Source organism: Xanthomonas sp. 3058 (assembly GCF_014199765.1).
Lineage (GTDB): Bacteria > Pseudomonadota > Gammaproteobacteria > Xanthomonadales > Xanthomonadaceae > Xanthomonas > Xanthomonas campestris_B.
Genome location: NZ_JACHOF010000001.1, coordinates 339,564 through 394,461 on the forward strand (window position 1 = coordinate 339,564; position 54,898 = coordinate 394,461).

Genomic DNA, 54,898 nt, shown 5'->3' on the forward strand with positions numbered 1-54,898 from the left:
CGTCACCCCGATCCGCAAGCGCGGCAAACGCGCTTGATCGGCCGAAAAAACGCCCCTTGATCTCTCGATCAAGGGGCGTTTTTTATGGCAGATTCTTGGTTCAAGCCAGGACAGAGCCCTGCGCGGTCGCGTGATCGAGGGCGCGGTGCCCTCGCCGCTCGCGGGACACGCCGTGAACCCGTCCCTGGGGGCTCGGTGGCGGCATCCATGCCGCCACACGGCCCCGCAAGCGGCGAGGACACCGCACCAGAGAGCTGATCGGTTGTTTTCTTGAAAACATGCACACCGACCATCTCGATGGTCCTTGTCCGCTCACCGTCGCGGGACCTTACGCGGCATGGATGCCGCGTAAGCGCCTACAAGGACGTACTTGCGGCGTGTCCCGTGATGGTGGGCGGACAAGGGCCCTGCAGCCAAGCAGCAGATCAGCCGCTCTACACCTGATCTATCCGCACTCTCCAATCATTTCAAAACAACCTGGATTTCAAGTCGTAGCGTCATTTAGGTTTGTAGCGATCGCAGCCGCGTGGCGCACATCCCGCAATGACACCTGTCACTCAACTTTCGCCACTCTTGACCAGCAGATGCTTGGCGAACATGCCGTGCAGTTTGCCGAAGGCGCGCGCCAGATGCAGCGTGACAAACAGCAGCAGCACGCCCACGACAAACAACGGCAGCGTCAGCCAAGGGCTGGTGAAGTCCACGCCGTCCCAGGTCAACACCGCCATGTTGTCGAACAGCAGCGCCAGCGGAGAAGCAGCCAAGCCCAGCGACAACGACAACAACGTGGTGAATACACAGAAATAGAGGATGCCCAGTGGCAGCATCAGCAGGAAATACAGCATCGTGCTCCAGGTGCGGGCATCGGTGAACATCGCGCCGATACGTTGCAGCCAGCCTTCCTGCAACCCGGGATGTGCAGGACGACGCGGCATGCGCACTCCCAGCAGTGCCTCCACGACACGGCCTTCCACCAGCGACAACACCCGCACCGAGCCGAAGAACAGCACCAGCAATGGCACACCGATGATCAGGATCAACAACCCGGCCGACAAACTGGCGCCGGTGACGACCCAGGTGAAATAGAACACGCCGGTGAGCAGCGACAGCAGCATGTAGAACAACGCGCCGTAAGTCCGCGGATCGGCGGCAACGCCAAAAAACTTGCCCAGCCACGAGTTGCGCTTGGGCGGCAATGGCGGACGCAAGGCGCGCGTCACCGTCACTTCGGTTTCGCGGTAGATCTCGGCCACTTCATCCGGCGCACCGTAACTGCCGGCCACGTCCGCGATGACCTCGGCCTCGCTCTTGCCGCGCTGTTCGGCCAGTTCGGCGCGCAGATATTCCTCGGCGTCGTAAAGCGCGTCCTGGATCATCGCCGGGTCGGCGCCGGCCAGCGCCTGTCGCAATTGGGCCAGGTAATCGGGAATGGTGGTCGGCAGCGGATGCGTTTGCGCAATGGTCGTCATAGGTGGGTCCCTTCCAGCACTGAGTCAACGGAATCGCGGGTGGCGCGCCAGGCGGCCGTCCATTCGCGCAGGCAATCGCACCCGGTTTGCGTGATGCGGTAATACCGCCGTGGCGGACCGGATGCCGACGGCTCGACATGGCTCTGCAACAGCCCCGCCGCTTCCAGATTGCGCAACACCGGATACAGCGCGCTCTGCTTGCCGCTCAGCACGCCATCCAGGCGCTCCAGCCGCTTGGCGATCAGGTAGCCGTACAACGGCGCATCGGCCTGCGCCAGTACCGCCAACAATGCCAACGACACCGTCCCGGCACTCAGCTCCTTCTGGAATTTCCGCAGGTGGGCATCGGGCTCGGTCATCGCCATCTCCGCTAGGTCGAAGGCAATGCTATTGCGAAGTTAGGTATAGCGAATGTGCCGGTAGTCATGGACGGGATTGGCGATTCGGGATTGGAGAGTGGCAACGGCACGCCGTCCGGGAAGTTCCGCGCATCGACTTAAGCGAACTGAAGAACAAGAAGTGGCATCGCAATCGACAAGCCTTTGCTTGCGAATCACCAATCCCGGCTCATGTGCTTAGAACCATTGGGTTACTCCCTTTCCTGCACCGCTCCACTACAGTCATCGGCTGCTGAGCCGATACCTCAGGTTCAGCGGACTTCAATTTCGATAGGGCGACACGATGCAATTTGCACGCTTGGCACAGCCGGCCATGACTGACATTTCCTTTGCCACCACCCGGCGCCTGTGCCTTGCCATCGGGTTGGCGCTGCCGGGACTGGGATTTGCGCAGGCGCCGACTGCGGCGGCCAATGCCGAACAGACCGAGCCAGCGCCGGCCAAAGCAGCCGCGCCGGCAGCCGCTGCAGCATCCAAGGGCTATCCGATCGAAGCGCAGGGCTGGGGTGCCAAGCAGGGCGGCAACATGTGGCAGGTGCGCTGGGTCGAAGACTGGTCGTATCTGAAAGACCCCTCCAAGCGCAAAAGCCCGTTCGATGCGCTCAAGTACATTCCGTTCAACGAGCAGGGCGATGTCTACGTCTCGCTCAGCAACGAGCTGCGCGTGCGCAGCAACACCATCACCAATCCGGGCCTGATTCCGGGCAGCCATTCACAGCAGCAGTATCTGTTCCGTGCGTTCTTCGGCGCCGATTTCCATGTTGGCGAGCACTTCCGGCTGTACACGGAATTGGCGCACGGCAGCCTGGATGGTCGCAACGAAGGCGCCAAAACCGGCACGCAGGAAAACAACGCGATCCTGCAGCAGGTGTTCTTCGACGTGAAAGGCCGCGTTGCCGATGCCGACCTTGGCGTGCGCGTCGGCCGTCAGGTGTTCGTCGACGGACCCACCACGCTGATGGCGTTGCGCGACAACACCGATATCTTCGTAACCTTCAACGGTGTGCGCGCCTGGGCGATCGGCGACAAGACCCGCGTGGACCTGTTCGACTTCAACTTCAATCTCGATGGCACCGAAGGCCTGGGCGACGATCGCATCGACCGCTCGCGGCATTTCCGCGGCGTGGTTGGCGGGTATCGCCTGCCAACCGCCAAGCCGATGTATCTGGAGCCGTTCTTCTATCAGTTCCGCAACGACAATCAGGTGTGGGGCCGCCAGACCGCCGAAGAAAACCGCAATTACTACGGTCTGCGCTTGTGGGGCAATGTAGGCAAGCTGCGCACCGATTCGTTCGTGACCGTACAGCGCGGCAGCTACGGCGGGCGCGATCTGCGCGCGTACATGGCCAGCACCTCCAACGCCTGGACGCTGAGCGACAGCGGCTGGAAACCGCGTGTGGGCTTCCATAGCGAAATCGCCTCCGGCGGCGGCGGTACGTCCGGCACCGGCACGCTGCGCAACAACAACTTCCTCTACGGCAACACGATCTACTTCAGCTGGGCGACGTTCTTCGGCCCGGTCAACCTGGTCACCGCCTCGCCCACGCTCACCTTCTCGCCGACGTCGAAAATCACCGTCAACCTGGAATGGGAAACCCTGTGGCGGCAGACCACCAGCGATGCGATCTACAACAACCAGGCACGCGCCTACGCACGCACCCAGAGCACCGACGAGCGCCGGATCGGCACCATGCCGCGCATCAACGCGACGTGGAACATCGACCCCAACTGGTCGGTGACCTTTCGCGCCGAGCACCTGATGGCCGGCCCCGCACTGAAGGAAGCCGGTTACGGTGATTCGACCTTCGTCATGGGGTGGTTGAACTTCCGGTTCTGATCAGCGCAATGCGAGCGTGTCGGCCTGACCGACATGCTCGTATTGCCATGGCGCAATCATCGCAGTCCTTGCGCAACGCGCCAGCGCTCGCACCTGCGCACAGTGGGCGGCAGATGGATGGCCGCCGGTCCGATCAGCTACGCCATTCTTGCAACGGCATGCGCTGATCGGTAAGCGTCAACGCACTGGCTAGCGGTCTACCGATACTGCTGCCGGCATGACGGCAGTGCGGCTGGCCGCCAGCGGCAGGTGCGCCATTCCGTCAATCTGCTCGCCTCTGGCGTAGCGCTGCCACTGCAGACCCAGGCCATCGGCACTGGGCTGGATCGGCCGCGACTGACCGCGTAACGCGGACGGCAACTCGGCAATGCGCTGCGCAAGCGGTTGCGCGGACGGATGGGCGCGTAACCACAGCACCGCCGAAACTGCACGCAGTTCGGCCGCAACATCCTGCAACTTGCGCTGGTGAATCGCGGCAGTTGCAGCACTGGCAGGCCCCACGCTTGCAAGCACGCAGCCCGCCGCATTGGCCAGGCATGCCACCGATGCCGTGTCCGGCGCAGGAATCAGCGTCTGCGGTACCGGCAGATCACGCTCCAGCAAGGCGCGTAACGGTTCGCCACAGGCCCACGCGTATCCCGGCGCCATCAGCGCCTGGGTGCGTTCAAGGTCAAACAGTCGTACAGACAACTCGTCGCTCCACGACGGGCTGGCGGCAGGCTGCGCATCGACGCTCTGCTGGAGCATCGCAAACACCATGTGCGCCTCGCCTTGCATGGCGTTGCACAGACGCACATCGTCCACAGGTAGCGGTGCGAATGCAGCGGCGCAGTGCGCTGGCAGCGGATGCTGGGCCGGCAGTTCGGCCAGCATCGCGGCAAACTCCTGCGCGCTGCCATGCAGCATCGCCACACCGATCAGGGGCATGATCAGGTTGTCGCCGCTGCGCAGGAGCACGCGCGCGACCTGCGCGTCGGTGCAAACCCCCGACAGGGCCGCGTCGCTGCGCCCTTGCGCGAAGTCCAGCGCATTACCGGTCATCGAGACTTTCAACAACCCAACCGCCGGGAGTGCCGCGCCGTCGCCGGGTGGAAATGGACTGCGGTAATCGCCGTATGCCCCCAAACTGCGCAGCTGCGCCAACAGCGCCGCCTGGGTGGCCAGCGCGTCGGCATACGCCTGCGGTTGCGCACGCACCTGCTCCAGGCAATTGGCATCGGACCAATTGCACAGCGCCGGCGCCTTCGCCGGCCAGGCCGGTTGGCGCGGGTAGCGTGCAGCCGCGCCGGGCAACGGCATCCCGGCCGGCGAGCGACCGGCGCGCTGCACGTCCTGCGCCAGCAATACCTGCTGCTGCGCCGGCGGTACCGCGTAGGGCAGCGCCCATAGCGCAGCAAACAGATTGGGGCCACGCAATGGCGGCGGCGGTTGCCGTAATTGCGCCAGCGCCTGACGTTGCGCTGCCGGGATCGGCCAGTGCGCCGAGATCGCGAATGCGATCAGCAGCAGCACGATCAGGGCGCTTACCCACAGCAGCGCAGCTTTGAGGAACTTGGCAAGCATCACGTACGACCTACCATGGATGAGATGATCCATCTTAAGGTGGCGAACACCAAGGAGCGAGCAGCTGCCAGGTAGGCGGAGACGGCATGCAGCCGCTGCGGTGCCGAGTGGCGGATGCCGATCTTGAGCGACAGCCTCGCCCACATGGCAGATGTGCAGCCCGCTGTTAGCAACTTTCAGCGCGACCGACGCAGGCCCGCGCCGTCTCAACACGCAATTGCCATCCCTCAGGCGAACATGGCTTGCCGGCGGCCTGCACCGGACGCGGCCGAGTGCCTACAATGCGCGCATGTCCGAATCCCCCACTCCGCATTCCCGCCCTTCCCTGCAACGGGTCTTCTTGACCGGCTTGCTCACCCTGTTGCCGGTCTGGTTGACCTGGGTGGTGGTGAAGTTCGTGTTCTCGTTGCTCTCGGGTATCAGCAGCCCGTGGGTGGTGCCGTTGTCCGAGCGCATCGCCGCCTCGTTCCCCGATTATCTGGGCTGGATCAAGGCGCTCTGGGTGCAGAACACCATCGCGCTGATCGCCACCGTCGGTGCGATCCTGTTCGTCGGCATCCTGAGCCGGCGCGTGATCGGCCAGCGCCTGCTGCGCTGGTTCGAGGCGATCATGCGGCGCATCCCGCTGGCCAGCGTGGTCTACGACAGCGCGCGCAAGTTGCTCGACATCCTGCAGACCCAGCCCGGCAGCACCCAGCGTGTAGTGCTGATCGACTTCCCCCATCGCGACATGAAGTCGGTGGGCCTGGTCACGCGCGTGATCAAGGAACAGGGCACCGGCCGCGAACTGGCGGCAGTGTATGTGCCGACCACGCCCAACCCGACCTCCGGCTATCTGGAGATCGTGCCGGTGGAACTGCTCACGCCCACCGACTGGAGCGTGGACCAGGCGATGAGCTTCATCATCTCCGGCGGTGCAGTGGCACCGGAGTCGGTCCCCTTCACCCGCACTGCGGATCGCTGAGCCGATGACACACGTGCGTACCCTCGACGATCGTGCGGTCCGCTTGTTCATTGCGCTGGCCGCGTTCTTTTGCGTCAACGCAGCGCTGGCCGAGTTCATCGGCGTCAAGATCTTTGCGCTGGAAGACACGCTCGGCATCGCGCCGCTGAACTGGAACCTGTTCGGCCAGACCGGCTCGCTCAGCTTCACCGCCGGCACCTTGTTGTGGCCGGTGGTGTTCATCATGACCGACACCATCAACGAGTTCTTCGGCAGCCGAGGGGTGCGTTTCATCTCGTGGGTGGCGGTGGCGCTGATCGGTTATGGCTTCGTATTCGCGTTCGCCGCCATCGCATTGGCGCCTGCAGGCTGGTGGGTCACCGCAGCGCAGAGCCAGGGCGTGCCCGATTATCAGGCTGCGTTTGCAGCAGTGTTCGGCCAGGGGCTGTGGACGATCGGCGGCTCGCTGGTGGCGTTTTTGTTCGGCCAGTTGATCGACGTGTCGGTGTTCCACCGCATCCGCCGTGTCACCGGCGAAAAGCATGTGTGGTTGCGCGCCACCGGCTCTACCGCGGTGTCGCAATTGGTGGACAGCTTCGTGGTGATCTACATCGCCTTCGTGCTTGGCCCGCAGCATTGGTCCACCGACCAGTTCCTGGCGGTGAGCACGCTCAACTACGTCTACAAGATGGGGTTTGCGATCGCCTTGATCCCGCTGCTGTATCTGGCCCGGCGCGCCATCAGCGCCTACCTGGGGGCCGAACGCGCCGAGCAGTTGCGCGAGGAAGCGGCCGCCGACTGAACGCAGTGGCCTGGCCGGCGTTGCGATGGCCAGGCGGAGGTGGCTGACGCTCGGGCAATCTCGCCACACGAGCGTGGCCGCTGCGCTCCTGCGCACGATGCACCACCGCAGCTCACTCGCTAGGCCGGTCACTCGGAGACGGCCCCCGACGTCCATCGAAATTTTGTTCAATCCGTCAGCGCGACCGCTGGCCATGCTGTTGCGCCCCGCTACGGACTCCGCGCAATGGACCATGTTGTCGCAATGGCCAGCTTCGCCCTGGTGTGCTCGATTTCCCCCGGGCCGGTCAACCTGGTCGCGCTGAGCACCGGTGCCACAGCCGGTGCGCGTGCTGGGCATACCCATGTGATCGGGGCCACCGTCGGCTTCGTTGCGCTGCTGCTGGTGATCGGCCTCGGGCTGCAGCATGTGCTGGTGCGCTGGCCGCTGCTGGGGGGCGCATTGCAGCTGGCCGGGGTGGCGTTTCTGCTCTACATGGCGTGGCGCCTGGTGCGCGACGATGGTGTCATCGACACCGCCAAACCGCGCCAGAGCACCTCGTTCTGGACCGGTGCGGCGATGCAGTGGCTCAACCCCAAGGCCTGGCTGGCGGCAACCTCCGGCGTGGCCCTGTACGCGACACAAGGGACCACGCAACTGGCCGGCTTTGCCGCGGTGTATGCGCTCATCTGCTACCCCTCGCTGGCGTGCTGGTTGCTGGCCGGCACGGTGTTGCGGCGGCACGTCCACACGCCGCACCAGCTGCGGCGATTGAACAGGCTGCTGGCCGGCATGCTGGTGCTCAGCGCGGTCTATCTGTTGCTGGAATGGGCGCCGGCACTGCGATAGCGGCCCGGTGTCACCGCCCAGGCCCGCTTGAAACTGCGTTGCAGATGCGCCTGGTCGGCATAGCCGTGCGCATAAGCGACCTCGGCAATCCCCTCGCCCTGGCGCAGGGCCGCCCGCGCACGCTGGAAACGGCAATCCTGCAGGTAGGCATGCGGGGTCAGGCCATACGCGTGGCGGAACCCGCGAATCAGACGCGGCGCCGGCATGCCGGCCACCTCGCACAGTTCGCGCAACGACACCGCGCGTGCGTGATGGGTCTGCAGATACTCGGCCAGCTGCCGCATCGGCCCGGTATCGATCGCAACCGGACGGCTCGCCGGCTCCACCTGCAGATGCAGGCGGGCCACGAACGCGATCAGCGCACTTTCGCGGGCGAGTGCATCGGCATCACCGTCCAGCAGCACCGCATGCATGCGGTCGAACGCAACATACGCGTCCCGCGACCGGCAGAGCGGCGCTGCCAGCATGTGCACATCCGCAGTAGACGCCAGGCCCAGCGCGTGTTGTTGCTCGCGCAGCCAAGCTACGTCCAGATAGAGCATGCGAAACGACCAGTCCTGCTGTTGATCCGGGTTGCAGGCGTGCACGTCGCCAGGATTGATCAGGGTCAGCGACTGCGCGTTGATCTGCGCGCGCACACGCCCATTCCGATAGTGCGCCGAGCCGCGATCGATCGCGCCCACCGACCATTGCTCGTGCGTATGCGGGGCATAACAGAGCGTACGGCTGTTGACCACATGGCGTATTTCAACGAAGGGCAAACCAGGATCGCGCCAGAATCCCTGGCCTCCCTGGATGGGCACCTGCGTGCCGCACGTCGATTCATCCATCTGCATGCCGCCAAGACTATCGCACTGCAGCATTGGGCCGGGCTCGCCACCCTGCGATGCGGCCTTGATGAATTGCAGGCGCGCCACGTGCAGCAGATGGGTGGCCTGAACGGTGCGGATCGGGCAAGCTCCCCGCTCGCTTGTTTCCGGAGCTGGTAATGCCCCTTAGCTTTTCCCGCCTGCTGTCGTTGGCCCTTGCCGCCGTGTTGAGCCTGTCGCTGGCAGCGCCCGCCGATGCGGCCAAGAAGAAGACCGCCAAGACACAGACCACGCAAACGCGCGCGAAGGCGGGCAAAGCCAAGAAGACCGCCAAGCCGGCTGCCAAGAGCGCGAAGTCTGCCAAAGGTGCCAAAGCCGCCAAGGTCAGGCCGCGCGCGGTTGCCGCGCCGGTGGTGCTGACCAAGGCGCAGCAGCTCAACCTGCTCTACGACCAGTACTGGGATGCCTCGCTCAAGCTCAACCCGCTGCAGGCCACCTTCCAGGGCGAGACCCGCTACAACGACCAGCTGCCCAATTTCCTGTCGCCGGCATTCCGGCAGCAGTCGCACGACTTCACCGTGCTGTGGCTGGGCAAGGCCGAGGCGCTGGGGCCGGACGGCCTGAGCGGGCAGGACCTGCTGAGCTACCAGATCTTCGTGCGCGATGCGCGCAGCGCACTGGCCGCCGAACAGTTCCCCAGCTGGATGCTGCCGATCAACCAGTTCTACAACATCGCCAGCATCGCGGTGGTGCTGGGCTCCGGCACCGGCGCGCAGCCGTTCAAGACGGTCAAGGACTACGACAACTGGTCGCGGCGTGCGCTCGGCATCCCGGAGCTGTTCGACCAGGCCATCGCCAACATGCGGGCCGGCATGCAGGCCGGCGTGGTGCAGCCGAAGGTGCTGATGCAGAAAGTGCTGCCGCAGCTGGACGCGATCATCGCCCGCACCGCCGAAGACAGCCTGTTCTGGGGGCCGGTGCGTAACCTGCCGGCAGATATGCCAGACGCCGACAAGCAACGCATCACCGCCGAATACAAGCGCATGATCGAAGTGCGCATCATGCCGGCCTATCGGGCGCTGCGCGGCTTCATCGCCACCGAATACCTGCCGGCCTGCCGCGACACCGATGGTCTGGCGGCGCTGCCCAATGGCGCGGCCTGGTACGCCTACGACGTGCGCCAGAGCACCACCTCGGACCTGACCCCGGACCAGATCCATCAGATCGGGCTGGACGAAGTCGCACGCCTGCAGGGCGAGATGACCGCGCTGACCAAGCAGGTCAGGTTTCGCGGCAACCTGCCCAAGTTCTACAAGTTCATGCAGACCGACAAGCGCTTCAGCTTCCGCAGCGAGACCGAACTGCTGGGGTACTACCGTGGCCTGCAGGGACGCGTGCAGGGCGCAGTACCGCGCCTGTTCAACACCCAGGGCATGCCGGCGCTGGAAGTGCGCGCGGTGGAACCCCAGCGCGCGCAGGCGGCCGCCAGCGGCTCGTACATGCGCCCCAGCGGCGATGGCAGCACGCCGGGCGTGTTCTACGTCAACACCTCCGACCTGGACTCGCGCAAGACCTGGGAGACCGAGAGCCTGTATCTGCACGAGGCCATTCCCGGCCATCACTTCCAGCTCGGGCTGCAGCAACAACTCACCGATCTGCCCAAGTTCCGCCGCCTGGGTGGCGAGACTGCGTATATCGAGGGTTGGGGCCTGTACGCCGAATCGCTCGGGCGCGAGCTGGGTCTGTACCAGGACCCCTACAACTATTACGGCTACCTGCAGAACGCGCTGTGGCGCTCGATTCGCCTGGTCACCGACACCGGCCTGCACAGCAAGGGCTGGACCCGCACCCAGGCGATCGCCTACATGCTCGACAACTCGGCCATGACCCGCGCCGATGCCGAAGCCGAGGTAGACCGCTACATGGCCATTCCCGGCCAGGCGCTGTCCTACAAGGTGGGCGAAATGAAGATCATGCAGCTGCGCGAGCAGGCGCAGCGCGAGCTGGGGCCGCGCTTCGACGTGCGTGCCTTCCATACCGAAGTGCTCAAGGACGGCTCGGTGCCGCTGGATATCCTGCAGGACAAGATCCAGCGCTGGATTGCCACGCAAAAAGGGTGAGCAGACCTGCAGCGGTCAACGTGCCCCGCGAACGGCGTGCGCACGACCACAGCGCGCGCGACAGGCGGCATGCCGTCAAGAGCGCACCCGGCTGACCTGAGCACGCTCGCTTGCCGGTCGCGCTCAGCGCAGCAGACGCGCTTCCGCCAACGCGGCAATATCGCGCGGTGTGGTGCGGCAACACCCGCCGATCAGCCGCGCGCCTGCGGCCAGCCACTGCGTATGCTGGTCGGCCAGGTTGCCGGCGGGCGCATCGCCGGCATGCCAGCGCTTGTCGCCAGCATCGTAGTGCTCGCCGGAATTGGGATACACCACCAGCGGCAGCGCCGTCAGCGCGGACAGCGTCTGCAACGCGGCGGCGACCTTCTCCAGCGCGATGCAGTTGATGCCCACTGCAATCACCTGCGCGCAACCATCCAGTGCCGGCACGACCTGCGAGAGCGGCGCGCCATCGCTCAGGTGCGCGGCATCGCGCAAGGTGAAAGAGAACCACGCATGCAGCTGCGGAAATTCCTCCAGCAGCAGGCGCAGCGCCACGATCTCGTTCGCCGACGGCAGCGTCTCGCAGGCCAGGACATCCACGCCCGCTGCTGCCAACGCGGCGATGCGCGGGCGATGGAAGTCCATCAGCTGCGCCAGCGGCAACGCGTAGTCGCCAAGATATTCAGAGCCATCGGCCAGATACGCGCCATACGGCCCCACCGACCCGGCCACCCACAGTGGCGCGGCCTGCGGTTGCGTCTGCAGATGATCGGCACGCGCCTGCGCGGCCAAGGCCACGCTGCGCGCGATCAACGCCTGCGATTGCGCCAGGTCCAGCCCGCGCGCGGCAAAGCCCAACGGCGTGGCCTGATAGCTGGCGGTGATCGCGCATTGTGCGCCGGCGGCGAAATAGTCGCGATGCACCTGATAGATCAGCTCCGGTTGCTCCATCAGCACGCGCGCCGACCACAGCGCATCGTTGAGATCGCAGCCGCGTTGTTCCAGTTCGGTGGCAAGCGCGCCATCCAGCAGCACATAGCCATCGTGCTGGAGCGCCGCACTGAAAGGCGCATCCGCGCGCGGCTGGCGGGGAAGTATCGTCATGCGTGCAGTCTCCTGGCCGCAAGCCACTGGGTGAGTGCGTAGGCGCCGTAGCACAGCGCCACAAATGGAATACCGCACCACAGCGCGATGCGCTGCTGCGGATCGAATGCCAAGCCGATGCAGGCCAGCAAGCACAGCGAAAATCCTAGGATCGGCGTCCACGGATACCACGGCGCGCGATAGGCCAATGTCTCTACTGCGATGCCGTCGCGCAGCAACTGGCGCCGAAAAACGTAGTGCGAGGCGCAGATGCTCAGCCACACCACCACCACTGCAAAACCCGAGACTGCCGAGATCGCCACGAACACGATATCGGCCGCATAGACGCCGGTGAGTAGCGCCAACAGGCCACCGAGCATGCTCAACGCCAATGCCGGCAACGGAATGCCACGGCGGGTCAGGCGTGCGAGGCGCGCCGGCAGCGTGCCTTCGTTGGCCAGCGACCACAACATGCGCGCGGCCGCATACAGGCCGGAATTGGCCGCCGACAGGATCGCGGTCAGGATCACCGCATTCAAGATGTCCGCCGCATAGGGAATGCCCAGCAGCTCGAACGCGCGCACGAACGGGCTGGTCTCCACTGCCGCCTGGCTGGCCGGCAGCAGCGCGGCCAGCACCAGCACAGTACCGACGAACAACACCACCAGCCGTACCAAGGTCGTGCGAATCGCCAAGGGAATCGCACGTGCCGGCTGCGCGGTCTCGCCTGCGGCCACGCCAATCAATTCGGTACCGGAAAATGCGAAGTTCACCGCCACCATCGTCATCAGGATCGGCAACGTGCCGTGCGCGAACCAGCCATCGGCGCGCAGGTGGCGCAATCCGGGGGCCGGCGAACCATCGGCCAATGGCAACAGGCCGATCACCGCCGCGCCGCCCAGCATGATGAACACCAGAATCGTGATCACCTTGATCAGCGAGAACCAGAATTCGCCTTCGGCAAACCAGCGCGCCGACACCGTATTCAAGCCGAAGATCAGTGCGCAGAAAAGCAAGCACCATGGCCATGCCGGGCTGTGCGGAAACCAGTACTGCATGCAGAACGCCGCCGCAGTCAGGCTCGATCCCAGCGCCACCGTCCAGGTCAACCAGTACAACCAAGCCACCACATACCCGGTGGCCGGCCCCAGATAACGCGCCGCATACACATGAAAGGCGCCGGTCTGCGGCATCGCCACCGCCAGCTCGCCCAAGCATTGCATCACCAGATACACCACCAGCGCGCCGATCAGATATGCGATCACCGTGCCCAACGCACCGGTGCTGGCGATGATGTAGCCGGTATTGAAGAACAACCCAGTGCCGATCACACCGCCCAGCGACAACATCACCAGATGGCGCACCTGCATGCTGCGCTGGAATTGCGGTGCGGCGGTGGAGGTGGGTTCGGGCATCGGCAGGACGGGTCGGTGGCCCAGCATCCTGCCATGCATGCGCAGGCGAGCACAGCCACGCGTTGGCCAGTCGTGACGTGGCACCAGCAACCCGGGATGCCGTGCCGCGATACCGCGTGGGGCGTTCTGCCTCGATGCGCTCCAGCGCGCGTCGAGCCTGGTCTGCACGACACGCTCCGGGCACCCCCGGGGGTATCCTCGCCACTGCTCATCCGGACCGCTGACATGCCACACGACTTGCACACACGCACCTACGCGCAGATGCAGCGCTGGAATGCATCCTCGCTGCCTGCACGTATCGCAGATGCCATCGCCACCGCTGTCGCCGCGTGTCGCGCATCCATGCTGGCCGCTAGCGACGCGGGGCAGCGCCAGCTCCCCCAACGCGTGCGAGACGCCGCATGATGCTCGCCGGTCTTCACCACGTGGCGATCATCGCCAGCGACTACGCGCGCTCCAAGCAGTTCTATTGCGCCATCCTGGGCCTGCGTGTGATCGACGAGCATTACCGGCAGGCGCGCGATTCGTGGAAGCTGGACCTGGCGCTGCCCGATGGCAGCCAGATCGAGCTGTTTTCGTTCCCCAATGCGCCACTGCGGCCCAGCCGCCCGGAAGCACGCGGCCTGCGTCACCTCGCCTTCCGTGTAGAAGACCTGGATAGCGCGGTGGCGCATCTCAACGCGCACGGCGTAATCACCGAGGACATCCGCATCGACGAATACACCGGCCGCCGCTTCACCTTCTTCGCCGACCCTGATGAGCTGCCACTGGAGTTGTACGAGATTGCCTAGCGCGTCTGCCTGGCTGTCACCGCCACTGCGGTGGAAGAGTCGCGCCCGTCAAGAAAGAGCAGACCTTCGCCTCGCGGCGGTGTCGACCGCGTGACTCAAGCGCGGAGTAGCTCGGCCGCTATCGATGGAGAGGCGTAACGTCGCCGCAACGTCGTCGCAGGCATGGATGCGGCACAGACCAATAAACGCCATGCCGGAATTGCACGCATGTATCACTTCATCCTGCGCATCGTTGTCGTTGTAGCGATCATTCTTGCCGGCTGCGGCTTTCTTTTCCCAAAGCGGTATGACGCGCCGAAACCTGGTGAGCCCCTCGCCACCTTGACGCTTGCCAAGCCCACCAAGCCCAGCCTGATCCCTATCGAGCCAGTCCAGTACTTCGATGTCTTCGAAGATGCCAGTTGTGCAAAGGGCGGACGTGGCGGATTTCTGGGCGCGCTGACTGCTCCGGTCAAGGGCGTCCTTGGCAAATTGAGTAACAATCAGCCTCGGGAGGAATATTCGGTTGTCCCCGACAAGCAGCTCTTCTTGCGCGCACGAATGGTGCAAACGCTCGACTCACGCCGTCGAAGCCTGACCACCAACAACTGTACCAATCTTGTGTCATTCACGCCGATGACTGGCGAGCACTACGTCGCCAGCCAGGTCTACGATAACGAACGCTGTCGGCTGATTATCACCGATGCGAAGACCGGCGTTGCCCCGGCGGATCTGGAATTTGTTCCGATGTCAGGGGAGTGCCATGAGGACTGAACGTGTCCTTTTGGCGGCAATGATGGCGCTTCTGGCCGGCTGTGGGGCAACACGCAGCGCAGCGCTTTCCTTGTCGACGTTCGATGAGCCAAGCGATGGGCTGCGTGCACGTATTCGCCTGGTCACCGAGCGACCCGCACCTATGGTTTATCCAAACCGCACCTGCGTCGGCGGAACGAACCGGGATGCCGGCATTGCACCAAGCTCGCGGCCAGGTCCGTTCGGCGCGGGCGCGGGGCAAAAAATCGGCATTCCCCCCGTTGCCGTCAGTGGAGGACGATACGTCACTGAAACACATGTCAGGTCAGGCGAGCCGATCACCCTGTCGCTGTCGGCGGGTGGCTGCACGGACAACCGCTGCGTGTTGAACACGCCGCTATGCACCGTGAGTCGCAGCTTTGTCCCAGAAACAGGTCAGGACTATGTGGCGACCATTCTGTCGCGTGGGCCGGAATGCGAGGTGGAAATTTCTCGCATCGTCACCCAGCACGGGCGAACGCGCCTCATGGCAGAGCAGACGGCAGCAGCATCCCGTTGTCCTTCTTCAAACTGAACGCTCTGTCTTTCCCCCACCATACCCAACGGTATACATTCACTCTCAGGCCGCCGACGGCGGCCACAGCAATCCCTGGGAGGGGAATCATGCGCAAGACCTTCAAGACCCTGATGCTGGCGCTGCCGCTGGCCGCCGCTTCGCTGCTGGCCCAGGCCGCCGATTCGCCGGTGGGTCGCTGGAAGACCATCGACGACGAGACCGGCAAGCCCAAGTCGGTGGTGCAGATCGAACAGGCCGCCAACGGCACGCTGAGCGGCAAGGTGGTCGAGATCCTGCAGTCCAACAATGGGCCCAACCCGGCCTGCGACAAGTGCGACGGCGCACTGAAAGGCAAGCCGATCAAGGGCATGACCATCCTGTGGGGCCTCAAGCCCGACGGCACGGCGGTGTGGAGCGGCGGCTCGGTGCTCGACCCGGCCAAGGGCAAGACCTACAAGGCCAAGGTCACCCTGACCGAGGGCGGCAAGAAGTTGCAGATGCGCGGTTATGTGGGCATCGAGGCGCTGGGCCGGACCCAGACCTGGGTGCGTGAGTAGCCGGGAATGGGGAATCGGGATTCGGGATTCGCAAGAGCAGGCGTCCTTCGGGACGCCTTCTTTTTGCGTCGGCGCATTTTTGGGGGCTTGCCCTTTTGGGCGGGATCATCGGCTGTTGGTGCCGCAGAGAAGGCCAACGCCGCGCGTCTGGACAGGCAGGCGGCCTGATCCTGCTTTGACGAATCCCCAATCTCCCAGCCCCAATCCCGGCTCCCGACTAATGCGATAATCGCCTGTCCCCCGCATCACGCCTGCCATGACCCGCACTGCACTCGTCACCACCGCCCTGCCCTACGCCAACGGCCCGCTGCATCTTGGCCATCTGGTCGGCTATATCCAGGCCGATATCTGGGTGCGCGCGCGCCGCCTGCGTGGCGACAAGACCTGGTTCGTCTGCGCCGACGACACCCATGGCACGCCGATCATGCTCGCCGCCGAAAAGGCCGGAGTGACCCCGGAAGCCTTCATCGCCAACATCCAGGCCAGCCATGAGCGCGATTTCGCCGCGTTCGGGGTGACCTTCGATCATTACGATTCGACCAATTCGCCGGTCAACCGCGAACTGACCGAAGCCTTCTATACCAAGCTCGAAGCGGCCGGCCACATCAGCCGTCGCTCGGTGGCGCAGTTCTACGACCCGGCCAAGGGCATGTTCCTGCCGGATCGCTACATCAAGGGCATCTGCCCCAACTGCGGCAGCGCCGATCAATACGGCGACAACTGCGAGGTCTGTGGTGCCACCTACGCGCCAACCGAGCTGAAAGAGCCCAAGTCGGTGATTTCCGGCGCCACGCCGGAGCTGCGCGATTCGGAGCATTTCTTCTTCGAAGTCGGCCATTTCGACGGTTTCTTGCGCGAGTGGCTGGCCGGCGATGTCGCACTGCCCGGCGTCAAGGCCAAGCTCAAGGAATGGCTGGATACCGAAGGCGGCCTGCGCGCCTGGGACATTTCGCGCGATGCGCCGTATTTCGGCTTCCAGATCCCCGGCCAGCCGGGCAAGTACTTCTACGTGTGGCTGGACGCGCCGATCGGCTACCTGTGCAGCTTCAAGACGCTGTGCGCGCAGATGGGCGAGGATTTCGAAGCGCATCTGGTCGCCGGCACGCAGACCGAGCTGCATCACTTCATCGGCAAGGACATCGTCAATTTCCACGGCCTGTTCTGGCCGGCGGTGCTGCACGGTACCGGCCATCGCGCGCCCACGCGCCTGCACGTCAACGGCTACCTCACCGTGGACGGCGCCAAGATGTCCAAGTCGCGCGGCACCTTCGTGATGGCGCGGACCTTCCTGGATGTGGGCCTGGAACCGGAGGCGCTGCGCTACTACTTCGCGGCCAAGTCCTCCGGCGGCGTGGACGATCTGGACCTCAACCTGGGCGATTTCATCGCGCGGGTAAACGCCGATCTGGTCGGCAAGTTCGTCAACCTGGCCAGCCGTTGCGCCGGCTTCATCGGCAAGCGTTTCGACGGCAAGCTGGCCGATACCCTGCCCGACCCGGCGCAGTACGACCGCTTCGTCGCCGCCTTGGCGCCGATCCGCGACGCGTATGAGCGCAACGATGCGGCCAGCGCGATCCGCCAGACCATGGCACTGGCCGACGAGGCCAACAAGTACATCGACGACACCAAACCGTGGGTGATCGCCAAGCAGGACGGCGCCGATGCGCAGCTGCAATCGGTGTGCACGCAAGGCCTGAACCTGTTCCGCATCCTGGTTGCCGGACTCAAGCCGATCCTGCCGCGTACCTGTGCCGAGGCCGAAGCCTTCCTGTCGGCACCAATGACCAGCTGGGAAGATGTGGAGCGCCCGCTCACGGCGCATACGATCCAGTCCTACGTCGCCCTGTTCACCCGTATCGACCCCAAACTGATCGACGCCATGACCGACGCTTCAAAAGACACCATGGCCGCACCTGCGGCACCCGCTGCAACCACCGCCAAGCCCGCACCGACCAAAACCGATGCAAAAGCGGCTACGCCGGCCAATTCCCCCGCCTCCGTCTCGAATCCAGGTCTTATTGGTATCGACGATTTCGCCAAGCTCGACCTGCGTATCGGCAAGGTGCTGGTGTGCGAATTCGTGGAAGGCTCGGACAAGCTGTTGCGCTTCGAGCTGGATGCCGGCGAGCTGGGCAAGCGCCAGATCTTCTCGGGCATCCGCGCCAGCTATGGCGAGCCGGAAACGCTGGTCGGCCGCAGCGTGGTGTTCATCGCTAACCTGGCCCCACGCAAGATGCGTTTCGGCATCAGCGAAGGCATGATCCTGTCGGCCGGCTTCGACGGCGGCGCGCTGGCGCTGCTGGATGCCGATACGGGTGCGCAGCCGGGCATGCCTGTGCGGTGAGGCGGGAGTGGGGAGTCGGGATTCGTAAAAGCCAGAGCTGATTGTTGAGCGAGATCTGACACGAGTGCTTGGCGCGCCCCCTCATCCGCCCCTGCGGGGCACCTTCTCCCGCATGCGGGAGAAGGGAGATAGATCAACGCTGTCGCAGCCCCTCTCCCGCAGGCGGGAGAGGGGAACAACCAGTCACTGCGCCTTCAACCAATCCCCAATCCCCAATCCCGACTCCCCAATCCCCGCCCCCCATGCACCTGGCCCTGTTCGACTTCGACCACACCATCACCACCTGCGACACCTATGCGCGCTTCCTGCGCAAGGTGGCCACGCCCGCGCAGCTGGCGGCGGCAAAGTGGCAGGTCGGCCCGTGGGTGCTGGGCTACCGGCTGGGCCTGGTGTCCGCCGCCGCGCTGCGCGCGCGCGTGACCCGCATGGTGTTCAGCGGCCGTGCGCTGGACGAGATGGCCGCGCACGGCGTGGACTACGCGCGCAGCGCACTGCCGGGTGTGTTGCGTGCAGAGATGATGCAACGCATCGACTGGCACCAGGCGCAAGGGCATGAGGTGGTGCTGGTGTCGGCGTCGCTGGATCTGTATCTGCAACCGTGGTGCATGCAGCACGGGCTGTCGCTGATCTGCAACCGGCTGGATCACAGCGACGGCCGCCTGAGCGGGCGGTATGCCGACGGCGATTGCGGCCCGCACAAAGCGGCGCACATTCATGCGCGCTACGAACTGTCGCAGTACGACTGCGTGCATGCCTACGGCGACAGCCGCGAAGACAAGCCAATGCTGGCACTCGCGCAGCAGCGCTGGTATCGCGGCAATCCGCTGCATTGACCCCCATCACGATGTCATCCCCCACGCCCGATCTGGTCGAACGCCTCGACCGCCTGCTGCCGCAGACCCAATGCGGCCAGTGCGGTTACGACGGCTGTCGCCCGTACGCGCAAGCGATGGCGAACGGACAAGCCGACGTCGATCATTGCCCGCCCGGTGGCGATGCCGGCGCACGTGCATTGGCGCAGGTGCTGCACGTGCCGGCACGCCCCTACGACCGCACGCGTGGCACTCACATGCCACCGCAGGTGGCCTGGATCGTGGAAGCCGACTGTATCGGTTGCACCAAATGCATCCAGGCCTGCCCGGTGGATGCCATCGTCGGCGGCGCCAAGCACATGCATACGGTGATCGCACCGCTGTGCACCGGCTGCGAGCTGTGCCTGCCGGCTTGCCCGGTGGATTGCATCGTGCTGCACCCGATCGACTGATCCGGTCGCAAGGGATGGCGCCGTGGGTGCCATGCCCCCCTCAGCCGCCAGCGCCTGACCAGCCATCCTGGATGCAGTCAGGAACGTCCTGACACGGCGAGCGCATCCGTGCTGCGGATGCGCTCGTATTGGTAGGCACTCCCGTTGAGGAAGCCGCCGATGCGCCCACTTGCCGCCGCCATTGCCGCGCTCACCACCGTGTGCCGGCCGATCCCGCCATTGTTGCTGCTGGTGCTGGGCGGCGTGCCGCTCGGTGCCGCAGCGGTCACCCGTGTGGATGGCGATGCCTTCGATGCCGATAGCGGCGCATTGCGCTATCGCGAGTCGCATTGGCTGCTCGACGATGGCGGACGCCTCGTGCTGTACCGCTGCCCGGACGGACGCCCGTTTGCGCGCAAACAGGTCGATGGCGGCGGCAGCTCGCCCAACTTCAGCCTGATCGATGGGCGCGACGGCTATCGTCAGGGCGTGCGTCAACGCGGTGGCATGCGTGAAATGTTTCAGCAGGAGCCCGGCAAGGCCGAACAACACACGCCGCTGGCGGCCGATGCTGGCCCGCGCGTGATCGATGCCGGGTTCGATGCATACCTGCGCAGCAATTGGGAGGCGCTCGCCAGCTCGCCGCAACGCGTGGACTTCGTGCTGCCGAGCCTGCAACGGCAACTGGCGTTTCGTGTCGAGCGCATCGGCGATGCAGCCGGCCAGCGTCGGTTTCGGCTGCGCCTGGACGCCTGGTACGGCGCGGCGGTGCCGTCGCTGGAAGTCCGTTATTCGCTCGCCGACAAGCGCCTGCTCGAGTTCCGTGGCGTGAGCAACCTGCGCGACGACGGCGGCCGCTACCCGCATGTGCGCATCGTTTTTCCGGACAGCGCTGCGCAGGCCGCCGGTGCAGATGACCTGCGTCAGGCACGCGAGCAGCCATTGATCAAGCGCTGCAGCGCACCGTGAGCACGACCTGCACCGCCTTCACATTCGACCACGCGCGGTTGCGTACAACGGCCCGGTCACCCATTTCCTCTACAGGACCATCGCCGTGGCCAAAGCCTACCTCTGGATCAATGCAGTGCTCTACGTCGTGTTGGCGATCTGGTGCACGCTCTCGCCGGCCAAGACCGCAAATGCGGTGGGCTACACCCAGCTATCGCCGGCCGGGCAATCGGAATACCTGGTCATCTATGGCGGCCTGCAGTTGGGTATGGCGTTCCTGTTCGGCTATTTCGCCTGGATCAATCAGCCACGCACCGGGCTGGTGGTCGCACTGGCGTTCTACGTCCCGATCGTGCTGTTCCGCAGCGTTTCGCTCTCGCGCCTGTGGCCGGTCTCCGCACCCACCGTTGCGCTGGCAGGCGTCGAAATCCTGCTGCTGCTCGCTGCCGTGCTGCTGTGGTTTCAGCGTAAGTGAAGGACACCGCGGGCTCAGTCCGGTAGCATCGCTCCCACCCCTGAAAACGCCCGACCGCATGAGTGCCATTCCTGGCCACGACGATGATGAGACCGGACGACTGCTGACCGCGACCGCGGGCGGTGACCGGCATGCTTTCGAAGCGCTGTACCGGCAGACCTCGCCCAAGCTGTTCGGGGTGTGCCTGCGCATGATCCCGCAACGCGCCGAGGCCGAAGAGGTGCTGCAGGACGTGTTCACGCTGATCTGGCACAAGGCCGGTCAGTTCGATCCCGCCCGTGCGCGCGGGCTCACCTGGCTGGCGATGATCGCGCGCAACAAGGCGATCGATCATCTGCGCGCCAATGCGCCGCAACGCCGTAACGTGGCGCTGGACGATGCCGGCGAATTGCGCAGCGGCGATGCCTCGCCACTGGAACGCACGGAGCGTGCCAGCACCCGCCACCGCATCGACCATTGCCTGGCCGAACTGGAGCCGCCGCGTAGCGAATTGATCCGCACCGCGTTTTTCGATGGCATCACCTACGAAGAACTCGCCGCGCGTACCGACACACCGATTGGCACGGTCAAGAGCTGGATCCGTCGCGGCCTGGCCAAACTCAAGGCATGTCTGGAACGATGAGCACGCCCTTTCCCATCGACCAGGAACCACCGCGCGATGTGTTGGCGGGCGAATACGTGTTGGGCCTGCTGGGCGCAGAGGAGCGCCTGGTAGCCGAACAACGCGTCGCCACCGATAGTCAATTCGCCCAGGCCGTTGCGCAATGGCAGGAACACCTGGCGCCGTTGCTGGAAGAAATCGCCGCTGTCACGCCGCCAGGGCAGGTCTGGGCACGCGTCCGCCAGACGCTGGGCTTCGATACGCCGCTGCATGCGGTGACGTCTGCGCCGCCGGCATCGTCTGCAAGCACGCCATCGGCGCCGTTGTGGAACAGCGTGCGCTTCTGGCGTTGGGCCAGTGCCGGTGGCCTGGCCACCGCAGCAGTGTGCGTGCTGGCGCTATTGAACCTGCGCACGCAGCCGGCACCCGAGCAGCCGCCGGTTGCAGGGCCCGTGGTGCAGACCCCGGTCACGCCACCTGCCGTCACGCCACCACCAGCGGCGACCGGTATCGCAATGACCTCCACGCTGGCCACCGAAGACGGCCGCCCCGGCTACGTGGCCTTGATGGATGCCGACAAGCACACCATCACGGTGACGCCGCTGGATCGCACCGCGACCGCCGACAAGGTGCCCGAGGTGTGGCTGATCACCCCGGATGGCAAGGCGCATTCGATGGGCACCTTCGACGATCAACGCGCACGTCGCGCGCAGATTCCCGACCAGTTGATGCCCATGCTCAGCAACGAGGCCATTCTGGCGGTCACGCTGGAGCCACCGGGTGGCGCACCGGGCGGCGTTGCCACCGGTACCGTGGTGGCCAAGGGCGGCATCAGCACACTGGCAATGGCGCCCTGACGCAGGGCACCTGACGACGCCTGCGAGCTGCTCGCAGGCGTCGCCGCGCACGACCAATCCCGACAAACAACCTCATCCGCGCGAACGTCTTGCGGCGTTGGCAATGTGTGCGCGTGCGCGATTTTGTCGCGCAAATTCCCCAATCGCACACGCGCGCATGCGACCATCAAGCAGCCTGGTGCATCCGTTTGCCGGCAGCGTCCGTAAAGGGTCACGACTAATCACGGAGAACCACGCGTGCCGAGTACTGGCCTGGACCCAAATGCCGCATCGCCTCAGCCCGCTGCCGCACGCCACCGTGGATGGCTGACAGCGCGCGTCGGCAGCCTGCGCCGCTGGGTGGATTCGCAGACCGACGAGCCCCTGGACGAAGCGCGCGCCGATCGCATCGACTGGCTGCGCGCCCTGCCCTTCATCGCGCTGCACCTGGCCTGCCTGTCGGTAATCTGGGTGGGCATCTCCTGGTTTGCGGTGGGCGTGGCGGTGGGGTTGTACGCACTGCGCATGTTCGCGCTGACCGGGTTCTATCACCGCTATTTCTCGCACCGCGCCTTCAAGACCTCGCGCGTGCTGCAGTTCGTGTTTGCGGCCATCGGTGCGACCTGCGTGCAGCGCGGGCCGCTGTGGTGGGCCGCGCATCATCGCAATCATCATCGGCACACCGACACCGGCCGCGATCCCCACTCGCCGGCGCAACACGGTTTCTGGTGGAGCCACACCGGCTGGTTCCTGACCCCGCGTAATTTCCGTACCGATTGGGAGGTGATACCCGATCTGCGTCGCTTCGCCGAGCTGCGCTTCCTGGACCGCTTCGACATCGTGATGCCGGTGCTGCTGGCGGTAGGGCTGTACCTGCTCGGCGACTGGCTGGCGGTTGCCGCGCCCGCGTTGAAAACCAGTGGCGCGCAGTTGCTGGTATGGGGCTTTGTGATTTCCACCGTGGCGTTGTTCCATGCCACCTTCACCATCAACTCGCTGGCGCATCGCTTCGGTAGCCGCCGCTTCGATACCCGCGACGACAGCCGCAACAACTGGCTGCTGGCACTGCTCACCTTTGGCGAAGGCTGGCACAACAATCACCACTTCTTTCCCGGCTCGGCACGGCAGGGATTGCGCTGGTGGGAGTACGACGTCACCTGGTACGGGCTCACCGCGATGTCATGGGTCGGGCTGGTATGGGACCTCAAGCCGATGCCGGCGATGCTTACCCAACGCGCCGAGCGGGTGCGGCGATGAGTACGGGAAGGGTTGCGGTGGTCGGCAGTGGCATCGCCGGCCTGGGCGCAGCGTGGCTGTTGTCGCGCCGCTACGAAGTCACCTTGTTCGAGGCGGCCGATTATCTGGGCGGTCACACGCACACCCACGATATCCAGCTGGACGGTCAACGCTATGCCGTGGACAGCGGCTTCATCGTGTTCAACCCGCAGCACTATCCGCTGCTCACACGCATGTTTGCCGAGCTCGACGTGGCCGCGCAGCCGACCACGATGAGCTTTTCCGTGCACGATGCGCGCAGCGGGCTCGAATACAACGCCGGCAGCCTGGATGGGCTGTTCTGCCAGCGCCGCAACCTGCTCAGCCCGCGCTTTTGGGGCATGCTGGCGGACCTGCGGCGCTTTTATCGCCAGGCACCGGACGTGCTGCGCAACGAGGAGCAATTCAGCACGCTGGGAGAGTATCTGCAGCGGCATGGGTATTCGGATGCATTCCGCGACCAGCATCTGGTGCCAATGGCCTCGGCGCTGTGGTCTTCGCCCTCGCGGCGCATCCTTGACTTCCCGATGGGCCAGCTGATTGGCTTCATGGCCAATCACCACATGCTGCAACTCAGCGGCCGTCCGCAGTGGCAGGTGGTGCGTGGCGGATCCACCAGCTACGTGCGTGCGCTGCGTCGCCGCTGGCAGGTGCTGGAGCGGTTGTCCACACCCGTGCATGCGATCCGTCGCGCCCCCAATGGCGTGATACTCAGCTCCCTGTGTGGCGAGGAGCACTTCGACGACGTGGTCCTGGCCTGCCACGCCGACGACGCACTGGCGTTGCTCAGCGATGCCAGCGAGGCCGAACTGCAGGTCCTGGGCGGCATCACCTATCAGGACAACGACACCGTGCTGCACACCGACGCCAGCGTGTTGCCGCGCAACCGCCGCGCGTGGGCGGCGTGGAATGCGCATGTTCCGGCCGACCCGCGGGCGCCGTGCACGGTGAGTTACTGGATGAACGCGCTGCAGTCGATCGATGCGCCGCAGCCATTCGTCGTCAGCCTCAACCGCGACCACGATATCGACCCGAACAAGGTGCTGCGGCGCATGCGCTATCGCCACCCGGTGCAGAACGCCGCAGCCCTCGCCGCGCAGACGCGCAAGGCCGACATCCAGGGCGTGCAGCACACCTGGTTTGCCGGTGCGGCGTGGGGCTTCGGCTTCCACGAAGACGGCCTGCGCAGCGGCGTGGACGTGGCGCGCGGCCTGGGAGTGGACTGGTGACGCAGTTGCTGCGCAAGGCCGACACCGACGCGATACCGCTGCCTGCCGGCGAACACAGCGGCACCGGTCGCGTGGCCGGCGCGTTGCGCAGCGCGATCTACACCGGCTGGGTGCGCCACCGTCGTTTCGCGCCCAGGCCGCTGGATTTTCGCTATCGGCTGTTTTTGATGTACCTGGACCTGTCCGAACTGGACCGGGTGTTTGCGCAACGCTGGCTGTGGTCGGTGGGACGCAGCAATCTGGCGCAGTTCCGTCGCAGCGATTATCTGGGCGACCCGAACACTCCCCTGGACGAAGCCGTGCGTGCATGCGTGCAGGCCCACACCGGCGAACGCCCCGAGGGCGCGATCCGGTTGCTCACACACCTGCGCTACTTCGGCCATGTGTTCAATCCGGTCAGCTTCTACTACTGCTTCGATCGCCACGACGGCCTGCGCTGGGTCGTGGCGGAAATCACCAATACCCCCTGGCAGCAACGCCACACCTACGTGCTGCCGGTTGCGCAGGCACGTACGCATCGCGACGTGCATGCCTGGCGCTTCGACAAGCGCTTCCACGTCTCGCCCTTCATGGGCATGCAGCATAAGTACGACTGGCGCTTCAGCGTGCCGGATGCGCAACTGCGCGTGCATATGGAGGTGCTGGATGCGGCCGGCGACCACACGCTTGATGGCAGCCACGATGCCGATGCGGCGAACGCCGATCGCGGCGCGCGCCGCTTCGATGCGACCTTGGTGCTGCAACGCCGCCCGCTCAACGCGCGCACCCTGGCGCGCACGCTGCTGGCCTATCCGTTGATGACCGTGCAGGTGGTGGTCGCCATCCACTGGCAGGCCTTGCGCCTGTGGCTGCGCGGCAACCCGGTCCACGACAACCCCCATCCGCCTGTGCGAGAACCCCGATGAACGCCACGTCCCTGCCCGATACCGCTGCGCCGCGTGCGGCGACCTGGACGGATCGCCTGTTGCGCAAGCGCCTGCTGGCCACGCTCGGCGAACTGCGCGACGGGCAACTCGAATTGCACGAAGCCGACGGCGTCACCACCCTCGGCAACGCCAGTGGTGCGCAAGCCCTGCAGATGCAATTGCGCGTCATCGATCCCGGGTTCTATCGCCAGGCCGCGCTCAACGGCAGCGTGGGTGCTGGCGAGTCGTACATGGACGGACAGTGGCAATGCGACGACCTGGTCGCGCTGATGCGCCTGCTGTTGCGCAACCGCGATCGACTGGACGCGATGGAAACCGGCACCGCACGCCTGGGCGGTTGGGCGATGCGCAGCCTGCATGCACTGGCCCGCAATACCCGCAGCGGCAGCCGACGCAATATCGCCGCGCACTATGACCTGGGCAATCCGTTGTTTCGCCTGTTTCTCGACGAAAACCTGATGTATTCGTCGGCGATCTTCGTCGAGGAAGAGGAGGCGCAGGGCGAAGCGGCACTGGAGCGCGCGGCCACCCGCAAGCTCGAACGCATCTGCCAGAAACTGCGGCTGGGCCCGCAGCACCATGTCGTGGAGATCGGCACCGGCTGGGGCGGCTTCGCCCTGCATGCCGCACGCGAGCACGGCTGCCGCGTCACCACCACCACCATTTCGCGCGAGCAGTTCGAGCTGGCGACGCAGCGCATCGCTGCGGCCGGCCTGAGCGACCGGGTCAGCGTGCTGTTGCGCGACTACCGCGACCTGGAAGGCCACTACGATCGGGTGGTGTCGATCGAGATGATCGAAGCGATCGGCCATCAGTATCTGGACACCTATTTCGCCAAGGTCGGCAGCCTGCTCACCGACGATGGCGAGGCGCTGATCCAGGCCATCACCATCGAAGACCATCGTTATGCGCAAGCCTTGCGCTCGGTGGACTTCATCAAGCGCCACATCTTTCCTGGCAGCTTCATTCCCTCGGTGGCGGCGATGACCGGCGCGATCGCACGCGCCAGCGATCTGCGCCTGTTCCATCTGGAAGACATCGGGCCGAGCTATGCGTTGACGCTGCGCGCCTGGCGGCAGCGCTTCATGGCGCAGCTGCCGCAGGTGCGTGCGCTGGGCTACGACGAGCGCTTCATCCGCATGTGGGAGTTCTATCTGGCCTACTGCGAAGCCGGTTTTCTGGAGCGCTCGATCGGCGATGTGCACTTGTGGTTGAGCAAGCCGGGCGCGCGTCCGCCGCAATTCGTGCCCGGCCTCGCCGATCACGCATGAAGCAGCTCGGCAACTATCTGGGCCTGCAGGTGCTGTGGCTGGTGGCGGTCAGCGCGGCCGCGCAGGCGCGCATCTGGCCGACCCTGCTGGTCTTGGCGCTATTTGCGCTGTATCAGCTATGGCCGTCGCGGCGCGCGCCAGGCGATGTGCAGCTGTTGCTTACGGCGTTGTCGTTGGGACTGCTGCTGGACACCACGCTCGCTGCTGGCGGTTGGGTCCGCTACGCCGCGCCCTGGCCGGGCACGCTGCTGGCGCCGGCGTGGATTCTGGCGTTGTGGCTGGGCTTTGCGCTCACGCTCAATCATTCGCTGGCGACGGTGATGCAGCGGCCGTGGCTGGCAGTGCTGCTGGGCGCCATCTTCGGGCCGTTTTCGTATTGGCTGGCGCAGCGCAGCTGGCGCGCGGTGGAATTTCAGTCGCCACCGCTGCAGGCAGTGATCGCGGTCGGTATCGGCTGGGGCTTGGCCTGCGGCGTGTTGTCGCTGTCTGCACGCCGCCTGGCGCGACCATCGCCCGAGCATCCGAGGGGAGAACTGCAATGAATGCCTGGCCGCTGCTGCATGTGGGCGTATTCGCAACTGGAGTGATGGTGCTGGGTTGGCTGTGGCAACGCCGCAGCGGCAACGCCGGCCCGGTCGATGTGTTGTGGGCTGCCTGCCTGGCGATCGCTGCGCCGTATTGCGCATGGATGTCCGATGGGGCACTGCTGCCGTGCGTGCTGGTGGCGGTGCTTGGCGGCGTGTGGGGTGCGCGCCTGGCGCTGCACCTGGGCGTGCGCGTGTTCGGCGACCCGCATGAAGATGGCCGTTATCGTGCCTTGCGCGAGCACTGGAACGGCGACCAACGCAAATTTCTGGGGTTTTTCCTCGCGCAGGCGGCGGTCGTGGTGCTGTTTGCGGTCCCTTTTCTGGCCGCTGCCAGCAACCCGTCTCCGGCCTGGAGCATTTGGAGCACGCTGGCCATCGCGGTGTGGTTAGTCGCGGTCGGTGGCGAAGCACTGGCCGACCGGCAACTGTCTGCGCACAAGGCCGACCCGGCCAATCGCGGCGTCACCTGCCGCAGCGGGCTGTGGCGGTATTCGCGCCATCCCAATTATTTCTTCGAGTTCGTGCACTGGTTCGCCTATCTGGCGCTGGCCGTCGGCGCCGGGCCATGGCCGCTTGCGCTGGCTGCGCTGGGGCCGGTGGTGATGTTCGTATTCCTGTATCGCTTCACCGGCATTCCCTACACCGAGCAGCAGGCGCTGCGCTCGCGTGGTGAGGACTATGCGCAGTACCAACGCAGCACCAGCGCTTTTTTCCCGCTTCCCCCTTCGTCCTGAGTCGCCTGGAGAGTCGTATGTCCACCGTTACCGTTCTGCCCTCCTCGCTGCCCGAAGAATCCTTGACCACCCGGCTGGCCGAGTCCGGCATGCTGCCCGACGCCGCGCTGCGCTACGGCATCCGCCGCCTGTGTGCGCAGCGGCTGCGAGATGAGCGCGGCGACGATGCCGACGGCAACGGCGAGCGCCAGCGCGCCTTCATCGACAGCCTGCGTGCCAGCGCCATCGCAATCGAAACCGATGCCGCCAACCGCCAGCACTACGAATTGCCGCCGCAGTTCTTCACCCTGTGCCTGGGCAAGCGGTTGAAGTACAGCAGCTGCTACTGGGACGCCACCACGCCGGATCTGGACGCGGCCGAAGAACGCATGCTGGCGCTGTACGGCGAGCGCGCCGAACTGGCCGATGGCCAACGCATCCTGGAACTGGGTTGTGGCTGGGGCTCGTTGACGTTGTGGATGGCCGAGCGCTATCCCGCCGCCACGATCACGGCGGTATCCAATTCGCGGCCGCAGCGCGCGCATATCCTGGAGCAGTGCCGCGTGCGTGGCTTGGGCAACGTGCAGGTCATCACTGCCGACGTCAACGCGCTGGCGCTGCCGCCGGGTAACTTCGACCGCGTGGTGTCGGTGGAAATGTTCGAGCACATGCGCAACTACCGCGAGCTACTCGCGCGCGTCGGCAGTTGGTTGGCGCCCGGCGGCAAGTTGTTCGTGCATATCTTCTGCCATCGTGACCTGGCCTACCCGTTCGAGGTGGCCGGCGAAGACAACTGGATGGGGAGGCACTTCTTCACCGGCGGGCTGATGCCGGCGGCCGATACCTTGCTGCATTTTCAGCAGGACGTGGTCATCGAACAGCGTTGGGTGCTGTCGGGCGAGCATTACGAAAAAACCGCCAATGCCTGGCTGGAAAATCAGGACCGCCACCGCGAACAGATCATGCCGCTGTTGAAGCAGACCTACGGCGACGATGCGCAGCGCTGGTGGCAGCGCTGGCGGATGTTCTGGCTGGCATGCGCGGAGTTGTTCGGTTACGACCAGGGCCGCGAATGGGGCGTGGCGCACTATCGCTTCGTCAAACGCTGATCGACCACGCACCAGCAACGCCAACCGCCACCTCGTAATCGGTTGGCTGCGATGGCATTCCCCCATCGAGGTTGCGGGATACACCGCCGAGCGCGCCGACGGCACGCTCGGCGACGCGCTGCTGGCGGTTGGCCATCCCGGGATCGCAGACCGCAGCCTTCGCAACCCGGCACCGTGCAATGCGCACGATGCCGCGCCGCGCTGGGCGCGTGCCGATGCGATCAGCCGGTTGCCGCAGTGACCACGATTTCCACCTTCCACTCCGGCTGCGCCAACTTGGCTTCGACGGTGGCGCGCGCAGGGGTGAACCCATGCGGCACCCATTCGTCCCAGGCCTTGTTCATGCCGTCGAAATCGGCAATGTCGGCCAGGAAGATTTCCGCACGCAGGATCTTGGTCTTGTCGCTGGCGGCATGCGCCAGCAGTTTGTCGATCTCGCCCAGCACCTGGCGGGTCTGCCCGGTGATGTCCTGGCTGGTGTCCTCGGCAATCTGGCCGGCCAGATAGCACACGCCGCCATGGACGGTCATTTCCGACATCCGCGGACCCGCATCGAATCGCTGCACCATTTCAGACTTCCTACCGTTGATTGACCCCGGCATTGTCCCGCGAATGCGCCGAGCGTGCAGCCTCGGCACGCACGTGCCGTGCCAGCCATGCGCCCACCGCCACCATCCAGCCCACGATCAGCACGATGGCGGTCTTCTGGCTGATGCCGGGCGGCGCGCCGGTCACCGTGACGTGGCACAGCAACACCGCAAATGCGAGCAGCCCCAGGCTGAACGCCGGCACGAAGCGCTGTCGCCAAAAACGATCACGGCGGAAATACCACGACTGCAGCAACACCGCAGCGATCACGCACAGGAAGGTCGCATCTGCCGACAGCACATGCACCATGGGTGCGGCGTGCGGCGCCAGCTCCGGCATCCAGCTGTCGCCGATCGCCACGGCGCTCAAACCCGCCGACGCCGCCCAGAACAGTCCCACCACCGTGCGGCTGCGCGCGACCGGCGCGAGCGCGGCGTGCAGGCCCAGCGCCATCCATGCCATCACTGCCGCCAACAGGCAGTAGGCCGTGCGCAACAGCAGGCCGTAAGGACCGTGCAGATACGCGCTCAGCTGGGCGTCGATCCACCACAGGTCACCGCGTAGCCATTGCAACGCCAGCACCAGGCCGATGAAAGCCACGCCCATCCACACGGCGGCCACGGCAGCCAGGCCGCTCCAAGGTGGCGGTGCGGCGTGCGCGACGGTGCCGCGTCGGTGTGGAGTCCGCATCAGCACCCTGTCTGCCTTGCAACTGCTGTCCCTGCCATCTCCATCCTGTGCGGCACGCGTGTACGCCTTTGCCCTATGATGCGCCCGGCCGTCCCGTGTCGGCACTGTGCCGGCCCGACCGAGCCACCGGTTCACTCGACGGCACTCACGCGAGCACGCTGCATGCACCTTCAACCCGCCTCGCCCATGCAGACCCGCCGCACCTGCGGCACACATCGTGCATGCACCTTCCTTCCCTTCCAGCAGATCCCGTTGCCCCCATGACGGATACCTCCGTGTCTTCCGAAGCGCCTGCCAGCGGTTGGCGTCGCGCCCTGCCGGTCATCATCAGCCTGGCGATCCTGGCGATGGCGCTGCATGCGCTGTCCTCGCAGTTCACCGACCATGGCTATCGCCAGATCCGCCAGGCGTTCCGTGCACTGGGCGTCGGGCAGATCGCGCTCACCCTGCTGCTGGGCTTGAGCAGCTACGCCTGCCTGGTGGGTTTCGACTGGGTGGGGCTCAAGCGCACCGGCAAGCGCCTGCATCCGGCGCGCGTGGGCATCACCGCCTTCATGGCGCATGCGGTCGGGCAGACCCTGGGCTTTGCCGCGCTCACCGGCGGCGCGGTGCGGCTGCGTGGCTATGGCAGCGTCGGGCTGACCCTGGCCGAGATCGGCCAGGTGGTGTTGATGAGCACGCTGGGTTTCGTCTTCGGCGCCTGGGTGCTGCTGGGCCTGGCGCTGATGCTGGAACCGGACGCCGCCGCGCGCGCGCTCCCGATCACCGCAGACGGCATCCGCGCCGCCGGCATTGCCTTGCTGCTCGGCTATGTGGCGATGCTGGTGCTGGTGGGCAAGCAAGGCCGCGAATTCGGCATTCGGAGTCATCGCTTCTGGTTGCCCGATCGCTCCACGGTGCTCGGCGTCACCGCGCTGAGCGTGGTCGAACTGGGGCTGGCGGCCGCTGCGTTCTACGTGCTGCTGCCGCCGGATCCGGGCACCGGCTACTTCGGCTTTATCGGCATCTGGCTGGTGGCGGTGGTCGCCGGCCTGATCTCCACGGTCCCGGCCGGCCTGGGCGTGTTCGAATGGAGCCTGCTCAAGCTGTTGCCGCATGTCACCCCTGCGGCGGTGCTGGCGGCCGCGTTGGCGTACCGGGTCACCTATTACATCGTGCCGCTGCTGATTTCGGTGGCGATGGCGGCGGCCTCCGGCCTGGGCGCGCCGGTCCGCGCCAGCGCCAGCACCGCGCGCACGGTGTGGAAGGCCTTGCGCCCGTGGTTGCCGCAGATCCTGGCACTGGCCGTGTTCGCAGTCGGTGCGGCATTGGTGATCGACGGCACGCTGCCCACACCGCGTGCGCGTCAGCAAGTGGCGCCGTTGCCGCTGATCGAAACCTCGCATCTGCTGGTCAGCCTGGGCGGCATGTTGTTGCTGTTGATCGGCCAGGGCCTGCAGCGCCGTAGCCATGCGGCGTGGGTGCTGGCACTGGGTGTGTGCATCCTGCTGCCGCCGTTGTCGCTGTTGCGCGGCAGCCATATCTCGGTGTCGCTGTCGGCGGCGTTGGCGGCGGTTGCGCTATGGGCGGCACGCCGCGAGTTCTATCGCCAGGGCGCGCTGCTGGACGAAGCCTGGTCGTGGCGGTGGCTGAGCAATCTGGGCCTGGTGCTGGTGGCCACGTTCTGGCTGCTGTTCTTCGTCTACAGCCATGTGGAATACAGCAACGACCTGTGGTGGGAATTCGCCACTTCGGCCAATGCGCCGCGTGCGCTACGTGCTGCGCTGATCCTGAGCATGGGCGTGATCGTGTTCGGCATGGCGCGCCTGCTGCGTGGCGGGCGCCGCCCGCTGCCGGCCGCCAGTGCGCAGACCCTGCAGACCCTGGCCCCGATCCTGGCCAGCGGCACCGACACCCAGGCCTGCCTGGCATTGACCGGCGACAAGGCGTTCCTGCTCGATGAGCAGGGCCGCGGCTTTGTGATGATGCAACGCTACGGCGGCTCGCTGATCTCGATGGGCGACCCGGTCGGCCCGCCCGAGGTGGCATGCGCGCTGATCTGGCGCTTCCGCGAAGAAGCCGACCGCATGGGCCTGCGCCCGGTGTTCTATCAAGTGGGCGAGAAGTACTGGCAGACCTATCTCGACATGGGCCTGACCCTGGTCAAGCTGGGCGAGGAAGCGATCGTGCCGCTGGAAGGTTTCACCCTGGAAGGCCGCGACCGCGCCGATCTGCGCCAGGCCTGGAACCGCGGCAAGCGCGGCGGCCTGACCTTCCGCATGCTGCAGCCCGAGCAGGTGGACGAGGTCTTGCCGCGCCTGTCGGAAGTGTCCGAACAATGGCTGGAAGAAAAGTCCGGCGAAGAAAAAGGCTTCTCGCTGGGCAGCTTCGATGCAGCGTATCTGCGCCGCTTCCCGGTGGCGGTGGCCGAGGCCGACGGGGAGATCGTCGCCTTCGCCAATGTGTGGTGGGCGCCGGCTGGCGGCGAGCTGTCGGTGGATCTGATGCGGCATAGCGCGCAGGCGCCCAAGGGCACGATGGACTTCCTGTTCATCGAACTGTTCCTGTGGGGCAGCGCCAATGGCTATACGCGTTTCTCGCTGGGCATGGCGCCGCTGTCGGGCCTGGCCGAGCATCGCCTGGCGGGCCGCTGGAATCGTTTTGCCGGCCTGGTCGCGCGCCACGGCGAGCGTTTCTACGGCTTCAGCGGCTTGCGCCGCTTCAAATCGAAGTTCGCACCCACCTGGCGTCCGCGCTATCTGGTCGCACCGGGCGGCATGCATCTGCCGGCCGCGTTACTGGATGTCACCCGGTTGATCTCGGTGGACCCCGGCCGGCAGGAGTAGCGCGGCGTGATGCCGGCCCCAGACCTGCGAAGGCCTGGGGGTTTTGCGTAGTCCGCAGGCATGACGCCTAGCTGGAATCATGGCTTGCCGATCAGCAGCTGCGAAAAATGGGAGCGGTGCCGCGTCCGGGGCCGGACCCTGTGGCGGCATCGATGCCGCCACGGCGCCTTATCTGTTCGGATCCTGTCAGTCTCCAGGGACGCATTCTCGGCGTTTCCCGACACCGGATCAGGCGCCGCGCATCCACCGACTTCACGCACGAGGTCTGCCGGACTCGCACGAATGCGTCGCGCACGGCAGGCGCTTGCACGCCTGTCAGCGTCGAACACGCCGCAAGGAATCCCTGCACGCTTGATGCGGGAGCCATGCCGCATCCACGCCACACCGGCGTGCGCGCAAGCACCACCGGTTACCGTCGCCGGCTGAGGCAGCAGCGACGGCCGGCTTATTGACCATGCGTCGGCCGCGAGCCGGGCGAATCAGGTCAAAAAAGATGCCCGTACCGTCACGGTTTCGACAGTGCGTGCAACTGTTCCATGATCACCCTGGCCAAGGTCGCGTAATCGCCCTTGAAGTGGTGATCGCCCGGCAGCGCAACGCGCTTGGCGGTCTGCTCCGACAGGCTCGGGCAGAGCGCGTCCTGGTCGTCCTGGCCGTAGATGCACACGGTGGTGCCGGCAGGCAGGCGCTGCACTTCCGGCGCGATCGGCAGACCTTCGTCGTCCGAACCCAGCCAGTTGCTGACATGGAATTCGTAGTCTGCCAGTTTGCCCACCGACAACAGCGCGGTCATGCGCAGATTCTGCTTGGTGTGCGCGGGCAGCTTGTTGATCGCCGCCGGCAATACGTCTGCGCCCTGCGAGAAGCCGATCAGCACCACCCGCTGACGCTGCCAGCGCTGCGCATAGAAGCGCGCAATGCGGTCCAGATCGGTCGCGAAACCTTCCGGTGTGCGCTCGGTCCAGAAGTAACGCAACGAATCCAGGCCGACCACCGGAATGCCCTGCGCGGCCAGCGCATCGGCCACTTCTTCGTCCAGACCGGCCCAGCCGCCGTCGCCGGACACGAAGATGACGAAGGTATCGTCGTCGTTATCGCCGTCGCGGTTGGCGGCCAGCTCCACCACCGGCAGATCTGCCAGACCGCCTGGCGGCGGCGGCAACGCCACGCCCTTCTGCTCGCCCAGCGAGCGCGCGGCCGCGCGCAGACCCGGCAGGATGTCGCCCTTGGCCGAACGGGTGAAGGTACGCGCCTGCGGCACCTGCTTGAGGAACCCGGTTTCGGCCGCAGCCGGGCAACGCTTGTCCTGGCTGCCGGCAAGCACCCACGGAATCTGCAACGGCACCGGCAGCAGCGTGTTGCTGCCCGGACGCACGCCCGGCTGGCAGATCGCCTGGTCGGACACCGTGGCCGGGCACACCCCATCGGTCAGCACACCGGCCAGCACATGCGGCTTGGCTTGCGCCCCGATCGCATAGGCCAGCGCAGCACCTTCGCCATCGCCGACCAGCAGCGGCAGGCGGTAGGTGGGGATGTGGTAGAAAGCCTGCACGTAGCGCGAGAAGTTCTCCACGTCGCCGACCGAGAACGCACAGGTGCCGCCGGCCTTGCGCAGCACCGCGTACAGATGCGCGGTATCCACCATCGCCACCATTGCGCCATCGGCACGCAACGCTTCGGCCTGTGCCTGCCGCTTGACGGCGTTGCCGGCACCGGCCAGCCAGATCACCACGCGCTGCGGTTGGCCCTCGGGCATCAGCACCGGCACCTGCTCGAAACGGCCGTGCGTCACCGGTTGCGCTGTCTGCGCCGACGCTATCCCCGACAGCGTCAACATCGCCGCGCCGCAGAGCGCGCTCCACATCTCAAGTCGTCGCATGTCGCACCATCGGGAAAAGTGGTTCAAAGATAATCGTTCCGGGCCGCGGCGCGAAGCGCAGTGCTTCGCTCATTGCGCAGGCGCCTGCTGACGCGCTTCCCATGCCGCCAACGCCTGGCGGTAGCTGGCCAGTTCGTCGGCATACAGATCGAGCACGCACAGCGGGCAGCCGCTCTCGCAGCACGCATTGGGGGCTGGCGGTTGCGGCGGTTGCGGACGTGGATCGGCAGGGGAGGCGGCGCGCTCGTGCATGCGCCCATTGTAGCGTGCGCATCCGCGGCACCTGGATGAACTGCCTGGCGCCTGGAGCCCGTGATGCGGGTTGAGATGGGAGGCGTTCACTGGCCCGCAGTGCGGAGCGGGCGCCGGCTACGCACGCGTGCCGAGGCAAACCGCGGAGCACCCGCCCCGTGCCGCGACGGCCACCCCATCCGCAGCGCGGCCTGCGGCGCGCTTGGGCCGTCCTGCGCGCTTTGACGAAGCCGCCGGACTGGGCCGCAGCGGGCGCCTTGTCTCGACGTGCCGCAGCCAGCCTGGCACTCGCCTCGGTGTACATGACGCGCTCGTGAGGATCAGCGCTCCAGCCGCCGCTGCAGATTGACGCGCGCGGCAGCATCGTGGCGCTGATGGAAGTGCTCGCTCAGAAAGATGCGCGGTCGCTTGAGCAAGCCGGCCAGAAACCGCCTGCGGTTGAGCCGGAACAACACACCCGGCACGTGCCCGCGATATTCCTCGGCGATTGCACGGTCGTAGGCGTCGAACACCGCTGCTGGCGCCGCCAGGATCGCCATATCGCAATCCAGGAATAGCGCCGCCTCTTCGTCCACGTCCTGCGGCTGCAGTTGCCCGTGGCGTGCGGTGAGCAGGATCAAGGCCTGCACGCGCTGCAGGTCCACCTGCGCCTGCGGCCACCAGCGCGGGATGCAGTCCGCCGCCCACAGCGCAGACTGCGCCTCGTTATCGCGACGGCCGGGCTGATACACCGCGTCGTGAAACAGCACTGCCAACCAGACCTCGGTCGGCTGCTGCCACCCCGGCCCGGCGGCAACCTCGGCGTAATGCTCCAGTAAGGCACGCACATGGCCGAAGTGATGGTAGGCGCGCGGCGGCGTCGCATACGCCTGTTCGAGCGCGGCCAGGTGTTGGGGAGGCAGCGGAAGCGGTGTGGTGAGGTCCATGCACGCAGGCTACCGCGCGCGCGCGTGCACACCAAGGCGGCGCATCAACCCAGCGACCAACACCCTTCGATCTGGTAGCGCGATTGCCCGAGAAAGCTACGCACCAGCGCAAACTCGCGCACCGTCCAGGCAAGCGCATCGCACCGCCGTTGCGGTAACGCCTGAGCGCAGTACAGCAGCGTCATGTGCGGCGTGTATTGCGCATCGCCGGCAATGCCGACATGCGCCAGCTGGCGGCCCAGCACACCTTGCAACTCGTACAGCCCGCGCACCCGCTCTTCGCCGCGCAACACACACGGCAGCTGCGAACACCGTCCGCCGAACGTACCGACACGATCGAACTCGATCTCGAACGCATCCAGCGTCACCCGTGCGGCGGCCTGGCTGGCACGGCTCAGCAGCGATGGCGGCAGGCCACCGGCGTAATCGCCCAGGTGATGCAGGGTTACATGCAACCGTTCGCGCCCGAGCGGCCGGCCAACCACCTGCCCGCTCTGCAGCAACCCGTCGGCAATCCGCGACGCGCCCTCGGCAGCGTGCGCGTCGGCCATCACCGCAAAGAACAGCCGCTCGGTGGTCTTCTCTTCACCCAGGCCCAGCGACAACTGCGCGTCGGCCGATGACAGATAGAGAAACTGCTGCTTCATGGGTGTGCCACGACCGCGCCATGCGGCCTTGCCTGAAGAGGGGCGGCGGATACTAGCAGACACAGCGCACATCGAATACGCGCACGATCTGCCCGGCGCGCCGGAACGCCAAATCAATCTGGAATCGCAACAATGCAGGTGTACGGTCACTGCACACACAAAAAGAAACGGGCAGCTCGCGCTGCCCGTTTCTGCCTCTATCGTTTTACCCCGGAGCTGCATCGCATCGGTAGGCGATGCACTTCGGTCACGCCGTCAGCTTACGCAGCGCTTTTCATCGCATGCTTGCGGTTGCGCATCACATCATGGCAAGCGCGCACTTCCGGCAGCAGACGCAGTGCGGCGTCGCGGGCCGCAGCCGGGGTGTCCTGATGGGCGATGGTCTCGTCGAACGCCTTCAGCAGGCGATCTTCGGACTCTTCCAGCTCGGCGACGTAGCCGTACTTGGTATCGCCCAACGTTGCACGCACCTTGCCGTAGAACTGCTGCATGCTGCCGACCATGGTGCCGCTGGTTTCCGGCTTGCCGCCAACCGAAGCGACCACACTGCTCAAGCTGCTCACGATATCGCTCTTGACCCCGGCGATGCGGCGGAACAACGTCGCCAGTTCGGCATCGCCCACCTTGGCAGCGGCTTCGTCGTAGAAGTCCTTGCCGTCGCGGGAAATGGCGATGAGGTCGTTGAGGCTATGCTCGGTTTTGCTCTGAATGCTCATGTGTTGCTCCTTGTTGCGATGGGCCGATGCTGCGCGGCGTGCAATGCGCTCACATCGGCTTTCGGGATAAGGCAATCGATCTCTCGACTGCATGCCTTACGTTGTGTACGGCCTTAGCTTGGCGCGGCGACCATAATCCGCATGTGAGTTATCCGGGCCTCGTCGTCACGCCACCTTGCAGGCGATGAATCGCGATTCATCGATACCGGTGCGCATCGCCCTCACTTGGGTTGGCGGCTCGCCCACATGTTGTCGACCAGATTCGGATACGGGCGCCCTGCGGCTTCGGCACGCTGCCTGGCTGCGCGCTTCTGCGCATCGGTTAACGGCGTGGAGGCGGAGCGACCCTTGGGATTGGGGCGCTTCCACGGCGGTGGAGTGAATTCACTCATGGCACTGCTCGGTCCGCTTCTGGGCACAAGAGCAAGCAGTCTCGACATGCGCTTGTGAGCTTGCCGTGGATGGCGCCCATCGCCTTACGTCGCATGCTGCTCGCGCAACCAAGCACCTTGCTGCTTCAACGAGCACAACCGCCAACTGCAGCGTCGCCCCTCGCTCGCTCAGCAATTGGCGAACGAGGCGCGCTGCCGACGCTCCTGCCACACCGCCAAGGCATACACCAGCAGACCACCCAGCGCCATCGACGCACCCACGTAACCGGTAGAGGTCCAGCCCCAGCCGGCGGTGATCGCCATGCCGCCCAGCCATGGCCCGAGCGCGTTGGCGGTGTTGAAGGCCGCATGGTTGGATGCCGCCGCCAGCGTCTGCGCTTCGGCCGCCACATCCATCAGCCGGGTTTGCAGTGCGGGCGCCAACGCGCCCATGGTGCCGACCGCCACGATGGACACGAACACCCACAGCCCCGAGTGCGCAGCCAACGGAAACGTCAGCAGTACCAGCAGCGACCACACCAGCAGCACCGGCACCGCGCGGAACTGCATACGATCGAACAACCAACCGCCCAGGATGCTGCCGAGCACGCCGCCGACGCCAAATGCGACCATGGCCAGGGGAATGCGCGCCGGTTCCACACCGGTCACGGCAATCAGGGTCGGCGAGAGATAACTGAAGACGCAGAACATGCCGGAAAAACCCACCGCACCGATCGCCAACGCCAGCCACACCTGCGGTTGATTGAACGCACGCAGCTCGCGCAGCGGCTGCTGACGCAGCTCATCGGGCGCCGGTGGCAGCAAGACGGCAACGGCGGCGACCGTGCCGAGCGCAATCACCGACACCGCCGCATACGTCCAGCGCCAGCTGACAACCTGGCCAAGCCAGGTCGCCAGCGGGTTACCGACCAACAAGGCAATGCTCAACCCCAACAACACGCGCCCCACTGCGGTGGCGCGTTGATTGGGCGGGCTGATCGAGGCGGCCACCAGCGAGGCGACGCCGAAATACGCGCCATGCGGCAAACCGGCGATGAAGCGGCACAGCAGCATCGTGTGATAGCTCGGCGCCAGCGCGCTGGCGAGATTGCCCAACGCATAGAACACCATCAGCAGCAACAGCAGGGTCCGTCGCGGCCAACGCGCGCCCAGGATCGCCAGCAACGGCGCGCCGACCACCACACCCAACGCATAGGCACTGATCACGTGACCGACCTGCGGCTCGCTGATCTGCAGCCCCTGCGCGATCTGGGTCATCAGCCCCATGGTCGAAAATTCGCTGATGCCGATCGCAAAGCCGCCCATCGCCAACGCAAACAGGATCAGCACGCAATCGCGTCGGGGCACACGCGGCGTTGAGAGAGCGGTATCGGACATGCCCGACTCCGTAATGGCGGGGCGACCCATTATTGTGCAATGCAGCACCGGACGAAAGACCAGTGATCGAGACGATTCAGCGCCGGGGCCCGCTGCGCCCAGCCGCAGCCGGGTTGGCGGCCGTCAGGAGACGCTGTGTCCTATCGACATCGCTCGAAACAGGTTCAGTTCGCCACCATCGCTAGGGGGCGCCGCGATTGCCGTGGTGCCGCGCCTGGCGCGTGAGCTAACTCGATTGGTTGCCGATGTCCAAATCCACTGAATCTCCGTTGTTTTCCCCGGTGCGCCTGGGCGCGCTGGATCTTGCCAACCGCGTGATCATGGCCCCGCTGACGCGCAACCGCGCCGTCGCCGGCCAAGTGCCCTCGCCGCTCGCGCCGGAGTATTACAGCCAGCGCGCCACTGCCGGTCTGATCGTGGCCGAAGGCACGCAGATCAGCCCGCTCGGCCAGGGCTATCTGGACACCCCCGGCATCCACACCAAGGCACAGATCGACGGCTGGCGTGCGGTGACCGAGCAGGTGCATCGCCACGGCGGCAAGATCGTGCTGCAGCTGTGGCATGTGGGCCGCGTCTCGCATACCAGCGTGCTGCCGCCGGGCGAACTGCCGGTCGCGCCCAGCGCCATCCGGGCCGAAGGCAAGACCTATACGAAGGACGGCTTTCAGGATGTGTCCGAACCCCGCGCGCTGGGCCTGGACGAAATCCCCGGCTTGATCGAGGACTACCGCATTGCCGCGCGCAACGCGATCGATGCCGGCTTCGACGGGGTGGAAGTGCATGCGGCCAACGGTTACCTGCTCGACCAATTCCTGCGCGACGGCTCCAACCAGCGCACCGATGCTTACGGCGGCGATATCGAAAACCGCACCCGTTTGCTGGCCGAAGTGGTGCAGGCCATCGCCGACGAAATCGGCGCCGGGCGCACCGGCGTACGCCTGTCGCCGGTCACTCCGGTATACGGCATGCACGACTCCGACCCGCAACCGTTGTTCGAGCGGGCAGTCGAACGTCTCAACCTGATCGGCGGCCTGGCCTTCGTGCACGTGATCGAAGGCGCAACCGGCGGCCCGCGCGACAACGTCGCCTTCGACTACGCCGCGTTGCGCGCGAAGTTCGATGGCGCGTGGATCGGCAACAACGGCTACGACCGGGCGTTGTCCGAAAAAGCGATCAGCAGCGGCTATGCCGATGCAATCGCATTCGGCCGCGCCTTCATCTCCAACCCGGATCTGGTACGCCGCCTGCGCGAAAATGCGCCGCTGGCAGAATTCGACCAGGCCACCATGTACGGCGGCGGTGCCAAGGGCTATACCGACTACCCCGCACTGCCGGAACGCGCCTGACGGATATACCTGCCGCGCTCGGCACCAAGCGGGCGCGGTGGATGCTGCAGACCAGCGTGCCATGCGTGCACCCCCTGCATGCACCCTGGTTTGAGCACGCTGTCGCGCCTGCCCACTTGAAGCGCGTGCAGGACGCGCGCATGCCCGATGACCATCGCGATGCGCTGGTCATCGGGATTTGCGATGCCACTGAATGTCGCTGATTATCTAGCGCGTTATCTAGCGTGCGTTGCTCACCGCCCTTGCACTCGCTACAGCAGACACGTTGCCTCGATGTGCGTGATGCATCGATTCGCAGCAGCGTTGCCAGGCAGCGCGCGATTGGGCCGCACATCGGGCGTTATGGCGGGCCGGCGCTGCGCCCGCCGGCTCCGAATGCCACGTGTCTGGATGTGCGCACTCTCTCCTGCATTGCATCAGCGCGATGCACGCACCCTGGCCCGTGCGGAAAACAATGGCGGCGGCTGGCACGGGACTGTCCGCAGCGAGCCGCGCACCCGGATGCCAACGTGCTGGCCGCGCAAAGCTGCGGCTGCAATGGCGCGTCAGCCTATGTCAGCGAAGGCCGGCCAGGATCATCGACGCCTATGCCTTGCGCAGAAAACAGCTCTTCAACACCAATCCCTTGATCTTTTCCGAGTTGCCCTCGATGTGCTCGGCATCGTCTTCGACCAGGCGGATATTCCGGATGACCGTGCCCTGCTTGAGCGGAATCGACGACCCCTTGACCTTCAGATCCTTGATCACCGTCACCGTGTCGCCGGCCTGCAGCACATTGCCGTTGCTGTCGCGCACTACCGTCGTATTCGCCGCAGCCTCGCCTGCAGTCCATTCGAAACCGCAGTCCGCACAGATCGACAGCGCGCCGTCTGCATAGGTGTTGTCCAGACCGCATTGCGGACAGGCGGGAACGGAAGACATGCGATTCCTTGAGCGTAGAGGGGCGTGGATTGTAGCCTTCCGCCCAGGTGCTCACGCACCGGGGACGGCCACGGCGCGATAGTGCGCGGCTTGAAGAATGTCCTGCAGGCCGCGTGTGTCCACCCCATCAGCACCCCCTCCCGGCGCCGAGTCAGGCACCATCGACCAGCGCCCCGGTCCTTCCAACCCCACGCCTCCCGCTGCCGCAAAGGCCAAGGGCTCGCACCTGGTCGTCTACGTCGCACTGGCCGGCAACCTGGCGATCGCGGTGGCCAAGTTCATTGCCGCCGGCATTTCCGGCAGTTCGGCAATGCTCAGCGAAGGCGTGCATTCGCTGGTGGACACCATCAACGAAGTGCTGCTGCTGTACGGCCTGCGGCGTGCTGCGCGGTCGCCCTCTCCGACCCACCCGTTCGGTTACGGGCGCGAACTGTACTTCTGGAGTTTCATCGTCGCGCTACTGGTCTTTGCGATGGGCGCAGGCGTGTCGCTGTACGAAGGCATCGTGCATCTGCGCAATCCCGAGCCGGCCAAGAGCCATCTGGTCGCCTACATCGTACTTGGCGTATCGATCGTGTTCGAAGGCATTTCCTGGGGAGTGGCATTGCGCGAATTCCGCGCAAAAAAGGGACGCATGGGCTATTTCCAGGCGTTTCGGCAAAGCAAGGATCCCAGTACGTTCACCGTGTTGCTGGAAGACAGCGCCGCATTGATCGGCCTGTTGATGGCCGTACTGGGCCTGGCCGGCGCCCAGTTGCTGGACATGCCCGCGCTCGATGGCATCGCCTCGATCGGCATTGCCGGTGTGCTCGCCTTCACCGCGTTCCTGCTGGCGCGCGAAACCAAGGGCCTGCTGATCGGCGAGCCCGCACATGCGCACGTCTCCGAATCGCTGCTGTGCATCGCCGCCAGCGACCCGGATGTGCGCGCCGCCAACGGTGTGCTCACCATGCAGATGGGCCCGAACCAAGTGGTGGCCGCACTGAGCGCCGAGTTCGAGGACAGCCGCACCACGCCGCAGATCGAAGCCTGCGTCGGCCGTATCGAAGCGGCTGCCAAACGCAAACACCCTGAGCTCACCGCCCTGTTCATCAAACCGCAGACACCGGAAACCTGGCACGCGCGGCGCACCCAGATCGAGCGCGGCGCGCACGGGCAATAGCGTGCGCGGATGGTGCGGGTGTGTCGTGTGATCCCAGGCGGGCGCAGGTCCAGGCGCGCACGTTGGCGTTACATGCCGTCGTGCGCGCACTGCGTGCACAACAGGCTGACAGCGCCGCGACCAAGCTGATCATCGGCATAACCGCGCACGCCACTGCGGTTGCATCATCCAAACCGATTGCCTACCGTGTGCGGGCATCATCTCCTGGCGTCGTGACTCAGCCGACGCATCTCCCTTTTTTACTTCATGGAGGTTTCCAATGGAAATCAGCCAGGGTCGCGTTGCGACCATTCATTACACCCTTTCCGACGACACCGGCCAGGTGCTCGACCGTTCGACTCCGGACACGCCACTGAGCTATCTGCACGGCGCCGGCAATATCGTGCCTGGCCTGGAGCAGGCGCTGGACGGCAAGCGCGTCGGCGACACGCTGAACGCCGATGTGGCGCCCGAGCAGGGCTATGGTCCGCGCCATGAACAGCTGATCCAGCATGTCCCGCGCGAGGCATTTCCGACCGATGTCGAGGTCGTGCCGGGCGTGCAGTTCGAAGCCCGTACCCAGCAAGGACCGGTGCTGGTCACCGTGACCGAGGTAGGCACGGACAAGGTCACGGTCGACGGCAACCACCCGCTGGCAGGGCAGACGCTGCATTTTGCGGTGGAAGTGGTACAGGTGCGCGAGGCCACCACCGACGAACTGAACCAGGGCCACGTCGACGACATCGCGGCCTGATCCCCTGCGCTGCGTGCCCTGTGGGTGCGCGGCACAACGGCCGCACGTTGGGCGCCTGCCGGTCTCGACGGAGGATGCGGCAGGCGTAGTAAAGTGCGCGGCCCGCTCACATGGCTTGCCTGCATGAAACTCGGCATCGACTTCGGTACCAGCAATTCCGCCGCCGCCGCGATCGTCGACGGACAGGTGGTGCCGGTGCGCTTCGGTGACGCCCTACAGTTCCGTACCACGGTGTACTTTCCAGACACCATGCGCGACCCGGAGAACTTCAGCCTCACCCCGGCGCTGGAATACGAGGTGGAGCGCCTGATCGACTCGGCCCGCCGCGACGCTACCGCTGCCGGCCGCACCTCCAATAACGACAGTCTGCGCCGCGATGCGCTCCGCATCGTGCGTCGGCAGTGGATGGAAGAACAGGTACGCGAGCCGCGCAGTTCCGCCGCCCTGCTGCAGAACGCGGTGTATGGCGACGAGGCGCTGGATGCCTACTTCCTCGAAGGCGAGGGCAGCCTGGTGCAGAGCCCCAAATCGATGCTCGGCTACAACCTGCATCCGCGCGCGCGCCAGACCATCACCGGGATCGCCACGCATGTACTGGAGCACATCCGGCTCACCGCATCGCGCCAGTTCGACATCAATATCCGCAGCGCGACCTTGGGCCGCCCGGTGCAGTTCCGCAGTTCGATCGGCGAGGCCGGCAACGCGCAGGCACTGGAAATCCTGCAGACAGCAGCCATCGCCGCCGGTTTCGACAGCGTGGATTTTCTCGAAGAACCCGCTGCAGCCGCGATGCACTACCACGTCAGTCACGACACCCGCCACGACACCGTGGTGGTGGATATCGGCGGCGGCACCACCGACGTCGCCCATGCCAGCGTCGGCGGCAGCGCTGCGCCCCAGGTGCATCGTGCCTGGGGCATCGCGCGCGGCGGTACCGATATCGATCTGGCACTGAGTCTGGCCGCCTACATGCCGCTGTTCGGCCGTGGCATCACCCGCGTGCCGACCCATCACTATGTGGAAGCGGCGATGGTGCAGGACATGACCCGCCAGCGCGACTTCCGCCTGCACACCTATCAGGACGTCCCCGCTCCGTTCGACAAGCGTCTGCAGGCCCTGCAGGACACCGGCAATACCGCGCGCCTGTATCGGGGCGTGGAGAGCTGCAAGATCGCGCTCAGCGAACGCGAGCGGCAGCAGACGGCGCTGGACTTCATCGAACGCGGGCTGGAGGTGGACGTGCAGGCCAGCGCGCTGGTCGCGGCCGCTTCCAACTATGTGGCCGAGCTGCAGGGGTTGCTGGCGCAGGTGCGTGCCGATATGGCTGCGCCGCCGGCAACCTTGTTCCTGACCGGCGGCATGTCGCGCGCCGGCTATCTCCGCGACACCGTGGCGGCGGCCTTCCCGGAATCGCGCATGGTGCAGGGCGATCCGTCCTTCGGTGTGGTGCAGGGTCTGGCCTGGGCAACGGCGCATGCGGCCCGTCCGTCGGACGGTTAACACACGCCGACGCCCCAGCCCCTATAATTAGTGGTTGTTGCTAGACGGCCCACCGTCTTGTCTGCAAGGCACGCCCGCCGTGCCGCCGCGATTGCGCACCGAACGCGATCGCTTCTCTCGACACCGCTTCACGCGCGCGCCACCCTAGCCGCACGCGGTGTCACCGCACTTCCCCGCTACAGGAGGCCACATGGCACGTCCCGCGACCAAGCAGAAATCCCAGCCCAGTATCGCTCGCAGCGAAGGTAAGTCGCAGCCGCTCAGCCGTGAGCGCATTGCTGCCGACATCGCCGCGTTCCGCAAGACCGGCGGCCGGATCGAAGTGCTCACCACCAACTTCGGCCCGGCGCGTAACGACGGCGACAAGATCGCTTAAGCGTTACCCCGAAGTAGAAGTCGTGCCCACGTGCCACCGCAAGGTGGCACGTGTGTTTCTGGCCTCAGTTGCTGTAATCGATGCGCACAGAGCCCGAATGCGACTGCAGGTGGATGTCGCCATTGCCCGCCCCCAGCCTTGCCTTCAAGCGCTTGCCGGGGCCGTACTCCGGTTGCGTCACCTGCCCGACCACCGAGCGGATATCGCCGCTGAAAACCTCCACGTCCAGCGCTGCCGACACGTTGCGCGGTACCCCCAGCGTGACCGTGCCGCTGACGCTCTCTGCGGAAATGCTGCCCCCCGGCGCCAATCCGGCGACCGTCAACGCGGTACCGCCGGACACGCTTTGCGCGCGCAATTGCGACACCTGGCCTGCACCGACCCGGATCTGACCGGAAACGGACTCCACCGACACCACACCGCTTGCGCCAGAGGGCGCCTCGACCTGCCCACTGACCGTGCCCAGGGTCAGCCGCCCGCTGGCCACCGTGCTGCGCAATGCGCCGCTGACGGTTTCCAGTTGCGCTTCCCGGGCGCGTCCACCAGCGACCACATCGCCACTGACCGACTTGAGCTGCAACCGCGCCAGATCCACCTGCGCCACATCCACCGAGGCGCTGACCGCATCCACCTGCAGCAAGGCATCGCGCGGCACCCGCAATTCCAGCTCGGCGCCCTTGCTATTGCGGCTGTTGCGCGGATAGACCACTTCGAATTGCAGGCGATCCGCGCTTTCGTCGACCTCCAGGCGCTGCCCCTGGCCCAGGCTGCCGGTCAATGCAACCTCGTCGCGGTCCCAGCCGCGTACGCGGATCTGCCCGGCGATGTTCTCCAGCTCCACGCGTCCACCGCGTGCCAATGGATGGGACTGTTTGACCGCAGTCTGCGCGGCGGCCGGGGCTATGCACAGCGCGGCCAGAAGCAACAGGGAAAGACGGGCGTAACGCATGGGCAGGCTCCTTAGCTGGGGAAAGACGTCTCGCCCTGTGCGGCAAGACGGGTCAATTGCAGCCGCTTCGCATAGGTGCGTTGCAGTTGCGACAACAAAAATGCAGAACGCGGGTCCTTTGCGATGGCTGCGTGGATGACCTGCGCGCTGTGGTCCAGCTCGTCGAGCGCCGGGCGCAAATCGGCTGGCACCTGCTGCACCGGGTATGCGGCGATCGCCTGCCGGTATTGCCCGGACAGCGCTTGCGCTTGCGCAACCAATGCCGGCTGCGCAGGGCGTAGCGCCGGTGCATGCCGATCGAGCCCAGGCACGATGACCACCCATGCCAGCGCAGCGGCAAGCGCCGCGCCCAGCGCAGGCCAGGCCCACGCACGACGGCGCGGGGCCACTGCGATTCCGTCGACGCGCGGCGTCAATGCCGGCGCGATGCGGTCCCACATCTGCACCGGTGGCTGGCGCTGTTGCGGCAATGCCTGCAAACGCGCAACCAGCGCAGCGTCGTCGGCATCGTACGGAGCATCCAGATCGTGATTCATGTGTGTTCTCCCAGCCGCGCACGCAGCAAGCCGCGCGCGCGATGCAGTTGCGCCTTGGAACTACCGACCGCCATCTGCAGTTCGTCGGCAATTTCCTGGTGTTTCCAGCCTTCGAGATCGTGCAACACCAACACGGCACGTGCGCGCGGCGGAAGTGTTGCCAGCGCACGCTCCAGATCCATCCCGGTCGATTGGCAGCGCGTGGCGCCTGCAATCGCCGCGAGGATCTCGCCATCGGCATCGTCCACCAGATGGTCGCTCGACGCCGACCGCGCACGCAGCTCCATCAACGCGGTATTGACCGCCAGACGATGCAGCCACGTGCCGAGCGCGCTCTGAAAGCGGAAGTGCGGCAACGCCTTCCATGCGGCGATGAAGGTGTCCTGCAGCGCATCGTCGGCACGCGCCGCATTGCCACCGCATAACCGCCAGACCACCGCATACAGGCGCGGCGAGTGGCGGCGGTAAATTGCCTCGTACGCAGCCCGATCTCCGGCCGCAGCCGCACGTGCCAGCACCGCGTCGTCGCGGTCGGCGGAGCTGGCGCAACCTGGAGCATCGCTGGGCATGGAGGTCTCGAGCATATCCAGTTCGATGCGCCAGGCAGCAAAAAGGTTTAAACCCGACGCACGCTGCTTGGTCCAGGCGCAGCGATGCCCGGGCAGCGCTCGGGCGTGATGACCGCCAGACACCCGGTCGCCGAGCGAACGCGACGCCCACAACCACCGCGATCAAACGACACTGCATTCACCCCGCGCAGCTACAGCCCTTCGGCGGCCCCGTTACAATGGGCGCCCCCTGTGAACCTGCCTTGATGAGATGTCCGATGCCTTGCCCGCAATAATCCGCAGCCTGTTGCCGCACTGGAATATGGAATGGCTGGCGGTCGCGGTGCCAACGGTCAAGATCGTCTTGATACTCGCTGTTGCCGCACTGGCGCGCTTACTGCTGCGGCAGCTGCTGCGCCGCCTGTGCACGCATTACAAGCTACCGGCAGAAATGACCATCGGCATCCGTCGCGTGGGCAGCTTCGTCATTTCGGTCACTGCCGTCTTGATGGTGCTGCACGTGCTCGGCGTGTCGAGCGACACTTTGTGGACCGCGTTCACCGGCTTCGCTGCGGTCGGCGCGGTGGCGTTTTTCGCGGCGTGGAGCGTGCTGTCCAATATCTTCTGCACCTTCCTGATCATCACCACCCGGCCGTTCCGGTTGCACGATCACATCGAATTGCTCGAAGGTGGCGACAAGCCGGGCTTGAAAGGCCGCGTGATCGACATCAACGTGATCTACACGACGCTGGAAGAGACCGGCGATCACGCCGGCAGTGTGCTGCAAGTGCCCAATAGCCTGTTTTTCCAGCGCACCACGCGCCGTTGGCGCGAAACCAGCAGCTTCAACGCCAACTGACGACACGCAGCCAAGGCATCAACGCAGCTGACTGTCCTTGCTGCCGCGCCGGTTATAGCCGCCCTGCGCAGCCTGTTCGATGTCGTGCGCTTCCTGGCAGTTCACACACAGGCGCACCCCTGACACGGCCTTGCGGCGTGCCTCGGGAATCGCAGCGTCGCACTCTTCGCACTGGGTCAGACTCGGGCCCTGGTGCAACTGGCTTCGCGCGCGCTTGATCGCATCGTCCACAGTGGCATCGATCTGATCCTGCACTGCTCCATCACCCGCCCATCCGGTCGCCATGATCGCCTTACCTCGCTGGTCAGGGGACAAATATGGTCATCGGTGCAGGAAAATCCAAGCTGCACGTGCACAGCGCGCTCAAGTCCGGTGCTCTAGCATTCAGAGCGGCCAACGGTTGCTGCGCTCACTGTCTAGCGGGCGCAGCCGCAAGCTGGAATCGGCAAGTACCGCGTGTGCATCGTGGTGCCCCGGCTTGTTCGCTCCCGCCAACGCTCGCTTGCGACCTTTATTGGCCGCTCTCAGTCATTCGCACTCCCGAGGAATCTGCAATGGAACAGCCCGTCCACCCGTTCTCCGAATTGTTCGCCCAGCTTGGCTTGCCGTCCGATGAGGCCAGCATTCGTGATTTTATTGCCGAGCACTCTCCGCTACCGGGTGACATACGGCTGGAAGAAGCTGAATTCTGGACGCCGGCGCAGGCACAACTTCTACGTGAAGAGCGCCTCGACGATGCCGACTGGATCGTGACCATCGACCAGCTCAATATCGCCCTGCATACCACCGCCGAGAACACAGGCGTCTGAGGGGATCAGCCGTCTGTACCGTCGGGATCGCCTCACGACGCGCCCACATCGGCTTCCGACACTTGCGACGAAAAAGGAGCGGCCACGGGCCGCTCCTTCGTTGTTTTCGGGTTGCGCGGCCGGCAGCGAACCGCCGGCCATGCGCTCCGATCTCAGGTCACCTTCTTGGCGATCGTCACACCCAGCACGAACAGCACGATGGCGATGATGATGCCGGCCCAGAACAGGAACTTGGCGATTCCCATCGCAGCGCCCGCCATGCCGCCGAATCCGAGCGCACCGGCAATCAGTCCGATGATGGCGAAGATAATGGCCCACTTGATCATGTTGCTGTCTCCTCATGCGGCACGTTGCCGGTGTTCAGTCGGTTGTTCGCGGCACGCAGCCGCAAAACATGCGCTGCACGCTACCCATCGCGATGTGCCGCATTCGTGAATACGCATGACACACGCAGACATACGCGCGCTTGGTTCAGAGCAACCGATACGCCAGTGGCGCGCAACAGGCCGAGCCTCGCCACAACATGCATCGCCTGACCGACGTTCGCTTTCACGCAATCCATCCCCCTCACTGGCGCTCGCACCGTGGAGCGCAGGCGATGCGCGGCGCACCTGCTGACGGCGTCCCGCCGACCAGCATCGATTCGCATCCAGCACACGCATAAGCGATCATGCGTGCATCGCAACAGCCGATCGCCATGGACACTCTTCGTTACCTCGCCGGCTATCCGCCCAACGTCCTGGATCAGGTCCGCGAACTGATTGCGCAGGACAAACTTGCAGCGGTGTTGGCGCGGCGCTACCCGGACCGACACGCGATCCGCACCGATCGTCATCTGTACGACTACGTCAAGGCCATGAAGGAGCGCTACATGCGCTCATCGCCCACCTTGCACAAGGCGATGTACGACAACCATCTACAGGTGGTGAAGCACGCCCTGGGCACACACACTGCAATTTCGCGCATACACGGCGGCCGCTTGAAGGCCAGCCGCGAGATCCGTATCGCCTCGGTGTTCCGCGATGCGCCGGAGCCGTTTCTGCAGATGATCGTTGCGCACGAGCTGGCGCATCTGAAGGAGGCAGATCACAACAAGGCGTTTTATCAGCTGTGCAACCACATGACGCCGGATTACCACCAACTGGAGTTCGACCTGCGCCTGTATCTGACCCACCTGGCGCTGTCGGCGAACCGTTGATCGCGCCGGGTCGGCAATGTGCTTCGACACCCTGCATGCCGATGGCCGGCCCGATCCCGACGCACTGCACGCGGCCTGCCGGTCGTCGCAGGGAGCACATGGCTGGGAACCGCGTGGTTTCGACCGCAACGCCATCGGCATTGGTGAACAGATTCATACACAAGCCCCTGCCGACGTGGTTTAAAATGTTGCAGCGCGACGTGATCGGACAGGGTCTGCAGACGTCGCGTTTTTTGTTTCCCATTGCACGGGTTCCGGCCCGGCCTCAGGGAAGGCACATCACGCAGCCCCGCGGAGCCTTCGATGCTTTTCGAAACCCTCGACACCACCGGCCACGAGCAGGTGATTTTCTGTCACAACCGCGATGCCGGCCTCAAGGCGATCATCGCGCTGCACAGCACCCGCCTCGGGCCAGCGTTGGGCGGCGTGCGGATGCGCCCATACGCCAATAGCGAAGACGCGCTCAACGACGCGCTGCGGCTCAGCCGCACAATGACCTACAAGAACGCACTGGCGGGATTGAACGTCGGCGGCGGCAAGGCGGTGATCATCGGCGACCCCACGACCGACAAGAGCGAGGCGCTGTTCCGCGCATTCGGCCGTTTTGTCGACACCCTGGGCGGGCGCTACATCACCTCCGAGGACGTCGGTACCGATGTCAACGACATGGAGCAGATCTACCTGGAGAGCGAGTACGTCACAGGCGTGCACCAGGTGCATCGCGGCTCCGGCGACCCGGCTCCGTTCACCGCCTATGGCGCGCTGCAGGCGCTGATGGCATCGCTCAATCGCAAACTCGGACACGAAGAAGTCGGCAAGGCCAGTATTGCGATCCAGGGCTTGGGCCATATCGGCATGGAACTGGTGAAACTGCTCAAGGAGCGCGGCGCCAAGCTCTATGTGGCCGATCTGAACCCTGCGCTGGTGGACCGCGCGGTGTCCGAATACGGCGCCGAAGCGGTGAGCATCGACGAGATCTACCAGGTGCCGGCCGACGTGTTCGCGCCGTGCGCGCTGGAAGGTGCGATCAACGAAGACACGCTGCCGCGGCTCAAGGCCAAGATCATTTGCGGCACCGCCAACAACCAGCTCGCCAGTGCCGCCATCGGCGACGAACTGCACAGGCGCGGTATCCTCTACGCGCCCGACTACGTGGTCAACGCTGGTGGCGTGATGAATGTGTCGCTGGAGATCGACGGCTACAACCGCGAACGTGCGATGCGGTTGATCCGCAGCATCTATCACAACCTGGAAAAGGTGTTCGACCTGTCCACTCACCTGAACGTGTCGCCGCAGCAGGCGGCCGATCAGATCGCCGAGGCGCGCATCGAGGCCATCAGCAAGCTCAAACTGCCGCTGGGCCGCACCGCACCGCGCTTTCTGCATAAATTGCGCGGCGAATAAGCACGCCAATGGGCGGGCCGCGTTTGAGGACACGTGCGATGACGCAATCGCCGACTTACACCTGACGCCCGGGGATTGCACCCGGGCGTCATGGTCATGCACACCGATCAGAAATCGGCGCTGTACTTCAGGCTCAGCGCGCGATCGTCGCCGCGCTCGCCCACACGCTGGTCATAACCGAAACGCAGCTGGCTCTGATTGCCGAAGGGCGCAGAGGCCGCGATGCCGAACAAGCCGCCCGATCGTGCCGGCTGCATGCCGCGCAGCGGTGCCCAGGCATCCACACCGATGAAGCTGGCATCGAGCATCAAGCCTTCGCTGCTCAACGCCTGTTGCCACTCGGCATAACCACCCAACTGGATGCCACGCCAGCGATACGCCGAACGCACGCCGGCCAGAACCTGGGTACGCGAGGAGGTGCTTGCATCGGCGCGCAGCCCGAAGCCTTCACCACCGCTTTCGCGGAAACCTTCGCTGCGCAGGCGGACATAATCCAGGCCCATGTACGGGGTCAGGCTTGCGCGCGCACCGCCCCAGCGATACCCGGTTTCCAGATTGCCGCTGAGATAACTGCCGCTGTAGTCGCTGAACGCGCTGCTGCGCTCTTCGCCGAACTGCAGGCTGCGCTCGATCTGACGATCGACATTGCCAAACCCCAACTGGCCCAGCGTATAGGCCGAGCCCAGCGTGGTGCCCCAATACAGCTGACCTTGCACCTGACGATCGCGGCCGCGCGCGCCATCCAGATCGCCCAGGCTGTTGGAGCGCGTTTCGCCGAAGGCAAAGCCGGTGACCGCGCCGGATGCCAGGTGCAGATCGTTGCCCATCATCCAGCCGGAGGTCGCAAACCCCGCCGTGGTCACTCCGCCCTCGCCAGGCCCGCCCAGCGCACGCTGCCACACACCCAACACACGCGGCTGCTGCGACAGCGCATCGAAATGCGCGGCCAATGCACGCCGTCCCAGATCGATGGTGTCGAAGGTCATCGCAGCCGACTCGGCATGCGCACGACCGGACAGGCTGCGCAGCGAATCGGCCGCCGCCTTGGCGGTGGGCGATTGCTGCAAGGCGGCCGCAGCCCGAATGAAGCCACTGCTGATGGCGCCATTGCCCTTCAGCCGCTGCGCATCCACTTGCTGAAACGCCTGCTCCACGCGCACTGCCGACTCCATCGCCGCAGTGCCGGTCATGCCCAGCGTGTTGGCCACGGCAGTGACGTCCATACGCCGCAACGACAGATACGCATTGTTGCTGTCGTACGTCAGATTGGCATCGAGGAAGGTGACAGCCGGCCCACTACTCAGCGAATCGAATCTGCCCTGCAGGCCGTCGGTCGCTTGCAGCAAGGTATAGCTGTTGTTGTCGATCACGTAGTCCCGCCGGCCGAGCACTTGCAGATCGCCGGCAATCGTCGCGGTGCCCATGACGTTCATACGATCGCCCACGTTCAACGCCAGGCGGCCATTGCCGGCCTGGGTGTAATTGCCATTGACAGACAGCGTCGCACTGTTGACCTGCAGCGTGCCGGCGTTATCCACCCTGCCACCGATCGTGCCTGCACCGATCAGCGTCGCGCCATTGGCGATGCCGACGCGCGCACTCTGCAGACTGGCGGTCTGCAAGGTGCCGCCGAGGACCTGGGTGTCGCCGGTAAAGGTATTGGCCTCGCTGCTCAACACCAGCGTGCCGGTGCCGCGTTTGGTCAGGCCACCGGCGCCGCTGATGTCATTGGCCCAGGTCGAGCGCAAGCTGTTGACCGTGACATCCACCGTGCCCCAATCGAAACGTGCCGGCCCCAGTACCGCCTTGCCCACGTTGAGCAGGCCGTAACCAAACGTCGCATCCACGCCCGTCGCGCCCAGATCGGTGGCGGTGCCCAACAACGTCTGTCGAACCAGATCGTTGTTGAAGTACGGAAATGCCTGCCACACCAATGCCGCTGCGCCAGAGACCAGTGGCGCGGCAAACGAGGTGCCGCTGCCGTACAAGTAACGGATGTTGCTGGCGGTGGCATCGGGATCGATGAATATCGAGGTCCCAGGTGCCACCAGGCAGTAACGCATCGCCACGCCGCAGGCATTGGAATACGACGCCAGCTGCGTGGGATTGGCGGTATCCAGCGCGCCGACCACCAGCCAGCCGCGCTCCAGATCGGCGGCCGGCAGCGTGCCATTGGGGCCGGGCTGGCTCGGCAACGCGGCCGTGTCCGACGGTTGCATCCTGGATTCATTGCCGGAGGCGAACACCACCAAGCCATCGTTATCGATCACGAACGACCGGTATTCCTGTGCGACCTGGTCGGTCACCGTCGGATTGGTCCAGTAAAGACCGCCCCACGAATTGTTCATGATGCGCACGCCCGCGCCGATCAGGTCGGCATGCACTGCGGCCAGGCCGAGCGGCCCATCGATTTCATTGCCGTTGCCGCTGCCGTCATCGTCCGGAGGCTCGTCGCTGATGATGCGTGCGGACACCAGTCCTGCGCCGCTGGCGATGCCACCCGGCCACTGGCCCACGGCACGCCCGGCCGCAAGTTCGGCGACCACCGTGCCGTGCCCCACCACATCGCCCACCGCGATGTTGTTCTCGCGCGGATCGACGTAGATGAAGCTGTCGCTGACCTTTCCCTGCAGCGCCGGATGCATGGCGTTGATGCCGGTGTCGATCACGCCGATGCGATAACCGGCGCCGGTGAAACCCAATGCCTGTGCGGCACGTGCATTGGTCAACGCCAGATGCGCGTCGATTGCAGGCTCTGGCGTCGTCGGAGCCGGCGGTGGCGGCGGTGGTGAGGTCGACGGCGGCGGCGGTGGCGGCGAGGTC

Annotated in this window: 57 protein-coding genes and 2 pseudogenes (2 of these 59 only partly in view); 36 read left to right on the forward strand and 23 right to left on the reverse strand. The window is 65.4% G+C overall.

Translation table 11 applies throughout. From position 1 onward, the window contains the following. On the forward strand, positions 1–37 hold the final stretch of the coding sequence (locus GGR61_RS01670; RefSeq protein WP_184405868.1) for a polyhydroxyalkanoate depolymerase. 1,271 nt of this gene lie to the left of the window's left edge; 37 of the gene's 1,308 nt are visible here — the last part of the coding sequence; the start codon falls outside the window, past its left edge; its stop codon occupies positions 35–37. A 520-nt stretch (positions 38–557) separates the two neighbouring features. On the opposite strand, the gene GGR61_RS01675 is transcribed toward GGR61_RS01670, so the two are convergent. Continuing rightward, positions 558–1,469, reverse strand: coding sequence for a sensor domain-containing protein (locus GGR61_RS01675; RefSeq protein WP_184620252.1), 912 nt, complete (start codon positions 1,467–1,469; stop codon positions 558–560). Continuing rightward, positions 1,466–1,828, reverse strand: a complete 363-nt coding sequence (locus GGR61_RS01680) for a PadR family transcriptional regulator (protein WP_184620253.1) — start codon at positions 1,826–1,828, stop codon at positions 1,466–1,468. The genes GGR61_RS01675 and GGR61_RS01680 overlap by 4 nt, the downstream gene beginning before the upstream one ends. Positions 1,829–2,150: 322 nt before the next feature. Between GGR61_RS01680 and GGR61_RS01685 the strand changes: the two genes are divergently transcribed. Next, on the forward strand, positions 2,151–3,704 hold the full coding sequence (locus tag GGR61_RS01685) for an alginate export family protein (protein ID WP_184620254.1): 1,554 nt from the start codon (positions 2,151–2,153) through the stop codon (positions 3,702–3,704). A gap of 189 nt (positions 3,705–3,893) precedes the next feature. Here GGR61_RS01685 and GGR61_RS01690 read toward each other — a convergent pair whose 3' ends face one another. Further along, a complete protein-coding gene (locus tag GGR61_RS01690) occupies positions 3,894–5,267 on the reverse strand; it encodes a hypothetical protein (protein ID WP_184620255.1) in 1,374 nt (457 codons plus the stop codon). A gap of 289 nt (positions 5,268–5,556) precedes the next feature. Between GGR61_RS01690 and GGR61_RS01695 the strand changes: the two genes are divergently transcribed. The 3 genes from GGR61_RS01695 to GGR61_RS01705 all read left to right on the forward strand — a co-directional run bounded on the left by GGR61_RS01695 (position 5,557) and on the right by GGR61_RS01705 (position 7,840). Next, the gene (locus GGR61_RS01695) at positions 5,557–6,231 is read left to right on the forward strand and encodes a DUF502 domain-containing protein (protein ID WP_184405858.1); all 675 of its coding nucleotides are present in this window, start codon (positions 5,557–5,559) and stop codon (positions 6,229–6,231) included. Positions 6,232–6,235: 4 nt separating this feature from the next. Beyond that, positions 6,236–7,012: a queuosine precursor transporter gene (locus tag GGR61_RS01700; RefSeq protein ID WP_184405856.1), complete on the forward strand. Its 777-nt coding sequence runs from the start codon at positions 6,236–6,238 to the stop codon at positions 7,010–7,012. A 225-nt stretch (positions 7,013–7,237) separates the two neighbouring features. Continuing rightward, complete coding sequence (locus GGR61_RS01705) at positions 7,238–7,840, forward strand: LysE family translocator (protein ID WP_184620256.1); 603 nt, start codon at positions 7,238–7,240, stop codon at positions 7,838–7,840. On the opposite strand, the gene GGR61_RS01710 is transcribed toward GGR61_RS01705, so the two are convergent. Continuing rightward, positions 7,804–8,577, reverse strand: a complete 774-nt coding sequence (locus GGR61_RS01710; RefSeq protein ID WP_184620257.1) for an AraC family transcriptional regulator — start codon at positions 8,575–8,577, stop codon at positions 7,804–7,806. The genes GGR61_RS01705 and GGR61_RS01710 overlap by 37 nt on opposite strands. Between GGR61_RS01710 and GGR61_RS01715 the strand changes: the two genes are divergently transcribed. Continuing rightward, positions 8,578–8,829, forward strand: coding sequence for a hypothetical protein (locus GGR61_RS01715; protein ID WP_184620258.1), 252 nt, complete (start codon positions 8,578–8,580; stop codon positions 8,827–8,829). Then, positions 8,829–10,769: a DUF885 family protein gene (locus tag GGR61_RS01720; protein ID WP_184405849.1), complete on the forward strand. Its 1,941-nt coding sequence runs from the start codon at positions 8,829–8,831 to the stop codon at positions 10,767–10,769. Before GGR61_RS01715 ends, GGR61_RS01720 begins: the two co-directional genes overlap by 1 nt. 123 nt (positions 10,770–10,892) lie before the next feature. On the opposite strand, the gene mmuM is transcribed toward GGR61_RS01720, so the two are convergent. Together mmuM and mmuP are read right to left on the reverse strand one after the other, a co-directional pair. After that, the gene (gene mmuM, locus GGR61_RS01725) at positions 10,893–11,855 is read right to left on the reverse strand and encodes a homocysteine S-methyltransferase (protein WP_184620259.1); all 963 of its coding nucleotides are present in this window, start codon (positions 11,853–11,855) and stop codon (positions 10,893–10,895) included. Then, complete coding sequence (gene mmuP, locus GGR61_RS01730) at positions 11,852–13,249, reverse strand: S-methylmethionine permease (protein WP_184620260.1); 1,398 nt, start codon at positions 13,247–13,249, stop codon at positions 11,852–11,854. The genes mmuM and mmuP overlap by 4 nt, the downstream gene beginning before the upstream one ends. 401 nt (positions 13,250–13,650) lie before the next feature. Between mmuP and GGR61_RS01735 the strand changes: the two genes are divergently transcribed. The 18 genes from GGR61_RS01735 (at position 13,651) to GGR61_RS01820 (ending at position 29,442) form a co-directional block, all read left to right on the forward strand. Next, positions 13,651–14,040 carry a VOC family protein gene (locus GGR61_RS01735; protein WP_184620261.1) on the forward strand — a complete coding sequence of 130 codons (390 nt, stop codon included), beginning with the start codon at positions 13,651–13,653 and terminating at the stop codon, positions 14,038–14,040. A gap of 207 nt (positions 14,041–14,247) precedes the next feature. Continuing rightward, positions 14,248–14,793, forward strand: a complete 546-nt coding sequence (locus tag GGR61_RS01740; protein WP_184620529.1) for a hypothetical protein — start codon at positions 14,248–14,250, stop codon at positions 14,791–14,793. Beyond that, positions 14,783–15,346, forward strand: a complete 564-nt coding sequence (locus tag GGR61_RS01745) for a hypothetical protein (RefSeq protein ID WP_184620262.1) — start codon at positions 14,783–14,785, stop codon at positions 15,344–15,346. Before GGR61_RS01740 ends, GGR61_RS01745 begins: the two co-directional genes overlap by 11 nt. Before the next feature lie 89 nt (positions 15,347–15,435). Beyond that, positions 15,436–15,885, forward strand: a complete 450-nt coding sequence (locus GGR61_RS01750; protein ID WP_184620263.1) for a DUF2147 domain-containing protein — start codon at positions 15,436–15,438, stop codon at positions 15,883–15,885. Between the two features lie 256 nt (positions 15,886–16,141). Then, positions 16,142–18,229: a methionine--tRNA ligase gene (metG, locus tag GGR61_RS01755; RefSeq protein ID WP_184620264.1), complete on the forward strand. Its 2,088-nt coding sequence runs from the start codon at positions 16,142–16,144 to the stop codon at positions 18,227–18,229. Positions 18,230–18,471: 242 nt separating this feature from the next. Then, positions 18,472–19,062, forward strand: coding sequence for an HAD family hydrolase (locus GGR61_RS01760; protein ID WP_184620265.1), 591 nt, complete (start codon positions 18,472–18,474; stop codon positions 19,060–19,062). A gap of 11 nt (positions 19,063–19,073) precedes the next feature. After that, the gene (rnfB, locus tag GGR61_RS01765; protein WP_184405833.1) at positions 19,074–19,493 is read left to right on the forward strand and encodes an Rnf electron transport complex subunit RnfB; all 420 of its coding nucleotides are present in this window, start codon (positions 19,074–19,076) and stop codon (positions 19,491–19,493) included. Between the two features lie 159 nt (positions 19,494–19,652). Beyond that, on the forward strand, positions 19,653–20,441 hold the full coding sequence (locus GGR61_RS01770; protein WP_184620266.1) for a hypothetical protein: 789 nt from the start codon (positions 19,653–19,655) through the stop codon (positions 20,439–20,441). A gap of 85 nt (positions 20,442–20,526) precedes the next feature. Beyond that, a complete protein-coding gene (locus tag GGR61_RS01775) occupies positions 20,527–20,895 on the forward strand; it encodes a DUF4345 family protein (protein ID WP_184405828.1) in 369 nt (122 codons plus the stop codon). A 58-nt stretch (positions 20,896–20,953) separates the two neighbouring features. Next, positions 20,954–21,517 carry a sigma-70 family RNA polymerase sigma factor gene (locus tag GGR61_RS01780; protein WP_184405826.1) on the forward strand — a complete coding sequence of 188 codons (564 nt, stop codon included), beginning with the start codon at positions 20,954–20,956 and terminating at the stop codon, positions 21,515–21,517. Then, positions 21,514–22,353 carry an anti-sigma factor gene (locus GGR61_RS01785; RefSeq protein WP_184405823.1) on the forward strand — a complete coding sequence of 280 codons (840 nt, stop codon included), beginning with the start codon at positions 21,514–21,516 and terminating at the stop codon, positions 22,351–22,353. The genes GGR61_RS01780 and GGR61_RS01785 overlap by 4 nt, the downstream gene beginning before the upstream one ends. A 237-nt stretch (positions 22,354–22,590) precedes the next feature. After that, positions 22,591–23,589, forward strand: coding sequence for a fatty acid desaturase (locus GGR61_RS01790; RefSeq protein ID WP_184405821.1), 999 nt, complete (start codon positions 22,591–22,593; stop codon positions 23,587–23,589). After that, complete coding sequence (locus GGR61_RS01795; RefSeq protein ID WP_184405818.1) at positions 23,586–24,836, forward strand: FAD-dependent oxidoreductase; 1,251 nt, start codon at positions 23,586–23,588, stop codon at positions 24,834–24,836. The genes GGR61_RS01790 and GGR61_RS01795 overlap by 4 nt, the downstream gene beginning before the upstream one ends. Continuing rightward, positions 24,830–25,741, forward strand: coding sequence for a DUF1365 domain-containing protein (locus GGR61_RS01800; RefSeq protein ID WP_184620530.1), 912 nt, complete (start codon positions 24,830–24,832; stop codon positions 25,739–25,741). Before GGR61_RS01795 ends, GGR61_RS01800 begins: the two co-directional genes overlap by 7 nt. Beyond that, on the forward strand, positions 25,738–27,033 hold the full coding sequence (locus tag GGR61_RS01805; protein WP_184620267.1) for a cyclopropane-fatty-acyl-phospholipid synthase family protein: 1,296 nt from the start codon (positions 25,738–25,740) through the stop codon (positions 27,031–27,033). Before GGR61_RS01800 ends, GGR61_RS01805 begins: the two co-directional genes overlap by 4 nt. Then, a complete protein-coding gene (locus tag GGR61_RS01810) occupies positions 27,030–27,575 on the forward strand; it encodes a DUF2878 domain-containing protein (protein ID WP_184405813.1) in 546 nt (181 codons plus the stop codon). Before GGR61_RS01805 ends, GGR61_RS01810 begins: the two co-directional genes overlap by 4 nt. After that, positions 27,572–28,354, forward strand: coding sequence for a DUF1295 domain-containing protein (locus tag GGR61_RS01815; RefSeq protein ID WP_184620268.1), 783 nt, complete (start codon positions 27,572–27,574; stop codon positions 28,352–28,354). The genes GGR61_RS01810 and GGR61_RS01815 overlap by 4 nt, the downstream gene beginning before the upstream one ends. A gap of 17 nt (positions 28,355–28,371) precedes the next feature. Further along, on the forward strand, positions 28,372–29,442 hold the full coding sequence (locus tag GGR61_RS01820; protein ID WP_184620269.1) for a cyclopropane-fatty-acyl-phospholipid synthase family protein: 1,071 nt from the start codon (positions 28,372–28,374) through the stop codon (positions 29,440–29,442). Here GGR61_RS01820 and GGR61_RS01825 read toward each other — a convergent pair. The 3 genes from GGR61_RS01825 to GGR61_RS01835 all read right to left on the reverse strand — a co-directional run bounded on the left by GGR61_RS01825 (position 29,432) and on the right by GGR61_RS01835 (position 30,912). Continuing rightward, complete coding sequence (locus GGR61_RS01825) at positions 29,432–29,578, reverse strand: hypothetical protein (protein WP_184620270.1); 147 nt, start codon at positions 29,576–29,578, stop codon at positions 29,432–29,434. The genes GGR61_RS01820 and GGR61_RS01825 overlap by 11 nt on opposite strands. A gap of 85 nt (positions 29,579–29,663) precedes the next feature. Next, positions 29,664–30,011 (reverse strand): RidA family protein, encoded by a 348-nt coding sequence (locus GGR61_RS01830; RefSeq protein ID WP_184405805.1) that lies wholly within the window; start codon positions 30,009–30,011, stop codon positions 29,664–29,666. Between the two features lie 10 nt (positions 30,012–30,021). Next, positions 30,022–30,912 (reverse strand): DUF998 domain-containing protein, encoded by an 891-nt coding sequence (locus tag GGR61_RS01835; RefSeq protein WP_184620531.1) that lies wholly within the window; start codon positions 30,910–30,912, stop codon positions 30,022–30,024. 68 nt (positions 30,913–30,980) lie between these two features. Here GGR61_RS01835 and mprF point away from each other — a divergent pair, with 68 nt between their 5' ends. Next, entirely contained in the window at positions 30,981–33,545 is a 2,565-nt protein-coding gene (mprF, locus tag GGR61_RS01840) for a bifunctional lysylphosphatidylglycerol flippase/synthetase MprF (RefSeq protein ID WP_184620271.1), read from the forward strand. A gap of 505 nt (positions 33,546–34,050) precedes the next feature. Here the strand turns inward: mprF and GGR61_RS01845 are convergent. The 7 genes from GGR61_RS01845 to GGR61_RS01875 all read right to left on the reverse strand — a co-directional run bounded on the left by GGR61_RS01845 (position 34,051) and on the right by GGR61_RS01875 (position 39,734). Then, complete coding sequence (locus GGR61_RS01845; protein WP_184620272.1) at positions 34,051–35,424, reverse strand: virulence factor family protein; 1,374 nt, start codon at positions 35,422–35,424, stop codon at positions 34,051–34,053. A gap of 69 nt (positions 35,425–35,493) precedes the next feature. Continuing rightward, positions 35,494–35,676, reverse strand: coding sequence for an oxidoreductase-like domain-containing protein (locus tag GGR61_RS01850; RefSeq protein ID WP_184405795.1), 183 nt, complete (start codon positions 35,674–35,676; stop codon positions 35,494–35,496). 320 nt (positions 35,677–35,996) lie between these two features. Next, a complete protein-coding gene (locus GGR61_RS01855; protein WP_184620273.1) occupies positions 35,997–36,602 on the reverse strand; it encodes a hypothetical protein in 606 nt (201 codons plus the stop codon). 44 nt (positions 36,603–36,646) lie between these two features. Beyond that, positions 36,647–37,249 carry a 2'-5' RNA ligase family protein gene (locus GGR61_RS01860; protein ID WP_184620274.1) on the reverse strand — a complete coding sequence of 201 codons (603 nt, stop codon included), beginning with the start codon at positions 37,247–37,249 and terminating at the stop codon, positions 36,647–36,649. A 260-nt stretch (positions 37,250–37,509) separates the two neighbouring features. After that, on the reverse strand, positions 37,510–37,965 hold the full coding sequence (locus GGR61_RS01865; RefSeq protein ID WP_184405787.1) for a PA2169 family four-helix-bundle protein: 456 nt from the start codon (positions 37,963–37,965) through the stop codon (positions 37,510–37,512). 221 nt (positions 37,966–38,186) lie between these two features. Continuing rightward, a complete protein-coding gene (locus GGR61_RS01870) occupies positions 38,187–38,357 on the reverse strand; it encodes a hypothetical protein (protein WP_184405785.1) in 171 nt (56 codons plus the stop codon). 168 nt (positions 38,358–38,525) lie between these two features. After that, a complete protein-coding gene (locus GGR61_RS01875) occupies positions 38,526–39,734 on the reverse strand; it encodes an MFS transporter (RefSeq protein ID WP_184620275.1) in 1,209 nt (402 codons plus the stop codon). A 245-nt stretch (positions 39,735–39,979) separates the two neighbouring features. Between GGR61_RS01875 and GGR61_RS01880 the strand changes: the two genes are divergently transcribed. After that, entirely contained in the window at positions 39,980–41,080 is a 1,101-nt protein-coding gene (locus GGR61_RS01880; protein WP_184620276.1) for an alkene reductase, read from the forward strand. Positions 41,081–41,665: 585 nt separating this feature from the next. Here GGR61_RS01880 and GGR61_RS01885 read toward each other — a convergent pair. Further along, complete coding sequence (locus GGR61_RS01885) at positions 41,666–42,001, reverse strand: zinc ribbon domain-containing protein YjdM (RefSeq protein WP_184405781.1); 336 nt, start codon at positions 41,999–42,001, stop codon at positions 41,666–41,668. Positions 42,002–42,215: 214 nt separating this feature from the next. Between GGR61_RS01885 and GGR61_RS01890 the strand changes: the two are divergent. The 4 genes and pseudogenes from GGR61_RS01890 to GGR61_RS01905 form a co-directional block, all read left to right on the forward strand. Continuing rightward, positions 42,216–43,163 (forward strand): annotated as a pseudogene (locus GGR61_RS01890) (cation diffusion facilitator family transporter); the annotation flags it as partial. Positions 43,164–43,422: 259 nt separating this feature from the next. Beyond that, on the forward strand, positions 43,423–43,896 hold the full coding sequence (locus GGR61_RS01895) for a peptidylprolyl isomerase (RefSeq protein ID WP_184405779.1): 474 nt from the start codon (positions 43,423–43,425) through the stop codon (positions 43,894–43,896). 123 nt (positions 43,897–44,019) lie between these two features. Beyond that, complete coding sequence (locus GGR61_RS01900; RefSeq protein ID WP_184620278.1) at positions 44,020–45,396, forward strand: Hsp70 family protein; 1,377 nt, start codon at positions 44,020–44,022, stop codon at positions 45,394–45,396. Positions 45,397–45,586: 190 nt separating this feature from the next. After that, complete coding sequence (locus GGR61_RS01905; protein WP_010366034.1) at positions 45,587–45,772, forward strand: hypothetical protein; 186 nt, start codon at positions 45,587–45,589, stop codon at positions 45,770–45,772. Positions 45,773–45,836: 64 nt separating this feature from the next. On the opposite strand, the gene GGR61_RS01910 is transcribed toward GGR61_RS01905, so the two are convergent. Genes GGR61_RS01910 through GGR61_RS01920 form a run of 3 tightly spaced genes read right to left on the reverse strand, consistent with a single transcriptional unit; the run spans position 45,837 to position 47,841 of the window. After that, positions 45,837–46,721 (reverse strand): DUF4097 family beta strand repeat-containing protein, encoded by an 885-nt coding sequence (locus GGR61_RS01910; protein ID WP_184620279.1) that lies wholly within the window; start codon positions 46,719–46,721, stop codon positions 45,837–45,839. Between the two features lie 11 nt (positions 46,722–46,732). After that, on the reverse strand, positions 46,733–47,257 hold the full coding sequence (locus GGR61_RS01915) for a hypothetical protein (protein ID WP_184620280.1): 525 nt from the start codon (positions 47,255–47,257) through the stop codon (positions 46,733–46,735). Beyond that, positions 47,254–47,841: a sigma-70 family RNA polymerase sigma factor gene (locus tag GGR61_RS01920; protein WP_184405776.1), complete on the reverse strand. Its 588-nt coding sequence runs from the start codon at positions 47,839–47,841 to the stop codon at positions 47,254–47,256. Before GGR61_RS01920 ends, GGR61_RS01915 begins: the two co-directional genes overlap by 4 nt. A gap of 235 nt (positions 47,842–48,076) precedes the next feature. Between GGR61_RS01920 and GGR61_RS01925 the strand changes: the two genes are divergently transcribed. Beyond that, the gene (locus GGR61_RS01925) at positions 48,077–48,664 is read left to right on the forward strand and encodes a mechanosensitive ion channel family protein (protein ID WP_184620281.1); all 588 of its coding nucleotides are present in this window, start codon (positions 48,077–48,079) and stop codon (positions 48,662–48,664) included. A gap of 18 nt (positions 48,665–48,682) precedes the next feature. Here GGR61_RS01925 and GGR61_RS01930 read toward each other — a convergent pair whose 3' ends face one another. Beyond that, positions 48,683–48,949, reverse strand: coding sequence for a DksA/TraR family C4-type zinc finger protein (locus tag GGR61_RS01930; protein WP_184405774.1), 267 nt, complete (start codon positions 48,947–48,949; stop codon positions 48,683–48,685). Between the two features lie 269 nt (positions 48,950–49,218). Here GGR61_RS01930 and GGR61_RS01935 point away from each other — a divergent pair, with 269 nt between their 5' ends. Then, positions 49,219–49,473 (forward strand): DUF2789 domain-containing protein, encoded by a 255-nt coding sequence (locus tag GGR61_RS01935; protein WP_184405773.1) that lies wholly within the window; start codon positions 49,219–49,221, stop codon positions 49,471–49,473. 152 nt (positions 49,474–49,625) lie between these two features. Here GGR61_RS01935 and GGR61_RS01940 read toward each other — a convergent pair whose 3' ends face one another. Then, positions 49,626–49,799: a DUF1328 domain-containing protein gene (locus tag GGR61_RS01940; RefSeq protein WP_006452844.1), complete on the reverse strand. Its 174-nt coding sequence runs from the start codon at positions 49,797–49,799 to the stop codon at positions 49,626–49,628. A 344-nt stretch (positions 49,800–50,143) separates the two neighbouring features. Here GGR61_RS01940 and GGR61_RS01945 point away from each other — a divergent pair, with 344 nt between their 5' ends. The 3 genes and pseudogenes from GGR61_RS01945 (at position 50,144) to GGR61_RS01950 (ending at position 52,075) form a co-directional block, all read left to right on the forward strand. Next, on the forward strand, positions 50,144–50,671 hold the full coding sequence (locus GGR61_RS01945) for a M48 family metallopeptidase (protein ID WP_184405772.1): 528 nt from the start codon (positions 50,144–50,146) through the stop codon (positions 50,669–50,671). 1 nt (position 50,672) lies between these two features. Next, positions 50,673–50,818, forward strand: a pseudogene (locus tag GGR61_RS21005) (2OG-Fe(II) oxygenase); the annotation flags it as partial. Between the two features lie 156 nt (positions 50,819–50,974). Continuing rightward, on the forward strand, positions 50,975–52,075 hold the full coding sequence (locus GGR61_RS01950) for a Glu/Leu/Phe/Val dehydrogenase (protein ID WP_184620282.1): 1,101 nt from the start codon (positions 50,975–50,977) through the stop codon (positions 52,073–52,075). Positions 52,076–52,182: 107 nt separating this feature from the next. Here the strand turns inward: GGR61_RS01950 and GGR61_RS01955 are convergent, their stop codons facing one another. Further along, positions 52,183–54,898 carry the 3' portion of an autotransporter serine protease gene (locus tag GGR61_RS01955; RefSeq protein WP_184620283.1) on the reverse strand. It continues 128 nt past the right edge of the window, so 2,716 of the gene's 2,844 nt are visible here — the last part of the coding sequence; its start codon lies off the right edge, out of view; its stop codon occupies positions 52,183–52,185.

Excerpts from the sequence above, each read along its gene's own strand:
- GGR61_RS01675 (WP_184620252.1), bottom strand. The coding sequence starts at position 1,469 with ATGACGACCATTGCGCAAACGCATCCGCTGCCGACCACCATTCCCGAT.
- GGR61_RS01680 (WP_184620253.1), bottom strand. The coding sequence starts at position 1,828 with ATGACCGAGCCCGATGCCCACCTGCGGAAATTCCAGAAGGAGCTGAGT.
- GGR61_RS01685 (WP_184620254.1), top strand. The coding sequence starts at position 2,151 with ATGCAATTTGCACGCTTGGCACAGCCGGCCATGACTGACATTTCCTTT.
- GGR61_RS01690 (WP_184620255.1), bottom strand. The coding sequence starts at position 5,267 with ATGCTTGCCAAGTTCCTCAAAGCTGCGCTGCTGTGGGTAAGCGCCCTG.
- GGR61_RS01695 (WP_184405858.1), top strand. The coding sequence starts at position 5,557 with ATGTCCGAATCCCCCACTCCGCATTCCCGCCCTTCCCTGCAACGGGTC.
- GGR61_RS01700 (WP_184405856.1), top strand. The coding sequence starts at position 6,236 with ATGACACACGTGCGTACCCTCGACGATCGTGCGGTCCGCTTGTTCATT.
- GGR61_RS01705 (WP_184620256.1), top strand. The coding sequence starts at position 7,238 with ATGGACCATGTTGTCGCAATGGCCAGCTTCGCCCTGGTGTGCTCGATT.
- GGR61_RS01715 (WP_184620258.1), top strand. The coding sequence starts at position 8,578 with ATGGCGTATTTCAACGAAGGGCAAACCAGGATCGCGCCAGAATCCCTG.
- GGR61_RS01720 (WP_184405849.1), top strand. The coding sequence starts at position 8,829 with ATGCCCCTTAGCTTTTCCCGCCTGCTGTCGTTGGCCCTTGCCGCCGTG.
- mmuM (WP_184620259.1), bottom strand. The coding sequence starts at position 11,855 with ATGACGATACTTCCCCGCCAGCCGCGCGCGGATGCGCCTTTCAGTGCG.
- mmuP (WP_184620260.1), bottom strand. The coding sequence starts at position 13,249 with ATGCCCGAACCCACCTCCACCGCCGCACCGCAATTCCAGCGCAGCATG.
- GGR61_RS01735 (WP_184620261.1), top strand. The coding sequence starts at position 13,651 with ATGATGCTCGCCGGTCTTCACCACGTGGCGATCATCGCCAGCGACTAC.
- GGR61_RS01740 (WP_184620529.1), top strand. The coding sequence starts at position 14,248 with ATGTATCACTTCATCCTGCGCATCGTTGTCGTTGTAGCGATCATTCTT.
- GGR61_RS01745 (WP_184620262.1), top strand. The coding sequence starts at position 14,783 with ATGAGGACTGAACGTGTCCTTTTGGCGGCAATGATGGCGCTTCTGGCC.
- GGR61_RS01750 (WP_184620263.1), top strand. The coding sequence starts at position 15,436 with ATGCGCAAGACCTTCAAGACCCTGATGCTGGCGCTGCCGCTGGCCGCC.
- metG (WP_184620264.1), top strand. The coding sequence starts at position 16,142 with ATGACCCGCACTGCACTCGTCACCACCGCCCTGCCCTACGCCAACGGC.
- GGR61_RS01760 (WP_184620265.1), top strand. The coding sequence starts at position 18,472 with ATGCACCTGGCCCTGTTCGACTTCGACCACACCATCACCACCTGCGAC.
- rnfB (WP_184405833.1), top strand. The coding sequence starts at position 19,074 with ATGTCATCCCCCACGCCCGATCTGGTCGAACGCCTCGACCGCCTGCTG.
- GGR61_RS01770 (WP_184620266.1), top strand. The coding sequence starts at position 19,653 with ATGCGCCCACTTGCCGCCGCCATTGCCGCGCTCACCACCGTGTGCCGG.
- GGR61_RS01780 (WP_184405826.1), top strand. The coding sequence starts at position 20,954 with ATGAGTGCCATTCCTGGCCACGACGATGATGAGACCGGACGACTGCTG.
- GGR61_RS01785 (WP_184405823.1), top strand. The coding sequence starts at position 21,514 with ATGAGCACGCCCTTTCCCATCGACCAGGAACCACCGCGCGATGTGTTG.
- GGR61_RS01795 (WP_184405818.1), top strand. The coding sequence starts at position 23,586 with ATGAGTACGGGAAGGGTTGCGGTGGTCGGCAGTGGCATCGCCGGCCTG.
- GGR61_RS01805 (WP_184620267.1), top strand. The coding sequence starts at position 25,738 with ATGAACGCCACGTCCCTGCCCGATACCGCTGCGCCGCGTGCGGCGACC.
- GGR61_RS01810 (WP_184405813.1), top strand. The coding sequence starts at position 27,030 with ATGAAGCAGCTCGGCAACTATCTGGGCCTGCAGGTGCTGTGGCTGGTG.
- GGR61_RS01815 (WP_184620268.1), top strand. The coding sequence starts at position 27,572 with ATGAATGCCTGGCCGCTGCTGCATGTGGGCGTATTCGCAACTGGAGTG.
- GGR61_RS01820 (WP_184620269.1), top strand. The coding sequence starts at position 28,372 with ATGTCCACCGTTACCGTTCTGCCCTCCTCGCTGCCCGAAGAATCCTTG.
- GGR61_RS01825 (WP_184620270.1), bottom strand. The coding sequence starts at position 29,578 with ATGGCCAACCGCCAGCAGCGCGTCGCCGAGCGTGCCGTCGGCGCGCTC.
- GGR61_RS01830 (WP_184405805.1), bottom strand. The coding sequence starts at position 30,011 with ATGGTGCAGCGATTCGATGCGGGTCCGCGGATGTCGGAAATGACCGTC.
- mprF (WP_184620271.1), top strand. The coding sequence starts at position 30,981 with ATGACGGATACCTCCGTGTCTTCCGAAGCGCCTGCCAGCGGTTGGCGT.
- GGR61_RS01845 (WP_184620272.1), bottom strand. The coding sequence starts at position 35,424 with ATGCGACGACTTGAGATGTGGAGCGCGCTCTGCGGCGCGGCGATGTTG.
- GGR61_RS01850 (WP_184405795.1), bottom strand. The coding sequence starts at position 35,676 with ATGCACGAGCGCGCCGCCTCCCCTGCCGATCCACGTCCGCAACCGCCG.
- GGR61_RS01855 (WP_184620273.1), bottom strand. The coding sequence starts at position 36,602 with ATGGACCTCACCACACCGCTTCCGCTGCCTCCCCAACACCTGGCCGCG.
- GGR61_RS01860 (WP_184620274.1), bottom strand. The coding sequence starts at position 37,249 with ATGAAGCAGCAGTTTCTCTATCTGTCATCGGCCGACGCGCAGTTGTCG.
- GGR61_RS01865 (WP_184405787.1), bottom strand. The coding sequence starts at position 37,965 with ATGAGCATTCAGAGCAAAACCGAGCATAGCCTCAACGACCTCATCGCC.
- GGR61_RS01870 (WP_184405785.1), bottom strand. The coding sequence starts at position 38,357 with ATGAGTGAATTCACTCCACCGCCGTGGAAGCGCCCCAATCCCAAGGGT.
- GGR61_RS01875 (WP_184620275.1), bottom strand. The coding sequence starts at position 39,734 with ATGTCCGATACCGCTCTCTCAACGCCGCGTGTGCCCCGACGCGATTGC.
- GGR61_RS01880 (WP_184620276.1), top strand. The coding sequence starts at position 39,980 with ATGTCCAAATCCACTGAATCTCCGTTGTTTTCCCCGGTGCGCCTGGGC.
- GGR61_RS01885 (WP_184405781.1), bottom strand. The coding sequence starts at position 42,001 with ATGTCTTCCGTTCCCGCCTGTCCGCAATGCGGTCTGGACAACACCTAT.
- GGR61_RS01895 (WP_184405779.1), top strand. The coding sequence starts at position 43,423 with ATGGAAATCAGCCAGGGTCGCGTTGCGACCATTCATTACACCCTTTCC.
- GGR61_RS01900 (WP_184620278.1), top strand. The coding sequence starts at position 44,020 with ATGAAACTCGGCATCGACTTCGGTACCAGCAATTCCGCCGCCGCCGCG.
- GGR61_RS01905 (WP_010366034.1), top strand. The coding sequence starts at position 45,587 with ATGGCACGTCCCGCGACCAAGCAGAAATCCCAGCCCAGTATCGCTCGC.
- GGR61_RS01910 (WP_184620279.1), bottom strand. The coding sequence starts at position 46,721 with ATGCGTTACGCCCGTCTTTCCCTGTTGCTTCTGGCCGCGCTGTGCATA.
- GGR61_RS01915 (WP_184620280.1), bottom strand. The coding sequence starts at position 47,257 with ATGAATCACGATCTGGATGCTCCGTACGATGCCGACGACGCTGCGCTG.
- GGR61_RS01920 (WP_184405776.1), bottom strand. The coding sequence starts at position 47,841 with ATGCTCGAGACCTCCATGCCCAGCGATGCTCCAGGTTGCGCCAGCTCC.
- GGR61_RS01925 (WP_184620281.1), top strand. The coding sequence starts at position 48,077 with ATGTCCGATGCCTTGCCCGCAATAATCCGCAGCCTGTTGCCGCACTGG.
- GGR61_RS01930 (WP_184405774.1), bottom strand. The coding sequence starts at position 48,949 with ATGGCGACCGGATGGGCGGGTGATGGAGCAGTGCAGGATCAGATCGAT.
- GGR61_RS01935 (WP_184405773.1), top strand. The coding sequence starts at position 49,219 with ATGGAACAGCCCGTCCACCCGTTCTCCGAATTGTTCGCCCAGCTTGGC.
- GGR61_RS01940 (WP_006452844.1), bottom strand. The coding sequence starts at position 49,799 with ATGATCAAGTGGGCCATTATCTTCGCCATCATCGGACTGATTGCCGGT.
- GGR61_RS01945 (WP_184405772.1), top strand. The coding sequence starts at position 50,144 with ATGCGTGCATCGCAACAGCCGATCGCCATGGACACTCTTCGTTACCTC.
- GGR61_RS01950 (WP_184620282.1), top strand. The coding sequence starts at position 50,975 with ATGCTTTTCGAAACCCTCGACACCACCGGCCACGAGCAGGTGATTTTC.